Origin of the sequence: Brevibacillus choshinensis (assembly GCF_001420695.1) — a bacterium.
Classification (GTDB): Bacteria; Bacillota; Bacilli; order Brevibacillales; family Brevibacillaceae; genus Brevibacillus; species Brevibacillus choshinensis.
Genome location: NZ_LJJB01000007.1, coordinates 1505855 through 1563347, shown reverse-complemented (window position 1 = coordinate 1563347; position 57493 = coordinate 1505855). Strand labels below are relative to the sequence as shown.

Sequence of the window (57493 nt, the reverse complement as noted above, 5' to 3'; positions counted from 1 at the left end):
CATTTTATTATTTTTTGAAATGTGTGAATATTACCCGTTTTAGGGCATGTTGAATCCCCCTCAATCAGGGATAAAAAAAGATAGCCGCACTCGCACGGCTATCTGTATTCTTAATCTTTCCTTATTCTATTTAGGCTATTTCCACAAACCAGCTCGCAAGTTATTGATGCCATTTTCCAAATATCCCTTTAAGCAGGTTAACATATACACCCAGCCTTCTTTGTTGCCAATCAAGTCATGGATGAAATTCTCATCACCCTCATGAAACCCATCTTCGTTTACTTCCACGATGGTATTCGAAGAGTCTAGCTCATGCAGCGTGATCGTGACAGTATGAGGATCCTCGGCTGATCCCCACGTAAACTCGATTTTCTTGTCTACTTCGACAGCCACGATATTGATCGTGCCTTCCGCATTGTATTCCTCATATCGCAGCGTAATGGTCTTGCCAGGCTCCCATCTCTCTGAGCTCGATGAGAACCAAAAGTTGCCGATTCTTTCAGGGTCTACAAATGCTTCATAGACATAGTGGGCTGGCTTGGCTATCTTCATTTTAGTCACGTTAATCATCCCAAAATCGCTCCTTTACCATTTGATTATCTTCTGCTTGATTTATTCCAATACTAACAGCCACTCTTATAGGGCCACAGGTGCCAAGGTTTTCCCCGTTTCCAACAGACTTTTTAGGTTGCTCAAAATCGCTGGCCATCCATTATTGAGACCTTCAAAGGTATCATCCTTGTCTACGAAGTCCGCCGGTACCAGTTTCTCATGCTTTAGTGTTAGTTTGACCGTTGACTCCATTTGCTTTAACTCAAAGGTAACCTGTGATGGTTCCTCGCGAATCGCTTTATCGGCCACATACGTCCAAGTAAAAGAAAGGATACGATACGGCTCACACTTTAGAATCGTTCCGTAATCAGAGACTTGTCCATTTCGCGAGTACGTAATACGTGAGCCTTCCTGCCAATCAGACTCGATCGTGCTTCCAAAGAAATATTGTTTGGTGAATTCGCTGTTGGTTAAAGCCTCCCAGAGCTTTTCCGGAGTCGTTGCGATGTACGTCACATACACAAATGTCGTGTCAGCCATTGTTCTCCTCCTCCAGTTTCCTTTTCAGATCACGTAGAGCGTCCATTCGTTGCCGCTCGAACTTGCCAATCCAACGATCGTAAATATCCGCGATCGGAGCGGCATTTAGGTAATGCAGCTTGTTTCGTCCTTGCCATTCCACAACAATGAGATCGGCCTCCTCCAATATCACGAGGTGTTTGGTTACCGATTGTCGAGTCATATCGAGATGTTCGCACAGCTCGCCTAAGCTCTGACCGTTTATCTGAAATAACAAGTCCAGAAGTTGCCTTCGGGTTGAATCTGCAAGTGCTTTAAATACCTTGTCCATGACACTCATTATATGCAACCAAATGACTGCATGTCAAATCACACAGCGACAACAAAAAAGAGCCCCATCTTCTGGAGCTCATCTTCGCTACTGCGCTACTGCGCTATTCTTTTCCCATTAATGTGCAGCACCCACTTGGTCTACGTGCATCACATGGCGACGGTTGAGCGTAACAAACACGACGGACAAAAGCACGAAGCCCGCCCCTACAATAAACGGAACGTGCGGATTAAACCACTCTGCCAATTTTCCAGCAAGAACTGGTGCAATGGCACCACCAATAAAGCGCAGGAAGCTGTAAGCAGCAGAGGCGGTGGAGCGCTCGATTGGAGCGGCATTCATCACGCCAGTCGTAATCAATGTGTTGTTGTTTCCCAAAAGAGCTCCGGAGAAAATAACTGCCGCGATCACGACAGCCTGTGTATTCGTCCAAATGCCCATAGCTAACAACGTAAGTCCAAACAGGGCTAGCATGACAGACATGGACTTGACTGTTCCAAATTTTTGCTGAAGTTTGGGAGCCATGAACACGGAAGTAATCGCGAGCAAGATACCCCAACCAAGGAACACAAACCCCAGTCCGTGCTCATCTAGCCCCATGACAAAAGGTGCATACGCCATGAGGGTGAAAAAACCGAAGTTGTACAAGCATGCCGTCAAGCCAAATACAACCAGGGAACGGTGCTTCATGGCACGAAACGGATCCATTAAGGAAGTCTTGGCTTTTGCAGACGAATTGGTTTTGGCTTCTGCTGGCATCAGAAAAATAAGAGAGATAAAGGCAACAACCATCAACGATGCTACGCCAAAGAAAGGACCTCTCCAAGAAATCGCCCCAAGCTCGCCCCCCAGCAGCGGACCGACTGAGATTCCCAATCCGATTGCCGCCTCATACAAAATGATGGCTTTGGTGACGCCACTTCTAGACAAGGACACAATCGCGGTCAACGCGGTGGCAACGAAGAGAGCATTGCCGAGTCCCCAGCCTCCACGTAGTGCGCCAAGGACCCAAATATGATTCGATAAACCACCCAGAAACGAAAACAAAGCAATAATAATGATACCGGTGAGCAGTGTCTTTTTGACCCCGATTCGGGATGCAATCATTCCAGTGAACAGCATGGCGACAGCCATAACCGCGTTGTAGCTAGTAAACAGCATGCTCACTTCACTAGGTGTTGCCTTCATTTTATCCGCAATGGCAGGCAAAATTGGATCGACCAGTCCGATACCCATGAACGCAATAATTCCTGCAAAGAAAACAGCCCAGACTGAGCGAGGCTGCTGCAACAGACCCGCTTCATACGAGTCAGCGTTTGTTGCTTTCGCTACTGCATTACCTGAACGTGACATCTCCGCATTCACTCCTGAATGGCAATGTATTTGGTCTTGGCTATCTGGACTCGCTCCTGTAGATCTGTAAGTTCAGTTCTGAACAAGTTGAGCTTTTCTAGCTTTTGGTCAATCATCTGGAGTTGCTTTTCTAGTGTTTGCTCAAGCTCCGCGATTTTCTCCAATTTTAAAGGGATATCATCAGTCTGCTTGGCTTCCACGCGCTGGTTGTGGATGACATCACTCATCTGAATAAATTCTAAAAGTTCAGGCAAGGAAAAACCGAGGACATCTCGCGCGCTGTTGATTTTCTTGAGCTGCTCGATGTGTCGATCGGTATATAAGCGGTATCCCCCTTCACTTCTTTCCGGCGGGAACAGCAAGCCAATTTCCTCATAATACCGAATGGTGCGCTTGGTTAAACCGCATTCTTTTGCGACTTCTTCAAGGACCTACTTTTAACGAAGAGCTATTCGCCTATTGGTTGTGATACAACTAATAATAGTAAAAAGTGGTATATTTCCATTTAAGGTGGTGTTAGTCTTGTCCTTCCCCAAAAAACATGCCGTAGTAAAGCTACTATTGGACTCTTGCAGCCGAGGTGATTTCATAGTTTTGGATTTGCGCTTTCATAAAAAAGAACCCTCGCTCATTAGGGTTCTGAATGAATCTAAAGCAAGCAGTCTCATCTTGTTTTTTCGTCTATATCTTCACGCAATTCATCAGGAACGCGAATTTTTTCACCTGTCTCGACACTGATCGCGACAAAGGTCGCGTGCGCCTGCAGTACGTACTCCTCATTTTGATTTTTCATCGTATGTCTAAGAACAAGGCTCGTATTTCCCACCCGCTCAATCATCGTGTGGATCAGCAGGTGATCCCCGAGAAAGGCTTCTTTTTTATACTCCACATTCAGATGCGCCATAAACGAACGAAAGCCCAAAGTGGAAAAATATTGATACCACGGCTTGCGAGCCATCTCTAAAAACTCCAAATACTTCACGTTGTTCACATGGCCTCCATGCACGGCTTCTGCAGAGACCACTAGCTCCATATTGGCAAGTGGCGGCATGCGATTCCCTCTCTTTCTCTTTCCATCTAGCCGTATCAGGCTAGGATCAAAATATAACAGGTGTGGTAATCCCTAGTATTTTCGCTTCATGGTCGAGCGGATTCAGCCAGAAATGCGGCAGATTGGACGGATAGTGAATCGATTCGCCTGCTTTCACGATGTATTCCGTGCCATCCACGTTAAAAATGACGACGCCTTCCAGGACGTAAAAGAACTCTTCGCCAGGATGATTAAATACATTGTCCTGTTTTAAACCAGGCGGCATGACAACAAGGATCGGCTCGAGGGAACGTCCCGAAAATTCTCCAGCCAATCGCGTATAGAGCAAGCTCGAGCTTTCGATTTGAAACGGCTTTTGATCCGCTTTTTTCACATAGTAGTTTTGGTTTTTGTAGCTCTCAAAAAAATGTGTAATCGGAACATTGAAAGCGTCTGCGATTTTTTTCAAAGAAGTAATCGCCAAGGAAGAACCTCCTCTTTCCACTTGGGAAAGAAAACTAATCGACAATCCCGTTTTTTCGCTCAGTTCTTTCAAGGTCAGATTTTGCTGCAACCGAAAACTACGAATTTTGTTGCTGACTTCAACCATATAAGTTTCCACCATCTCCCTGTCAAACTTCTGATTCATATTTTATCACCTTTTTCACAGAAACTAATCCCTATCCTGTAGAGATAGAGATGATTGATGAAACGATACTGCAATATTCTGTTCGTATAACTCAAAATATCAAAAATCCCATCTATCGCTTCTCAACGAGAATAGAGAGGGTGTTAATGTTGCTAGAATTGGTGATTTTCATATACTCTTTTTCACTCAGATAGACCGCTTCTGCGTACGGCCGCAGTGATCCTTCCACTAATTATAAAGAGAGTGACCTCTGCTGGCATGACGTGCCCAGCTAATACGATCTTTTCGATTTCTTGGATGGAGTAAGTCGGATATCGCAGGCGGACCATACCTTCTTCCGGTAGAGTCATCATACCTTGAGGGACGCGTTGGACTGGATATTTGCTCTTGTACGAGCCGACGATTCGATGCCAAAGGCGTAGAGGGGAAGCTGACACCGGGACTAGAGCTTTCCGCTCGACTGGAATTTATAGTAAGATAAACCATACGGAAGGAGAGGAATTTATGGTCAAACAACTGATCGTTGGCGACGCAACGCATGAACTGGCCACTACGCGCCGCATTCTAGAACGCTTGCCCGAGGAGCATATGTCGTGGAAGCCGCACGAGAAATCCATGACGCTCGGCGGGCTGGCCACGCACCTGATCAACCTGCTGAACTGGCAAATCGCGATTTTTCAGTACCCGGAGTTCGATCTTTCGACCGTGCCGCTGCGGCGGGAGCCTTTGGAAAAACGCTCTGACGTTCTGGAGGAGTTCGACGCGAACGTCGGCAAGTTTGAAAACCTGCTCGCTGAATGTGACGAGAAAACGCTCGGCGAGGAATGGACGCTGCGCCACGGCAACCATATCATCCTCCGCGAGCCGCGGGCGATCGCGCTTCGCACCTTCGGATTAAGCCACATGATCCACCACCGGGCGCAGCTCGGGGTATATTTGCGGCTTCTCGATATTCCGGTGCCGGGCATCTATGGTCCCTCGGCCGACGAGGAAGCCCAATGAACTAAGTTTCTCGATCCGATACGCACCAAACAGTCGCAGGGCACCGGCATGACCGCCGGTACTCTGCTAAGCTGATTTCATTTCAGTAGATGGACATAAGCTCTATTTGCTGCATCCCCATTTCTCCTCGCCATTGATTGCTAGCTGCCACTCAATCTAATCGCATTCCTCTTTCTTCCCTACCCTTGAACAACTATTAAAAAGCCTCACCTTTTACACATTCTAAAAAAGAATGACTTGATTTTACTCTCAGGAAACTTAATAATATGGAACAGGTTTTCTTGACCGGCACTATGATTACGATTCAAGCGATATTTAATCCTACAGAAAGGTTGATTTTAACGTAATGGAGTTATCTCAACGCACTACCAAGGAACAAGTAATAAAAAAAGAACCGTTTTCAATTTCTATCCTTTCTCTTACAGTTGGCTCCTTTGCAATTGGAATGACTGAATTTGTCATCATGGGTCTTCTACCTAATGTTGCTGAAGATTTGCATGTCACCATCTCCGCGGCAGGACAACTCATTACCATGTATGCTCTTGGGGTAGCCGTCGGTGCGCCTATATTGACAGTCCTCACCCACCGAATCCCGCAAAAGAATTTACTATGTCTGCTCATGGTACTATTTATTCTCGGAAACGGGATCTCTGCTTTCGCTCCAAGCTACGCAATTTTGATGGGAGCACGCTTGATCACCGCTTTGACGCATGGGACTTTCTTTGGAGTTGGAGCTGTGATCGCCTCCAATCTTGTCCGTCCTGACAAGCGCGCCGGAGCCGTATCCATCATGATGGCTGGCCTTACCATAGCGAATATTATCGGTGTTCCTCTAGGGACATTTATTGGTCAGCACATGGGGTGGCGTTCTTCGTTTGGCGCCATTTCAATTATGGGAATGATCGCAATGATCGGCATAATTATCTTTGTACCGCACATCCGACAAGACAAACCAGGGAGTATCGCTACGCAAATTTCCGCTCTTGTCAAGCCCAAGCTCCTTCTATACCTCCTTATTGGAGCACTTGGCAACGCCGGCTTGTTCACCGTATTTACTTATATTACGCCACTGCTTACGCAAGTTACTGGTTTTGCCGAGCATAGTGTAACTTGGATTCTCGTCCTATTCGGATGTGGGGTGACGATCGGCAATATCATCGGCGGGAAGCTTGCGGACTGGAAGCTGATGCCCTCCATACTGGGACTTTACTTTACCATATGTGTCATCCTAACCCTCTTTACCTTTACGATGTATAGCCCTACAGCTGCCGTATTGACCATTTTCCTCTGGGGAGCTGCTTCCTTTGCTGTGTTTCCGGGGTTGCAAGTACGAGTGATGAACCTAGCACAAGCAGCACCAGCTCTTGCCTCTACCTCCAGTCATTCAGCTGGTAATCTAGGAAATGCAACAGGTGCTTTCATCGGGGGATGGGTCATTACTCATCTGTCTATCTCATCTCTTCCTTGGGTCGGAGCCGTGCTCGTTGGACTTGCTCTGATTTTAGGAATGGCTTGCTATATCGTAGAACGCAAGTCAGCTGTGGCGTAAACCCAATATTTTTACACACAAAAAAGACAGCCACAAGCTGTCTTTTTTGGTCTTTTCATTTGTCGATAGATTCGCAACCATCGCCTGCAAGTGGCTAGATCGGCTTCTTTTCTTACTTCCCTACGGAAGCGGCTACTTGTTCTTCTGTTTTTGCTTTCGGGGCTTTCTCTACATTTTTCTTTTGACTGATTTCAAATGCTGCCAAAATCGCGTCGCTGCGTTTCATGCCTGATTGCTGCAATTCTTCCATTGTCAAAATGATCTGCTTGTAGTCTTTTGGAATGACTTTCACGAACTTCGCTTTGGTCTGCTCCCATTGGTTGAGCAACGCATGGGCGTGCTGACTTCCAGTATTCGCTACGTGATTTTCCAACAGCTTTTTCACTTCTGCAGCTTCGCGCTCATCCTGCAGCGCTTCCAGTAGCACCATTTCCTGATTGCACAATGCTGTGAATACAGCTTTATCTTCGGCCAGCACATAGGCGGTACCGCCAGACATCCCCGCCGCGAAGTTTTTCCCAACCTGGCCGAGTACGACGACACGTCCTCCTGTCATATACTCGCACCCATGGTCGCCAACTCCTTCGACGACGGCGGTCATTCCGCTGTTTCTGACGCAGAAGCGCTCGCCTGCCATCCCGGAGATGTACGCTTCACCAGACGTCGCACCGTAGAAAGCAACGTTTCCGATGATCATGTTCTTCTCTGGCGCGTAGGTCACCTTTTTGGAAGGATATACAGCCAATCGTCCGCCAGAAAGCCCTTTTCCTACATAGTCGTTTGCATCACCCTCGAGCTTTAAGGTAATGCCGCGTGGTACGAATGCACCAAAGCTTTGTCCTGCAGACCCTTTGAAATTCAAGCGAATGGTGTCTTCCGGCAAGCCGTGTTCACCAAAACGTCTCGTGACCTCGCTACCCAGAATCGTACCAACGACACGATTGGTGTTGTTAATCGGCAGATTGATTTCAACTTGGCGCTGTTTTTCCAGTGCCGGTTTGGACAGGGCCAGTAGTTGTTGACGATCCAGTGTCGCATCCAGCTTGTGATCCTGCGAGCGTTGATGGAATCTGCCTACTTCTTCTGGCACTTCTGGTTGGAACAGGAGCAGCGACAGATCGATATGTTTTGCCTTCCAGTGTGATTTCGCTTTTTCATTCATCGTCAAAAGCTGACTGCGTCCGATCATATCCTCAAAGGAACGGAAGCCAAGCTCTGCCATGATCTCACGCACTTCACGCGCCACGAAGCGCACAAAGTTGACAGCGTGCTGTGGATCACCCTTGAACTTCTTGCGCAGATCCGGATTTTGAGTAGCGACTCCCACTGGACACGTATCCAGATGGCATACGCGCGCCATCACACAACCGATGGAGACGAGTGGAGCTGTCGCAAAGCCGAATTCTTCTGCACCGAGAAGAGCAGCGATGACAACATCACGTCCGGTCATCATCTTCCCGTCTGTCTCCACGACTACACGGTCGCGAAGCTGATTTAACAAGAGCGTCTGATGTGTCTCAGCTAGCCCCAATTCCCATGGCAAGCCCGCGTGTTTGATACTGCTTTTTGGAGAGGCACCTGTACCGCCATCATGTCCGCTGATTACGATCACATCCGCTAATCCTTTTGCTACCCCAGCGGCAATTGTACCGACTCCCGCTTTTGATACGAGCTTCACGCTGATTCGCGCCCGTGGATTGGCATTTTTCAAGTCGAAGATCAGCTGTGCCAAATCTTCAATGGAATAAATATCGTGATGCGGTGGCGGAGAAATCAGCCCTACACCTGGTGTCGATTTGCGTACTTCCGCAATCCATGGATACACCTTGTTACCTGGGAGTTGCCCCCCCTCGCCCGGTTTTGCTCCTTGCGCCATTTTAATTTGAATCTCGCTGGCATTTACCAGATAGTGGCTGGAGACACCAAATCGGCCAGAAGCCACTTGCTTGATTGCGCTGCGTCGCAGATCACCATTCTCGTCTATCATATAGCGCTGTGGATCTTCCCCACCTTCCCCACTATTGCTTTTCGCACCCAGTCGGTTCATAGCGATGGCGAGAGTCTCGTGCGCTTCTTTGCTCAGCGAACCGTAGGACATCGCCCCTGTTTTAAAGCGGTGAACGATAGAATCAACGGATTCGACCTCGTTCAGTGGCACAGGCATGCGGTCAGATTTGAAGTCCAGCAGGTGACGCAAGAACGCAAATTGCTGGTCATTGGCCATCTCCGAGTACAGCTTATATTGCTCGTAGCTGCCTTCGCGTACTGCTTTTTGCAGGGCGTGCACAGTTTTCGGATTGAACAGGTGGAACTCTCCATCTCGGCGGAATTGGAAATCACTTCCTGGATCCAGATTTTCTTCGGAATGTTCAGGCAAAAATGCTTTCGCATGACGAGCGAGTGTTTCTTTGGCAATCACTTCGAGAGTAATCCCGCCTATTTTGGAAGCCGTACGGGTGAAGTATCGATCAATAACAGAGGAATCGATCCCGATCGCTTCGAAAATCTGCGCGCCGCGGTAGCTTTGGACCGTGGAGATCCCCATCTTGGACATGACCTTCACGACGCCTTCTACGGCTGTGCGCATATAGATTTCCACTGCATCTTTGGCATTCACGCCGTTACCTTTTTCGGATGCTGCCAGCTCCAGCAATGAGTCGATCGCAACGTAAGGGTTGACAGCATCGACACCGTAGCCAATCAACATCGCAAACTGGTGAACATCGCGTGGTTCACCGGATTCAACGATCACGCTCACTTGCGTCCGCGTTCCTTTGCTCACCAAATAGTGATGAAGTCCACTACCTGCGAGCAATGCAGGAATGGCCGCCTGTTTTTCGTTCATACCACGGTCAGACAGGATCAGCAGGGTATGACCCGACTCCATCGCCTGATCAGCAGCTGCAAACAAATCGTCCAGCGCTATTTCCAGCCCAGTGGCACCACCGTCTGCTGGGAACAAGATCGGCAACGCTTTTGCCTGAAATTCCAGATGTGGGTTACTTGCCAGCTTAGCCAGCTCTTCATTGGACAAAAGTGGCGAGCTCAGACGAATCCGACGGCAATTGCTCTCGTCCGGCGCAAGCAGGTTTCCTTCTGCTCCCAAATAAGAGAGAGTGGAGGTCACGCATGCTTCACGCAGCGCATCGATTGGTGGATTGGTCACTTGTGCAAACGATTGTTTAAAGTAGTTGTACAGCAGCTGTGGACGATCAGACAGCACCGCGAGCGGCGTATCGATTCCCATGGACCCGATCGGATCTTTTTTCTCAGCGACCATCGGGGTCAGTACTTTCGTCAGTTCTTCTTGGGTATAGCCAAATGCTTTTTGACGCGCCAGAAGTGTATCTCCCGCAATCCTCGCAGGTGTATTCGCTTTCGGTAAAGCCGTGAGAGTGACGAGATTCTTTTGTACCCACTCCCCATACAGCTGCTCATTAGCGATCTGCTGTTTGATCTCTTCGTCGGACACAATTCTGCCTTCTTCGAGATCGACGAGAAGCATTTTCCCAGGGCTCAGTCTTCCTTTTTGCACGATCTTTTCATCCGGAACTTCGAGAACCCCTACCTCGGATGAGAAAATAATAGTATCATCAGAGGTAACGTAATAACGGGCTGGGCGCAAGCCGTTTCGGTCGAGGATCGCGCCGATCTGTTTTCCATCCGTAAAAGAAATCGCGGTTGGGCCATCCCATGGCTCCATCAAGCAGCTATGATACTCGTAAAAAGCTTTCTTGGAAGCTTCGATGTTCGCATCTTGATCCCATGGCTCAGGAATCATCATCATCGCCACGTGCGGCAACGAACGCCCGGCCAGCGAGAAGAATTCTACACAGTTGTCGAGAATCGCGGAGTCACTGCCTTCCAGATCAATGACAGGCACCACTTTTTGTAGATCAGAACCAAATGCCTCAGACTGGAACATTTGCTCTCGAGCTCGCATCCAGTTGATATTTCCTTGCAACGTGTTGATCTCACCATTGTGGATCAAATAGCGGTTTGGATGGGCACGCTCCCACGTTGGGAATGTATTCGTACTGAACCTGGAGTGAACCACGGAAAATGGGGAAGCGTAGGATTCATCCTGCAGATCCGTATAAAATTGATCCAGCTGTTCTGGAGTAACTAAGCCTTTATAAACAATCGTGCGGCTGGACATCGAGGCTGCGTAAAAGCCTTCTCTTGCTACCTGTTCCATTTGTTTTCGGATGATATATAATTTTCGTTCGAAACTGAGCTGATCTTTCACAGTAGAGCTCGCCCCGATAAACACTTGACGGACAAATGGCTGACTAGCCTTTGCTGTCTTCCCAATTTTATCCGTATTCGTCGGAACGGTTCTCCATCCGAGAAGCTTTTGCCCTTCCGCTTGAATGATCTCTTCTAATTGCTTTTCGTACGTATTTCGTAGAGTCTCGTCCATTGGGAGAAACAGCATGCCCACTCCGTATTTGCCTTGGGCGGGAAGCTTGAAGCCCAGTTCATCACAGGACTTTTTAAAGAAGGTGTGCGGAATGCCAGTCAAAATTCCTGCTCCGTCCCCTGTCTCCGGGTCGCTACCTTGACCGCCACGGTGTTCCAGATGACAGAGTATTTGCAAACCTTTGCTCACCATCTCGTGATTGGCCTTGTTTTTCAAATTGGCGATAAAACCAATCCCACAAGCATCATGTTCGAACATTGGATCATACAGACCCTGTTTTGTAGGCAATCCTCGCATGCTCATTTTTCTCCCACTCCTTACTCTCTCTGTTAGAACTTATTTTAGATTGAGTAAATTATTTGAACAATATATAATTAGTGCTAAATTGATCTCAAAATGAGATAAGTCATGTTTTGAGGAGAATAAAATGGATTTCAGACAGATCCAATACTTCATCGAAGTTGCCAAAAGGGAGCATTACACAGAGGCTGCCCATTCCCTTCACGTCGCTCAATCTGCGCTCAGTCGGCACATCGCCATTTTAGAAAAAGAACTGGGTGTTTCTCTTTTTATCCGGGAAGGACGGAACGTGAAGCTGACCAACATCGGGAAGATTTTTTTGCAGCATGCAGAGCTGTCGTTAGCCGAGATCGAAAAGGCAAAGAAAAAAATCAATGAGATTCTCGATCCTGAGCGCGGCACCATCCGAGTAGGGTTTACGAGCAGTCTCGCAGCCAATCCGTTGCCTGCGGTCATTTCTGCTTTTCGTTCGAGCTATCCGGACATCGGTTTTCAGCTGCGTCAGGGTGCTTACCTGCCACTCATCGATTCGGTTATCAAGGGGGAGCTCGATATTGCTTTTCTCGGTCCTGTTCCCACCCAGGAAAAGAATGTGCAAAGTCACATTTTCTTTGCCGAAGAAATTGTCGCCCTGCTACCAGCGAAGCATCCGCTCTCCAAGAATAAAACCTTGCGATTAAACGAACTCATGCAGGATACCTTTGTCTTGTTCCCCCCTGGTTTTGTTCTCCGTAACATCGTCGTCAACGCCTGTGCCCAGATGGGATTTGAGCCAAAGGTCGCTTTCGAAGGCGAGGACATCGATGCGATTAAAGGACTGGTAGCGGCGGGCTTGGGGGTTACCCTGCTACCTGAGCTAACGCTGGCCGATAACATCCCACGAGAGACTGTGAAAATGCGAATCACTGAACCGAATGTCACGAGGACTGTCGGCATTATCATCCCGAAAAACCGGGAGCTGCCTCCCTCGGAAAAGCTGTTTTATGATTTCCTCAAGGACTTCTTTCATCGATTGGGGAGATACAGCGGGTAAGAATTGGCAAAGCAAAAAGCACAGGCTACGCATTACGCGCGCTGTGCTTTTTCATTTTGCTCAAGATCCGGAACTTACTACACCTGTTTTGATAAAAAAGTGGAGTATAATGGTTAGACGAAAGTGGGAAACACCCCAAAAGCACTCGCGAGATATGAAATGACTAGCAAAGAGTAACGGAGGCATAAAATGAAGTACGAGATGATTCTATTCGATGTAGATGACACCTTATTCGATTTCGGTATGACGGAAAAAGAAGCCCTGCAAAAGACGTTCGAAGCTTACGGGATGTCCGATGCTTTGACCTATTATTTACCCAGCTATAAAGAGATCAGCTCCGTACTATGGAGAGATTTGGAACAAGGACGTACCAATTTAGCGGAATTGGGAGCGGAAAGGTTCAAGCGATTGTTTCTCGCCCATCATCTCGAGATAGATGCCACTGCGTTTAATCGAGATTACCTTCTGAACTTAGGCAGGGAAATCCATCTTACAGAAGGTGCAGTTGATCTGTGCGACCAACTCTCCGCTTATCGATTGGTCATCATAACAAACGGCTTTACCGAGGTACAAAAATCAAGAATTGGGGGTTCTCCCCTTTGTCACTCTTTTGAGTATCTCGTTACTTCTGAAGAAGCTGGGTTCCAGAAACCAGATACACGTATTTTTGATTATGTGTTTTCCAAATTGCAGATTACAGATAAAAAGAAAGTACTGATTGTGGGCGATTCTTTAACTTCAGATATTCAAGGTGGCATCAATTATGGGATTGATACTTGCTGGTTCAATCCCAATCGAAAAGAAAACAAGCTGGGAATCCATCCGACTTACGAAATTAGCAAGCTCATTGATCTTGTAAAGTATTTGTAGGAAGATCGAGTCGGTCACGATACCCGTCCCCTTCCTATATTACTTTCAAGTACCTATATGACTTCAAAGTGCGTACTTTTCACTCTCCTCTCCCTGACGCAAAATGACGATAAGACCAACAGCCAAGGGAGAGAATATCCATGCAAAAAGCCGTGCGTAAAACAGCACTTGTCGTCGGAGCAAATGGTGTCATTGGAAGTAATCTGATCAGCTATCTCGCCGAGCTACCTGATTGGGATATTATCGGCTTATCTCGGCGAGGTGGAGAATCATATGACCGTGTCCGATACGTCGCTGTCGATCTACTCGATGAAGCAGACACGTATGAGAAACTGAGCAGTCTGACAGAGGTCACCCATATTTTTTACGCTGCTTATCAAGACCGGCCTACTTGGGCGGAATTGGTTGCCCCTAACATGGCGATGCTCGTTCATGTTGTCAACACGATTGAGCCAGTCGCTCACGATCTGCAGCATATTAGCCTAATGCAAGGGTACAAAGTGTATGGAGCACACCTCGGACCGTTTAAGACTCCGGCGAAGGAGACGGACGCCTACCATATGCCACCGGAGTTCAATGTCGACCAGCAGACCTTCCTCGAACAACGTCAGCGTGGCAGCAGTTGGACGTGGTCGGCACTCCGCCCTTCTGTCGTTAGTGGCTTCGCATTAGGCAATCCGATGAATCTGGCGATGGTCATCGCGATCTACGCATCCCTATCAAAAGAACTCGGGATTCCCCTTCGCTTTCCAGGGAAACCTGGCGCCTACAACAGCCTGCTCGAAATGACAGACGCTGGATTATTAGCCAGGGCAACGGTTTGGGCAGCGACCGATGAACGCTGTGCAAATCAGGCGTTTAACATTACAAACGGAGACCTTTTCCGTTGGAACGAAATGTGGCCTACCATCGCCAAGTATTTCGATATGGAGACAGCACCACCACTGCAAATGTCCCTGGATGTGGTGATGGCTGATAAGGAACCGCTGTGGAACGCCATGGTAGAAAAACACGGCTTGGTTAAAACCCCCTACAAGGATGTTTCCTCCTGGCGATTCGGTGATTTCGTGTTTTCCTGGGATTACGATTTTTTTGCAGACGGATCAAAGGCACGTCGTTTTGGATTTCACGACTTTATTGATACGAAAGAAATGTTCCTGGGTATTTTTGGCGACTTCCGCAAACGTAAGATCATTCCTTGATTGATACGCTTAAAAACGCCATTTGGCACCGTTTGGCAGTAATATGTATGGTGATGGCAGTCTCTTCTTGCTTATGTTGGTTGTGTAAAATCAATCCTGAGAAGAGAGGTGCTTTTCATGAAACAGCAAGAAAAAAGTGGGGCAAATCTAATGGCGGAAGAAGCAGTGATCCGAAAGGTACTTCTGATGAACGCCGTTTCATCAGGGGCTTGCGGACTACTCCTCCTTTTATTCCCTGGGTTTATTGCCGATTGGACGGGGCTGGAAAATCGATTGTCTTTGATGGGGACGGGAGTTTTTCTGCTCGTGGTCGTCGCTTTTCTATCATGGGCTGCGACCAGAAGCGTTGTTTCTCCCCGTGTCGTTCTGGTTTTTTCAATATTGGACTTTCTATGGGTGATCGACAGCATGCTTTTGCTCGTGGGGAACGGTTCCGCCTATACAATAACGCTCTTCGGCATGTGGGCAATCATTTTGGTTGCTGCAGTCGTCGGTGTTTTTGCCATCTGTGAGGCGACCTACTGGTGGTACAACCGCCCTCTCGAATCACAAAAACAGCACAGATAGGATATTTCCTCGGGTCTTGCGTGGTTGGTTCTGACCCGATCATCCATAACATGAACCAAAAAGAGCACTCTTCCATAAGGAGTGCTCTTTCACATGAATCCGCCAACCCCATCTCGTTCTCTTACCCCTAAGTAGGATAGTAAATAACCATACTTAGCCGCGTTAGTGATTCACCTGAATTATGATAGGCATGCTCGCGGTCTGCTTTAAATTTAATGGACTCTCCCTCTTTTATGGTAAATTCCTCGTTATTGACTCGGATCGTCACTTCACCGTCAAACACGGAAATATATTCCTCTGTCCCCTCACCATGCGCGTCAGCACTTAGGTATGCCCCTTTATCCATCTCCACCGTGTACACTTCAAATCGCCTGTTCTCGTCAAAGGGAAAAAAGGGAAAGATCCGGTATTTCCCATGATCTTCTTGCATCGCTTGAATGTCATTTTGGGTAACGACAACCGTATCTGGCTGAGGCTGATGAATCAGTGCGGTAAAGGAAGTTTTCAATCCGTTCGCGATTTTCCATACCGTATTCAGCGTTGGATTCGATTCTCCCCGTTCAATTTGCCCGAGCATCGTCTTACTTACGCCAGTCATTTCAGCCACCTTATCCAGGCTTAGTCTTTTCGTTGCCCGCAACGTCTTTAAGTTTTCCGCGAGCACAGCACTAATATTTTCCATAAAATCCCCCTATTGTGCTATATAGCGACCAAATTGTATAATCATATTGCACATACGTTAAAACGCACATTTTAATCATCATAACACACAAAGGGGTTGATCATCTATGCAATGGATTCCGTTTTTGCTATATGTACTCGTCACCTCGTTTACACCCGGACCGAATAACATTATGTCTATGGCGTATGCAAGCAAGTCTGGCTACAGGAATACTCTCAGGTTTATTCTTGGTGTAGCGGTTGGCACTACTGTTATTGCTCTGTTAAGTAGCTTCTTCAATCTTCTTCTTTTTAGTTTCATCCCCAAAGTAAAGATGTGGATGAGCATTTTTGGTGGACTTTATATGGTGTATCTCGCGATGAAGATGTTGATGCACAAGCCTAGAGCGAACGAGGACCAGCACGAAAAGTTGAACTCCTTCATTTCCGGATTGATCTTGCAATTTATCAATCCAAAAGTGATCCTATACGCGATTACAGCGAACTCTACCTTCATCATCCCGTATTACCATTCAACTGTGAGCTTGATTCTCTTTTCTTGTTTCCTTGGTTTTATCGGTTATGCAAGTACCTCCAGTTGGGCCGTCTTTGGGGCGATCTTTCAATCGTTTTTGAGGAAATACGAAAGAGCCTTTCATCTTGTGATGGGACTTTTATTGCTTTACAGCGCGATCATCATCTTCCTTGGATAATGGGATTGATGGTTCCTGCGGAGGCACACGCAGTACTACTGCTTTGTCCCCGTAAGCCCTTTCGATATGCGTATCACCCCATCTACACATGAGATGGAGAATTTCCTTTAGGCTCCAACCGTACTCCGTCAGTTCGTATTCGACTTTTGGCGGGACCTGGTTATATGTGATTCGCATGACGATCCCTGCTTCTTCCAGCTCTCGAAGCTGTTGGGTCAGTACCTTTTGCGTAACGGCCGGCATCAAGCTCATCAGCTCGCCGTTGCGCTTCTTGCCAAATGTGAGATGGAACAAAATAACTGGCTTCCACTTGCCCCCGATTACTTCGAGTGTCGCTTCCACCGCGGTGTTGTAAATTTTCTCTGGCTCTTGCATAGGCTGTCCATCCGCCTCCTTGTTACGACGATCTCGCCTATTTTACAGCGGTCAAGGAAAAAGTCAAGATCAAAAGAATGTTTACATAATAAATATTACGTTAACTATCCATTACGTGAACGTTAAGTATTACTTCCTTTGCAGTTCCTCTACAAAAGCAACAAGTAACTGGACAGCTTGCTCCAAATCATCCATATGTACGATACCCGTCGCTGAGTGAATATAGCGTGATGGTAGAGAAATGCATCCTGACAACGCTCCTTTGCCTGCAAGGCTCATGGCCCAAGCGTCAGTACCACCATTGAGTACGACCTCGCGTTGATACGGAATAGCGTTCTTTTCCGCTGTCTGTATGAGTTTGCGAGTCAGTTTCTTCGGAACGTTGTTTCCATGCCCATTACTCGGTGTCCAGTCATACATCATAATAGCTGGCCCAGCACCCAAAATGACAGGCGATATTCTCTCGTCCATCCCAGGCGTGCCTCCTGCGAAAATGACATCGATAGCCAAGCAGATATCAGGTTGAACCGCGTACGCCGCCGGTCCTGCTCCGCGCAGTCCGACCTCTTCCTGCACAGAGGCAACTCCATATACAGTAGGAGTGATCTGCTTGTCCGCGAGCCGCTTCATGACCTCGATCAATACCGCACACCCTGAGCGATTATCCACGGATTTCCCGCTGAACACCTTGGTACCGTTCAACAGCTGACCGACGCGATCAAAGGTTATGTAATCCCCTACCTGTACACCTAACGCGAGTGTTTCTCTCCGTGAGGTCGTACCGAGATCAAGATGCAATTGATCCAACGGAATGGCTCTTTGCGCTTCCTCATTCGTAACGACATGCGCCGGTTTACTGCCAGTAATTCCTCTAACGAATCCTGTTTCCGTCTGGATCGTGAGCACTTGGTTGATAACCATTCGACTGTCGTGGTAGCCAACCGGGAGAAAATAGACGAAGCCTTTTTCATCAATATGACTAACGATGAAGCCAATCTCGTCCATATGGGCGGCAAGCATCAGCTTGAAATCCGGGTCCTTCCCCTTCTTCACAAAGTAGTGATTACCGAGTGGATCTTCAAAATGTTCTTGGGCAAATGGAATGATTTGCTCCTTCATGTAAGCTGCTACTCGCTCTTCGTCTCCAGAAACGCCGTGAATGGCGTCTAAATCAATTAGATATTGGGTCAATGAGTCCATGAACCAACACGCTCCTTTGTTTTTTTGTGGTACTAACATCTTAGTAAAATTTGAATTATCTGTATACACAATAACAAAAAGACACGCCATCAACAGCGTGTCTCTACCTACTTCCTTCCATACACCCCTCCTATCATCCTTTTACCGCACCCATCGACAACCCTTTTACCAAATAGCGTTGTACAAAGAAAGTGAATAGTAAAGGCGGCAATACAGACAGGGCAATGGCTGCCGCGATATCTCCCCAGCGAATTCCGTAGGCTTGAATAAATAAGGTGGAGCCCACCGTAGTCGTCATGGCGTTGATGTCACTGAGAATACGGACGAACAAAAATTCATTCCATGTAAATATAAAAGTGAGAATGGCAGCAGCAGCAACACCGGGCGCAATCAATGGGAACACAATGCGCGCCAGAATATTACCAGGGGAGCAACCGTCAATCAAGGCAGCTTCCTCAATTTCCACCGGTAATTCTTGTATAAAGCCAACCATGAGCATGAGTGTGAGCGGAACATTCATGATGACGGCGACCCAGATGAGCCCTGTCTTGGTATCCAGCAATCCCATAAACTGATACATAGCGAAATAGGGAATAGCAAAGACGATCGGCGGCAACAGCTTGAGACTAATGATAAAGGAAAAAAACTTTTTCAAGCCATAGCCGTAGCGTACCATGGCATAGGCAGCTGGGATGCAAATCGCCACTGTTATCACGCTCGTGCCAGCCGCAATCACAAAGCTGTTTAGGAAAAATTGCGCAAAGGGATAGCCGGACCCCGAGAATACGTTTTGATAGTGTTCAAGCGTGGGGGCAAACACCCACTTTGGCGGGAAAGAAGCAATATCCCCTTCTGTTTTAAAGGACGTTAGTACATCTAGGAGCAAGGGAAACAAAAATAGCAGTAAAATCAACGAGAGCAACAGCCAAAGTACGATTCGTTTTGCGATTCTCATCTGGCTATGCTCCCTTCCGCACAATAAACTTCATGGCTAATCCAAGCACAGGCGCTAACAAAAAGGTCAGCAACACACTCGCAGCAGTCGCTTCACCGATATTTCCTTCCAGAAACGCTTTTTTGTAAATGAACAGACTAATGCTTGTCGTCAGCTCCCCTGGACCACCATTGGTCAGGACATAAATCATGTCGTAGATTTTGAATGCGTCAATTCCTCGTAGAAATGCCACAATCGCCAGCGTAGGGACTAGAAGCGGCAGCGTGATCTGGAAAAAGCTTTGAACGGGATTCGCCCCGTCGACTCGTGCTGCTTCATAGAGTTCTTCTGGTATCGTTGTCAACCCTGCGTAGACGATGATGAAGACAAAGGGAATCCATTGCATCGCGTCGATCCCTATCAACGTCACGTTCACCCATAAAGGGTCAAAGGGATTGACCGCGATTCCCCACTGATTCAAATAATAGGGAACCACACCCACGAACTCGTTTAGCATGAGGCGAAAAATGAGAGCAAATAACGAAGGCGCAACCATCAAAGGCAAAAGGAGCAGGCTGGTGAACATCCCTTTTGCACGAAACGTTCGGTTGAACAAGACAGCTAAGCCGATACCCGCTGCGAGCTCTACCACTGTCGCGAGCAATGCGAATTTGGCACTGTAATAGATCGAACCATAAAAGGAGGAATTGGTCAGCAGGGACGTATAGTTTTGTAGCCCAATAAAGGATGCGGGCTCACCTGACAGCCGGGCGTCGTGCACGCTCACAAAGTAAGCATACAGGGTGGGGAACGCGACGAGCGCGATCACCACCACTGCCAAAGGAGTCATCATCCAAAAGGATTGGCTTTTGGAATACTGCAACGATCTCTACTTCCCTAACAGTGTCGTGACTTCAGCCTGGGCCTTTTTCGCTGCTTCATCCACATCGGCTTGCCCGGCCCACACCGCAGAGAAATGCTTGGCTAATACTTCGAGAATCGGGAACACCTTGTCACTGGTATCGACCACATAGCCATATTTGTCTACATGCTCTGCGATGAAAGGAAACTCCGGACGTTTGTCTTTCATTCCATTCAGCACGTCAGCTACGGGTGGAATCCCTCCGTTATCCGCGTACGTTTTCATTGCTTCTGTGGTAGCCAAATACTTCATCCATTTCAAGGAGGCATCTTGTTTTTCTGAATGCTTGTTGATACCGACGCCAAGTGAGTGCACGTGTGTAGCGTGCTTGTCACCTGGAATGGGAGCGATTCCGACCTTGTCAAAAATTTGTCCACTCTTGCTCTGATCCGACAGTTCGTGGTAGGCCGCGCTCCACTGCAAGATCATTGCGGTCTTGCCCGTCTGAAAAGATTGATTGGTCTCTGGATATTCAAACGTCGAAGCTGTGGCTGGCGATATCCCGTTCTTTGTGAGATTGGCATACACGTTTAGCGCTTTTTTCGTCTCTGCGGTATCGAAGTTCGCTTTTCCATCACTTGTATACCAAGCCCCACCGATGGAGTACAACACGTCATCCCAGATCATGACGTTGTAGATCAGGTTTTTCGCTTGCAAGGCTGTACCATATTGGGTTGGCGAACCTGGATTCAGACTTTGTGTGAAAAATGCTGCAGTGGCGGTAAAATCATCCCAGTTCCACTCGTCCGGTTTTTTGGGGGCGAGTTCTTTTCCCACGATTTTTTTACTTACTTCCTTATATGTTGCCTGCCAAGCCGCATCCGTGAGTAATTGTTCGATCAAGTCCTTCCGATAGTACATAAAATGGTTGGAGACATCCGTCGGTATGGCGTACGTCTGACCTCCATTTTTCAATGAATCGATCGTCGTTCCGATATAAAGCTTTAGGCTGTCCCCCAGCTTATCATCCAAAGGCAGCAAATCGCTCTTGTGCTCCCCGATTTTATAGCTCGCGGTGAAGTAGATGTCGATGTCTTTATTGTCTGAGCCCATCATCGCAGATTCCTTTTCCCAAAAACCTTCGCGGGGAGCTGGTGCCATTTTGACCTCTACTCCATCCTGCGCCCCTTGCCCCTGGTTGTAATGATCGACTACCTTTTGCATGGCATCGCTTTCTGGTCCAGGCCAGTACAGCATGGTTACGGTTTGTTTTTCCACCTTTGGCGTAGGTGTGGTCTGATTGGGCGTCTGGTTACTCGAAGTCGTACATCCACTGAGCATCGCAATCAGTCCCGCTGTCACGACCATGGAAAGCCACTTTCGTTGTATGTTCATCACTTGGTTCCTCCTTTACACTTCATTGTGAAAACATCACACTGCCCGCCCCAAGCAACATGGCACCATCACCCAATGCGGATAAGACGAGAGCAAAATCTAGTGCCGCTGCACGACTGAGCCTGCCAACCACTTTCTCTTCCACGCTAGGCAAATAAGATGGGAGACTTTGCGCGACGCCTCCGCCGAGAATTACTTTACGAGGATTCAAGACCGTAATGAGGGAAGCAATCCCCTTTGCCAAATCGTCCATGTATTCTTCCAGTAAGGCATGCGCTGCCCCATCACCCTCTTGGGCTCCACGGATGATGTCCATACCCGCTTTCTTCACGCCGCTCTTTTCCTGGAAACGCGCCTCTAATGCATGACCGGAGACGTAAGCTTCCAAGCAACCGCTTTTTCCACAGGGACACCGTCGACCATTTGGGTGGAACAACATATGACCCACTTCCCCAGCTGCCCCGTTCGTTCCGCGAACAAGCTTTCCATGTGAAACGATTGCCCCGCCGACACCGGTTCCCAATGCAAGGCAAAGAAAATCCTGCACATCCTTCCCCGCCCCGAATGAAAGCTCACCGAGCGCCATCGCTTGCACATCATTGATGACACGGACAGGAAGCTGGAACCTCTCATGCAATTCTTTTTGGAGATGAATTCCGGCCCAATCTGGAAAAGTCTCCGTAGCTGACAAGATTTCCCCCTGCAATCCTACCTGCCCCGTCGCTCCAACGCCGATGCCGATTATCTCTTCTGTAGAGAGCTGTTGGATAAGCTGAGCTACCCGCTCCATCACTTCCTTTCCTCCGCGCTTCGCTTCCGTCGGCGTTTCCCGAACAGACAGGAGCTTGCCGTCTTCACGGATGACTCCTCCGCGGATTTTTGTCCCTCCAATATCAATGCCAATGGCTTTCTTCATTCCTTCATCCCTTCCAGAAAGCGCCTTGTGATCTCTTGAGGACGGGTAATGGCGCCTCCCACTACCACACAGAACGCTCCCAGTTGCAGAGCTTTTCTCGCTTGCTCCGGCGTATGAATTCTTCCTTCGGCAATAACTGGAATGTGCAGCTGATCTACTAGCCCTCGCAACAAGTCAAAATCCGGATCTTTGCTCTTTTTCTGCATGGTCGCCTGGGTATAACCCGCTAACGTGGTCCCGACCAGATCACACCCCAACTGCTGGGCACGTATCCCGTCAGCCACTGTGGATACGTCAGCCATCACCACTTTTCCGAGCTCCCCTTTGATATAGTGAATCAACTCTTCCAACGATTCTGGTCGGCTCTGTGTCGTCGCATCAATCGCGATGATGTCTGCACCGGCTTCCTGGACAAGTCGGGCATCTTCTTTAGCGGGTGTGATGAAAGCATCAAAGCCTGTTATTTTTCGTTTGTTAATTCCTATGATGGGCAGATCAATGCTAGCTCGAATGGCTTGGATGTCGTGAAAGCCATTGGCCCGAATCCCGACAGCACCACCTTCTTGTGCAGCCCTCGCCATTCGTTCCATAAAATGCGGTCCATGTAGAGGCTCATCTTCCAGCGCTTGGCAGGATACCACCAGCCCTGCCTTCCATTTTTCCAGCATCGTCGTATCCTTTCTTTTTTCAATTTGGTTGGCGTGAGATTAATACGCTTTATCCACGACTGCCTTTGCTGCTTTTTCCCGATAATACAATGCTTTTTCTTTGATTCGCAGGGCTACTCCTGTGTACAGCAAGTCAATCGCATGTAGCTGTGCGATTTTCGCTGCCAATGAACCTCCCTGCAATGGCGTCTCTCTCCCTCCATTCAGTAAGACAACATCGGCCATCTTGGTAATGGGAGAACGAGCAAAGTGTGTACTGGCGATGATTTTTGCCCCATTTGCTTTTGCAATGGTCAGCGCATCCACGGTATCCTTTGTGCTACCCGATACGGAAAATCCAATAGCTAGGTCGTTTTCGGATAAAGTCGCTGCTGCCATCGCCTGATGGTGAGCGTCTAGCAGGGCATCCGCAGAAAGTCCTATCCGCATAAAGCGGCTCTTGGCATCGAGAGCTGTCACACCCGATACCCCTGCACCATAAAAATGGATTTTTTGACTGGATAAGATCAGTTCTATGGCCCGATTCAATTCTTTGCTGTCGATCATCCCGGTTGTTTCCTGGATCGCCTGCACGTTCGAGGCATTGACCTTTTGGATCATGACCTGAAACGGATCGCTTTCGGTAAGGTTACTATGCAAATTGGAGAGGGGGTTGATCGTGTTTTTGGCAAGAGCCAGCTTGAATTCTTGGTATCCTTTGAAATCCAGCTTGCGACAAAAACGCAATACGGTCGTCTCTCCTACATTCGCTTGTTCGGCGAGGTCAGTCACGGACATGTTGAGAATCTCGTCAAATCTCTCCAATACAAAGCGCGCCACTTTCTGCTCGGATTTGGTGAGTGATTTGACATAGCTGTTTATTTTGGCATGAAGTTCATTAATGGCTACTGGAGTTTCCACACTTACCAAACACCTTTCTACAGATCGAATTCTGAATTTTCTATACAATATATGCGGATTGTTTTTGGATATATCCTTTTTTTATTGAAAAAGTGGAGGGAATCTCCAAAATCAATAACCAACCAACGCCAAAAAAGAACCTCTCGATAGGAAAGGTTCCGTTGAAAGTGCGTGATGGCTCACTGTGAGAAGCTTTACCCACGGGTTGCATCTGTCAAATCGGCGTCTTTTTTCGTGCTAGTCAAATAGATGACCAGACCCAAGATCGTTACGAGGAAGAATCCACTCGTCACAACCGTCCCCATCCCAAGCCCCCCCTCATCTCGTGGCTGTGACAAGAAATCGCCCAGAGAGGCTCCAAAAGGTCGTGTCAAAATGTAAGCGACCCAGAAGATCAGCACCGAATTCGCCATACGTCCGTAATGTGCAGCCGCTACGATCGCAATCAGAAGTGCAAACAAGAACGCAGAGATCAAGTAACCAAATCCTAATCCTTCCGCGATCAGATCCCCGGCAGATGTCCCCAACGCGAATGTGAAAAGAATAGCGAGCCAGTAGAACATTTCTCTCCTTATCGTGTTAATGGAGTGAATCGATAAGGACCTTTCAACCAAATACCACAACAGAAAGATTGCCAGCAGTGCTATCGAAAATACAATCGTGGTCGTTTCCAGCTCTACTCCGTAGTTGTCTACGAGATTGTCGGTAATCAAGGTGCCCACTACGCTAATTAGCAAGACAACGCACCAATACATCCAAGGAACATACTGCCTCGCTCTAAACTGGAACACGAGGAAGATGATCAATAATGCACTCATTACTAGCGTCGTCTTAGTCAATCCCCAGCCGAGGTTAAATGTCAAAAAGTCAGCCGCCGTCTCACCTACAGTAGTAGCCATGATCTTAATGATCCAGAAGAATATCGTAACTTCAGGAACCTTGTTTAGTAATTGTCGCTTGTAATCCACGAGTGCTTCCTCCTTTCTTCCTTATGTGAGAGGAAGATAGATGGTGAACGTGCTACCAACCCCTGGTGTACTTTCTACTTCGATGTCTCCCTGATGCGCTTCGACAATCCATTTTGCGATCGCTAGACCTATGCCAGTTCCCCCAGATTCACGTGAGCGATTTTTATCGACGCGGTAAAAACGCCGAAAGATCGACTCCAGATGTTCTGGCTCCATCCCGATTCCCGTATCCGTCACGGTGATACATAGTTTTGTTGCCTGCGACTCCTCTTCCAGAAAGTAGTCTAGTGTGACCTTGCCTCCTGGCTGCGTGTATTGGACCGCATTATTTAACAAAATGTATAGCAATTGTTTCATCCTTTCCAGATCGCCATAAAAGTGAAGTGAGCGATCGGATAGGAGATTCAGCTGGATTTGACTTGGTGGGGTTACATTTTGTATCGATCTCACCACTTGCTCGGCCAACGAGTAAAAATCAAATGTCTCGTAAAACAACGGTTGGGCACCCGAGTCCGTACGAGCGAGGAGCATAAGGTCATCCACTAATTTCGCTGCACTTTTCGCTTCCTTTTGCAAATCCACGAGCAAATCAGAAGAAAAAGAAGACAATTGGTTATTCTCTCCCATATCCATTACTTCGAGGCCTGATTTCAAGATGCTGATGGGCGTGCGCAGCTCATGAGAAGCATCTGCTAAAAATTCACGCTGCAATTGATAGGAGTGAACGATCGGTTTCATTGCCCGCCTTGTCATAATTTGGCCGATGCCAATGGCAATTCCGACAAATAACAAGAGCATTCCAAGCAAAACAGCCAATAGCCACTGAAACATACTCCACAAATAGGAAACATCTTTTCCAATATATAGAGTCCCTGTGCCCCCTCCACTATTGAGCACATGCTTCGCAGCAATGAGGAAGTGTACCTCCTGCTGGTTCCCAACTGAAAATGTGACGTATTTCACTTGGATTCCTTCAGGGCTCCACCCTTTCACCTTGTCCAAGATCAATGATCTCATCTCTGGATTGAACTCATCCCCTACCACCACATCGCCATTCTTTTTCAGAAAATAATTGATGTAGATGCCTTGATTGTTGATAGGGGTGTTCTCTCCCGATTTCCCTTGGGGTTCAACCACGTATGATTCTTCCAGCTCTTGCTCTGTTAATGCTTTCAGCTCCAGTTTTTGTTCATTGTAAACGATGTAGGACAAGACACTGATGGTACCCACAATGAAGAACAACAAAAAAACAATCAGCATGAAGCTGTTCATAAACGTCAGATGGACTCTTGTTTTCCGAAAAATATCTTGGTTATTTTTCAAGGGAATAGCCGACCCCCCGAATGCTGCGAATCATGGTCGATTCCCCATGAGTATCCATTTTTCTGCGCAGCATATTTACGTACACATCTACAGCATTACTGGCGATGTCGGCATCCATTCCCCACACTCTGTCCAAGATCACTTCTCGGGTCAATACCGTCCCTTGATTCCTCACGAGAAGATCTAACAAATGAAACTCTCTGCCCGTTAGTTGAATCTGCTCCCCATTTCGTTCAATAGAATGAGTCGTCCGATTGAGAGAAATTCCTTTTACGGTAACAATCTCTTCCTGAATGGGTGCAAAATTCCGTCGAGAAAGAGCGCGCAATCTCGCAAGAAGTTCATCATGTTCAAATGGCTTGACTAAGTAGTCATCTGCGCCTGCATCAAGTCCCTCAATTCGTTCCTGAAGGGCATCTTTGGCCGTTAGGATGAGGATAGCTCCTGTGTATCCTTCTTGTCGTAATTGCCGACATACCGTGACTCCATCTTTTTGAGGCATCATCCAATCCAAAATGAGGACATCAAAAAACAAATCAGCTGCATGATCATAAGCATCAGAACCATTTGTTACCCATACGACTTCGTGTCCTCCCTTTTGCGTCAACAGATGCACCAGGATCTTTCCGAGGACAAGCTGATCTTCGGCAAGTAAAATTTTCATTTCTTTACTCCTTTATCCGACTTGTCCCACACTATCAAACCCTTTTGTTTCTGCACCCATCATAGTTGAGCAAAATGAAAGGAAAGAAAGAATTGCATTAAAATAAAATGAGAACCTCCCTTACCGATTTACAACTTTAAGTTGCCTAGTGTTCTCCCAGGTTGTATAGGCGATACAACTAAGGAGAATCATAGTCAAAACGAGGGAAGACCCCATTGTCCCCAAATCAAAGCCGCCTTTTTCGCTGGGTTTCGTGAGAAGGTCGCCAAATGTTGCACCAAATGGACGGGTCAGGACAAAGGCGATCCAAAATAGAAATTCACGAGGCATGCGGGTATAAAAGGTAGCCAAAACGACGAGCGCGAGCAATCCTCCGATCAATAAAGCTCCGCCGGCAAATCCCAGACCTGAGCTGTCTGCCAAAAAATCACCTAGAGCCGTTCCAAGTGTATTCGAGAATAGAATCGCTAACCAATAAAGAATTTCCACTTTGGGCGTGCGAATCTCATTGACATTGAGCGTACGCTCCGTAACGTACCAATAGATGAAGATCGCCAAGAGAATACTGACCAAAATCAACGACCCGTTTGCATAACCCAATCCAAGGCTACGATCCATAAAATCTGACATCGTTGTGCCAGCTGTACTGGTCGCCAAAATCACGGTCCAATAAAGGAAGGGATAATAGCTCTTGGCACGTAATTGAGTAAATAGAGCGACTAAGAACAGTCCAAATAAAATCATCGAGCTCACTGCATACCCGACTTGCATCGTCATGGAAACCAAGTCACCTGCTGTTTCTCCCAATGTCGTGGCACAAATCTTCATGATCCAAAAGAAAATCGTAATTTGCGGTAGTTTGTTATTCATTGAAAAAAATCCTCCTCTACGATTCGTACAAGACAATTCGAACTGTACACAATCTCAATTAAGATTACATGAAATGGACCGTTAAAGGTTTTGTTGCCACTCTTTCAGGGAAATGAACAATGGTTACTATCTTCACCGCAGGAGGATTTGCCTTGAGCGCCAAAAATGAACTAGGAAAATTCGTTATCGTAATAGGGATCGTGGTAGGCGTAGCAGTTGGTTCGATCTTTTTCATGAACTCATGGTTTTTCAAAACGAAAAATCTTGCATCATCCGCGAGTGGTACGAATGTGACGACCCCGAAGCCTGCTGAACAAAAGCAGGTTCCAGTAGCAGATCAGCCGATTCCCCCTCCACCGCAACAGGTGGTGAAAAAAGCTTCAACTGAAGTGACTGAGCCTTTCTATACCAAGCTCAAGGATGGAGAATATGTGGGTGTATGGAACCAAGAAGGAACAGAAAAACAGATCAGTCTTAATATGAGCAGTGAGGAAGTCAAGATGCTCCTTGGGAATCCAAATTCTGAATCTTACGAGGATGGCGAATCGAGGTATCTGTGCTATCAATACGGTTCATTGTCAATCTATTTTGAGGACGGAAACCAATCCATTTCCTTTCTGACATATGAAGACAATGATGTACTCTTGACGAAGAATTGGCTCACTGCCCTGGATAAAACGCAAGATACAGGGGATGTCGATTTCTATCAGTCTCCTTCGGGTTACACCAGTGTAAAGGTCGATCATATACCTGATGCGAAACGAGTAATCGTCTATTTACAAAATCAATACACGACGACAGAACAGGCTCAACCGTTGAATGATCCACCACAGACAGTGGCTGTCGTACCACCACAACAAACCGCTGAATCCCAAAAAGAAACCTCCAAATCAAATGCGAATGGAAATTACTCCATGCATCCGGGCGAAGAGATCATCATCGAGGATTTTCAGGTAACAAACAGTAGTCCTTATCACACGGCAAAATACGATATCGACATCAACTACCACTTTGCCTTTAATAATCCAAACTGGGTAAAGGTCATTACGAATCCGGAGAAAAAGCTGGAGCTGATGCCGGGTGAAACAGGCACCATCCAGATCAAAGTGAAAGCTAGCAAACACGCTCCGAAAGCCAGTTATCGATACATCATTCTGCTGAAACAGGGATGGCAAGCAGAAGCGAACAAAGAATTTACCGTTGACGTTCAATAGCTCTCCCTTTCCTTCATGCACAAAAAAAGTATACCCCTCTGTATTTGCGAGTGGTGTACTTTTTTGCTTCTATTCAACATTACTCGATGGTTTGTAACCGATATACTTCCCTCGATGCAAGTAGATCAGCAATGCTCTCTCGATACTCTTGATAGAATGAGCATGGCGAGTGAGTGCCTCATTGTCCTTCCATACTTCGTAGAGAACATAGGTGGAATCGTCTATTCCTTTGTGTAGATCATACTGGATGCAGCTTGCCTCTTTTCCTCTACATAGGTATCCCGAATAATAACCAAGCACAGAACCATATTCATTGATATTGAAGAGCAACAAACCATTGCTGATGAGCATATTGTCAAAGGAGGATGTTGGATGGGAAAGGTCCCACCAGAAAAAGATCGACCTGTGCCTGAACCGATGCGAAGCGATGGTACCGGATGGATCGACCAAGGACCAAGAAATATTGCTCGGGATCGACAAAATCCCAACATGCTTGTTCCCCCTGTCACCGACTACGGCCTACTCCCGAATTTAAAATTTTCTTTCTCCGACGCTGTAATGACGTTAAATCACGGCGGATGGTCCCGTGAAGTCACGGTACGAGACTTACCCATCGCAACGACCATGGCAGGGGTCAACATGGCCTTGACACCTGGGGGTGTTCGCGAGCTCCACTGGCATCAACAAGCTGAATGGGCCTACATGCTGCTGGGAAGGGCGCGAATCACGTCTGTTGATCCTGCTGGTCGTAATTTTATCGACGACATCGGTCCAGGAGACTTGTGGTATTTTCCACCTGGCATCCCTCATTCCATTCAAGGACTGGAGGAAGGTTGCGAATTTTTGCTTGTTTTCGACGACGGTCACTTTTCCGATTTGAATACGTTATCCATTTCTGATTGGTCTGCCCATACTCCTAGAGATGTCCTCTCTGACAACTTTGGAGTACCCGAGTCTGCTTTTGCCGATATTCCCCCCAATCAAGTCTACATTTTTCAAGGAGAAGTTCCAGGACCGATAGAGAGCGATGAAGTCGATTCTCCCTATGGCACGGTTCCCTTGAGCTTTTCCCATCGTTTATTAGCCCAAAAACCGATTATTACCCCTGGTGGGAGCGTCCGTATCGTCGATTCTTCCAATTTCCCGATTTCCAAAACCATTGCTGCAGCATTAGTCGAGATCAAGCCAGGAGCCATGAGGGAGCTGCATTGGCACCCAAATAACGACGAGTGGCAGTATTATCTTACTGGTCAAGGACGGATGACGGTCTTTGCGGGGAATGGCATCGCGCGCACTTTTGATTACAGGGCTGGAGACGTTGGGTATGTTCCTTTTGCCAATGGCCACTACATACAAAACACAGGGAATGAGACATTATGGTTTTTGGAGATGTTCAAAAGTGATCGGTTTGTCGATGTATCCTTGAATCAATGGATGGCGCTCACCCCTCATGATCTCGTCTCCGCGAATTTGAATGTGGGGCATGAATTAATCGATGCGCTACGAAAAGAAAAATGGCCGGTCGTGACCTATCCCGGGTTTCACTATGGTACGGAGAGGTAACCGCCAGCGAATGCAGTGAGGCTGCCGATTCCTTTCGATTCGGCAGCCTGTTCCACGTGTCATATCGTTAATCATGTATCTATATTCCAATCATTTGCATGCCTTCGAATGAACGCTATATCCTCCTGATAATGTAGAAGATGACCTTCCTCGATCATTTTTTGAAAAGCACGGTGACCTTCCTTGGCTTTTCGAGTCATCGTCTTGCATAGCCCATCTAATCGCAACAATATCATCTCGAAATAATCTTCTGGAACCTTTTCTCCGTACGCTTCCAAAAACAGCTTTACCCTTGCTCTTCTTCTCTCTGCGTGCAAGGAAGTATCGTAAAAGATTTTCTCGCCATCTTCCCCCAGATGGAATCTGCTTAACGGCACACATGTATAGAGGGTATAGGCGATGTCCCACAATCTGGGTCCCGGTCCAGCAACGTCAAAATCTATGATTCCGACAGGCTTTTTGTCTTTGAAAATAATGTTATAGATCGCAAAATCGTTGTGGCACATGACCTCTGCATGTTGAGGGGCATTGTCTAAACGCTGCCAGCTGGAATCGAAGGGAAAGTCTTGTACGGCATCATGATACCATTGTTGCATCTTGGCTATACCGATCAAGGCTTCATCAGACCACATGTACTCTTTTAGCGGATAATTACCTACCTCACCTTCGATGAATGACAGAATTTCACGCCCTTGCTCGTCAATGCCTAAAAATCGAGGAGAAAAAACGAAGCCTTTCTTTTCCAAGTGCTGAAGCAGTCTGTGAATGTTCGGGCTTTCCGCCTTTATATCACGTCTCACTGTATTTCCTACTCGAAAAACCTTGGATACGTTTCCTCCGGTTAGTAGCTCATCCTGCATCAACACAAGCCTCCTCCCTTGACTTCCTCACGGTCTTTTGTCGATACGGATGTGGATTCGTCCAGCACAACGGAAGAATTGGGTTACACAGTGTATATATGATAAATATTTTCTATATCGTCAACAAAAACATTCAAATATTATTTATCGAAATGTGGTGATACAATACCATTAATAGGGATAAGGAGGAACTGCATTGGAGACAACTCTAATATCCGATCGTTTTAAAGTGTTCGCAACTAGAGAATGCAAAGGATCAAGCATCTTGTATGAACACCTTTCAGAAAAAATTGCCGCTGACGATGAATTGCTTCAATTGGCTTCCTATGTTAGACAAGGGCAACCCGTTCCAAATCTTTTCTTCGGTGCGGTTCATTATCTATTACTGAAAGGGAAGAGCCATGAATTAAGAGAGTATTATGGTAGCATTGTAAACAATCCGAGGGATGCTGTAACAGCGTTTCCTTATTTCAGAGACTTTTGCCTAAAATATCAGCATGAAATCATTCAGATAATAGAGAACAAACTTGTTCAAACAAACGAAGTTAGACGATGCTCTTATCTGTATCCAGCTTTTTGTTATATTTATGAGAAAACCAAGAGACCATTAGCGTTAATAGAAATTGGAACAAGTGCGGGGTTGCAACTTCTTTGGGATAAGTATTGTTACTCCTACAACTCCGATGAAGAAGTATACGGTGAAGCACTTTCAGAACTGAGAATTGAATCGGAAATGCAAGGGGCTAGACCACCTTTTATCCTTAAACAAAGCCCGCCCGTTTCCACAAGGATAGGAATAGATTTGCATATTAATGATCTCAACAATCCTGATGATTATCTTTGGCTAAAATCATTAATATGGTCTGATCATACAGAACGCATTGCAAATTTTGATAGAGCTTCTCGATGTTTTAAAAAGCAATCTTTAGAGTTAATTGAGGGCGATGGTGTGAAGCTACTCACTGAAATTGCTTTAAAAATTCCCCAGGATTCTGTGGTATGTGTGTTTCACACGCACGTAGCTAATCAAATACCAAACCAAGACAAATATGAGTTAATAGAACGCATTAAAAAACTTGGTGAAGAAAGAGATGTGCTTCACCTATACAATAATATGTGGGATTTAGGACAATTCCACCTTGATTACTATTTAGGCGGTAAGGAATACAATGAAACGCTGGCGGAAACAGATGGACATGGACGTTGGTTTAAATGGAACCATTGAGTACTCTAACAAGAAATAGTGATATTTAGTATAACCGCCTTTTCATTTGGGCGGTTTTCTTTTGTTCGAGATTCAAGATTCGACAATATTATAACAACTTTCAGATAACTTCCGTTCAATAACACGCCACCCCGTGCGTGCTCCCCACCATTGACCCATTCAAAATTATCGCTACTCGTTTTTTTTGATCCCATGCCATCTCTCTAAATGCTCCGCATGTGTGCGCAAATAACTGTGCGGGCCGAAAAAGCGGTCGTAATAATCCAGATCCAAGTGGTGCGACTGCAAGTACATCAGACTGTAGATTGATGGAATCGTCGCAGGAAATTTACCATAGGTGTCAAAGATGTATTGCGCTTGTAGCGCGACCAGTGAGCGAAAGCGCTCATCGTAGACTTGTGCACTACTACGTACATGTTGACTCTCTTTCCACGGACCTGGCGTATCTGGATGAAATGGCCCACCTGGACCAAACTTCCGGTCAGCATAGGCGTCGATCGCCGCACGCATAGTTGGGTAATGCGGTGGGCAATAGGCTGTGAATACCCCCTCCAGACCCGTTGCATTCGGGAGTGACCACCGTTTATCCTGATCGTATCGAAATCCCAGACCGGGTACTTGAGGATCACCGCTTGCACCCAGCACTGTCAAACGATCAATGCCATCGAACATCCAGCCTCCCAACCCAATCGCTTGCTGCATCAGCATACCCGCATACGTAGAAGTCGCAAGCTCCGCACTCAGTTCTGCGATGGAGTATTGATCCAGAAACGTCAGTGGGATTGGATTCTTCAAGTCGACCCTATCTGCATATTCCTCGATACCAGGAATGGAGCTACCGTTGATGTCATCATAGATACTCAAGCCGTTCTGCGCGTAAAAACAAAGATTTGCTATCGTGTGCTGAGCCAAATCTCCTACAGGGAACACGAGAAACGTCCCCGGCTTATTCGCAACCCAAGAATTATGTCCTTCCATATAAGGTTCGTAATTGGGGATGTGCAGACGGGTATCCGACAGTTTACGAATGCGACCACGCAGGGCTTTGAGCAGCTCGAGCAGACTGATTTTGCCTTCGCTATCCTTTCCTACCAATGGTGCCGTATCGCGTGTGGAATAATAGTAGGTTCCCGTGTCATCGGTAAAAAAGAGATCGGATGTATGAAACCCAGCAGCGGAAGGAAAGGTACGGCCACTCGCTGAGCCCGGATAATTGGAAAGATGCGGCTTGTAGCGCTCGTGACGGGTAATCGAATGATGCCATCCGGTTACGCCACCCATTGCAGCGAGAATCAGCAGTTTTTCCAGATCATGAAGTGGCAGCGGTTCGTGTGCAGACTTGTACGCCAGCGGTCCATCCGGAATTTCCGCCCCCCGAAAGAAGCGACGGGAACGACGGCCGAACAATGCTTCCACAAGCGGAAACTGCACCAGATCTTCTAACAAACCCACATCGATTTCCAAATCATCCAGGGATGCAAACGGTAGGTCTTTTTGAATACTCATGTTTACTCCTCCTGCGGTTTCAATTATTCGACAATAAAAAAGACACCTTTCTTCCCCTCTATCATTGAGCAGGAAAGGAAAGGCGTCTCCAGTCTTCTGGTCGACAGGGCTCTTTCAATCCATATAAGATTAGTATGAATTAATAATTTGCACTATTCCTTGCTTTTCCTACCAGGTCAACCTCCTTTTTTCATGGAGTCTTTTTGAATCTGTAAGCCTCGGTCTCACTACCCAAGGCTCTTCCTATATTTGACCGCAAATGTAAGAAAGCGTTACGGCTATCTGGATACCTCAGGCTTATTACCGATCACCTTTTTCTCTCTCCACTCCACGATCTGTGCGGAATCGATCCCCAGTTCACTCAGTACCTCGTCCGTGTGCTCACCCAAAAGTGGTGGATGTCTGCGGACCTGTGCCGGTGTATCCGATAGCTTGACCGGAAAACCTGGCATTTTCAAGCTTTTTACAACCGGATGCTCGACCTCAAGCACCATTTCTCTCGCCAGCACTTGCGGGTGATTCAAGACTTGATCAATCGTATGAATTGGTCCGCAGGGAACACCGACGCCGTCTAGCTTCTCCACGATTTCCTGCCGTTCCATTGTCGATACTCGTTCTTGAATGATCCGGATTAATAACTCGCGGTGGGCGACCCGTTCATCGTTGGTACAAAAGCGCGGATCTTCTCGCAAATCATCCCAGCGCAATGCCTGACATGCCTTTTCCCATAATCGGTTGTTCGCAATCGCTAGAATGATTTCTCCATCTTTCGCGGCAAAAGCCTGATAGGGCACGATCGAAGGATGAGCCGTTCCTAGGCGACCTGCTGGATTTCCCGTTGCAAAATAACTAGTGGCCAAATAGTTCAGGAGAACAACCTGACCGTCCAATAGACTCACATCAATAAACTGACCTTTCCCTGTTTTTTCACGGGCGATCATGGCGGATAAAATACCGTATATCGCGAACATCCCTGCATTCATATCTACGATCGACGTGCCGACCTTTACTGGAGATCCGCCATTCTCCCCTGTAATGCTCATTAATCCGCCATACCCTTGAAGAAGCAGGTCATAGCCTGCTCTGTTCTTCTCTGGACCTGTGCGTCCAAAACCTGATACCGAGCAATAAATCAACCGTGGGTTCATTTCTTTGAGTTGTTCGTAGCCCAGCCCTAGCTGATCCAATGTGCCCGTGCGGAAATTCTCCACCAGCACATCAACGGTTTTGGCCAACGAAAAAATGATTTCTTTGCCTTCCTTCGACTTGAGATCGACAGTAATACTTCGTTTGTTCCGGTTGGATGCCAAATAGTAGCTGCTAATTCCATCCCAGGTAGGGGGCGTAAAACTTCTCGTCTCGTCTCCTTGCTCAGGCTGCTCCACCTTGATGATATCTGCCCCCATATCTCCGAGCAGCATCGTACAAAATGGTCCAGCCAGCGTCCTCGACAGATCCAGAACACGAATACCATCTAATGCCTGCAAAGAGCTTCCTCCTCCAAACATTTTTATATGCACCTGCGTCTTTTTGAAGATTCAATGAGAACGTTGTAGCAATAAATGTGACAACCACCAAGCGTCCCTTTATGTAAACTTCGGTTGTCTCTTTTCAGCGATGGCACGAATGCCTTCCTGATAATCGTCTAGCTCCGTCACAAGCCCCATCGCAGATGAAATCATGTCCAGAGAAGTACGCAAATCCGTGGTGAGGCCCTGGTATACTGCTCTTTTCATAAAACGCATCGTTTCCTGTGGTCCGTTGGCTAAGCGCCTTACATAAGCCTCAACATACTCCTGCAACTCCTCATCCGACACGACATGTGTGATAAGCCCCATTTGCTTCGCTTCTTTTGCCGTGTAACTGTCCCCCGTCCAAAGCATTTCCAATGCACGATCCACACCCACCAGACGTGGCAAAAAGTAAGCGCCTCCATCCCCGGGTACGATACCTGCCTTGATGTACCCTTCTGCTACTTTCACACTCTGGGCTGCGATCCGGATGTCACACATGAGCGCCATGTCTAAGCCTGCCCCTGTGGCAATGCCATTCATCTTTGCAATGACCGGCTTATCAATTTCCTGCAGCAATAACGGAATACGCTGGACTCGCTTCCACAGGCTCTGCTTGCGCGCCAGCCCAGTCGATGACAGATCTTTTGCCTCTGTGTTGTTGTGCAGGAAGCCATCTCCGCGAACCATGGACTTGATATCTCCGCCACTGCAAAAGCCTCTCCCATTTCCCGTCAATACGACCACTCGTACTGAATCATCATCGCGAATGGACTCTAATGCGCGTATCCATAAATCAATCATCTCGGTACTAAACGCATTCAGTGCCTCCGGTCGATTCAACGTGATGCGGGCTATCCCATCTTCTACCGTAAATAACAAATCGGTCATTTTTCTTTCCCCTTTCTGTTCGCTTTTGTTTTCCAACTACACCGTAAGAAAAGGCCATAAGCCGTTATCTTCTAGTTTCATGAGCTGCTCTGCCAATTTTTCGCTCCACTCCGTCTCTGTTCCCCAATCATCTCGCCACGCCAGGACTCGACGTGTACTCTGATGCAACACGTGTTCATGGGTAAACCCGATGGCGCCATGTAATTGATGGGCTATTGGAGCGACGATACCAGCTGCTTCGTTAATACGGATTTTTGCCATAGCTATAGCCGTGGTTGCAGAGCCTTTTTCACTGGTATCTACCGCGTATTGGGCTGCCGTTTCTGCTGCGGCAATTTCTCCTGCCAATGAGGCTAGGTGATGCTGAACGGCTTGAAACCGATGAATTGGTTGGCCAAATTGCGTGCGCTCTTTCGAATAGGTGACCGCAAGCTCTAAAATTCGTTCCAAAGCACCCGCCATCATAACGGACCGGCAAAGTGCTCCTGTGTGCAAGAGACGCTCCTGCACCTGGCGAGCATCCACTGAAAAAACGTGACGATTCTCCACCCGAATCGCGTCAAGAATGACAGTATCTCTCGGCTCGCCAGCGATGTTGCGTCCATGTGATAGCTCTGCTCCTACAGAATGGACGATCGCCAGCACTGCTCCGGATTCCGTTTCGCCTAGTACAAGCAGTTGTTTCGCATCCCTCGCCCAGGGCACCGATTGCGCTTTTCCACTTACGATCCAGCCTTCCTGGTCTCTTCTAAGCTGGAATGGCTTGTTTTTGTTAACTAAAATGGCTAGTGGTTCATTGGACGCTCTCACTCCCAAACCCACTAGAAGCCAGTTGCCCATATACGTTTCCGCCAGAGGAATGGGGGCGGAATACTTCCCTGCCAACCGGAGTATTTGGTAAGCATCTGCGTAGCTACCACCCGTACCTTCCAGTTCTTCCGGGCAAGCAACAGTCAGCATGCCGGACTCGGCCAGAATTTCCCACAAAGCAGCTGCCCACTGCCCATTTTCCGCCTCATTCACGAGTTCCTTTGTGCACACGTCCTTCATGATTTTGGTCGTCGACTGAATCAGCATTTTTGTGATGTCGTTCACTTTCCAATCACCCCTTTAGCCACAATGCCTCGCAAGATTTCCGTCGTTCCGCCGCGGAGGGTAAAGCCTGGAGCATGCAAGACTGCCTGCGCCATCAATTGATCCAAACGATTTGGAGTGTCCAACGATGGAGACGATGGAATGAGGAGTCGCGCGATTTCCGCCACTTGTTGCTCAAACTTGGTGCCCATATCTTTTACGAGCGCAGCGACGACATCTGGCGTTTCTCCTTTTTCCAGCAAGTGGGCGATCCCGATCGACATGTGCCGCAGCGTCCACAATCGCGCTACGTGCTTGCTTACCTGTGCCATCAGGTGCTTGTCACCTCGGCTGCGCAACTGATTCGTCAATTCTTCGAGGAGCGGAAAGGTACTCAAGAAGCGCTCAGGGCCGCTACGTTCATAAGCAAGCTCCGTCATTCCTTGCTTCCAACCGTTTCCTTCTTCCCCAATCAACATGTTGTCAGGAATAAAGACATCCTCAAAAAACACTTCGTTAAAATGGTGCTCGCCTGTCGTCAAAAGGATCGGACGGATCGTGATCCCTGGAGCAGTTAAATCTACGAGGAGCTGACTCATACCCTCGTGGCGCTTTTCCGGATTGAAGGGCGAGGTGCGGCAGAGGGTGATCATGTAGTGCGCATGATGGGCTCCACTTGTCCACGTCTTGCTCCCATTCAAAATCCAGCCCCCATTAACTTTAAGGGCTCTCGTGTGTACGGCTGCCAAATCTGACCCCGCGTTTGGCTCACTGAGCCCGATAGCAAAATAGCATTCGCCACGGGCAATTCGTGGCAGAATCTCCGTACGTTGCTCTTCCGTTCCAAAGCGGAGCAATAGCGGCCCCGTCTGCCGATCAGCGATCCAGTGACCAGCAACGGGTGCTCCAGCTGCGAGTAGTTCCTCAATGACGACATATCGCTCGATGGCTGTCCGTTCATGTCCCCCATATTGTTTCGGCCACGTCATTCCAATCCAGCCTCGCTCGCCAAGTTTTCGGCTGAACTCGGGGGAGAACCCGCTTAACCACGTATCGCATTTGGGCACAAATGTCCCGCGGTCTTTTTCCTGTTGTAAAAATTCACGTATTTCCGTGCGCGTGATTTCTGTTTTTTCTGAAATCTTTCCAATGGGCAATTGCAGACTGTTCATCAATACCCTCCTCACCTCGGAATAACGACTGTTTTTTGTTAGTGCGTACCGATTATCGGTACGATATACCTTTAATTGAAATGATACAGGAAGCCTAAATTGAAATCAATAACAGAATCTACTGAATTAACCGAAAATTTATGATGGAACTTTGACTCATCCAAAACAAAAAAGCCATGTTACCTGCTCATCCGATCAGATGGCGAAGGTGCACAGCTTTTGACATCCTGGTAGGTTTTGATTGGTTGAATTTAGGTGACCAAGAACTTGAATTCTTCTGAGATTTGTCTTGCGGTATCGATAATCGCTTGGATGAATTGTTGATAGATTTCCTCCGTGACTCGAATGATCGGAGCAGAAATGGAGACCCCAGCGATGGTTTCTCCCCACCGATTCAAGATCGGAGCACTGACCGAGCATACGCCAATGACTCGTTCACCGTAACTGCTGGCATAACCTTGGGAGCGAATGTCTTTTAATTCGGCTAGGAGCTTGTCCTTATCGATGACCGTGGAGCCGGTAATCGCTTGCAGCGGAGTTTGTTGCAAATATTGCGTCATCTTTTCTGATGGTAAAAAAGCGAGCAATAGTTTGGCTGATGCGCCTGCATACAAGGGTGACGTTTGACCAATAAAGGAAATGGTCATCAGATCATGCTTTCCTTCTTCAAAGGCAATGCATTTGCGTTCGTTATTTTCAATGATATTCAAATACACGCTTTCTCCTAAACGATCCCGAATCGCTTTGAGATAAGGCTTGGTCACTGTGAGAAGATGAGAGTGCTCCTCGACGAGCTTGCCCAGGTAGTACAGCTCGTTTCCTAGCCGGTATGTCTTTCGTTTCTCATCCTTTTCTAGGAAACCGTAATTGACTAATGTATTCAAAATCCGTTGAAGACTGGATTTGGATAGCCCCAGCTTATGATGAAACTCTGCCAAGGAAAGCTCTTTTTCGTCCTTGGAAAAGGATCGCAGGATTTGGATGGTACGACTAATCGTCTGCATGGAATTATCTGCGCTCACCTTTTATCACTTCCCATACACAATAGTGAGTACATGGTATCATCTTTGCCGGAAATGATAAAGCTCGTGTTTTTACTACGTTTTTTTACTTCCCCGTCAATGATTGTCATATCAACGCTGTTTTCCAGTAATGGATCAGGATACTCCCATTGGTACAAATTATACTATTTTCTAAAAGAGGGAATTTTTATTCGGAAAGCTCACAAAAAAAGCCGCCTTGCGTAAAAGGGCAGCTCTCGCATTTCTCTCATTTTCATTTTTATTATCCGATTTGTTTATCAAACACTTGTTGTGACTTCACTTCATGGTACCCAATTCGAGAGTAGAAAGCACGTGCGTCCATTCGGCTCGCATTCGTTCGCACTCTGATTTTGGTATAGCCTTCCCCCACTGCCCACTCTTCACAGAGCCTGACGAGGTTCCTTCCGACACCGTTTCCCCTACATTCGGCATCGACGATTAATCCGCCAATCTCAATGAATGACGCTGATTCGATAAGCAACCGTTCGTGAGCATGAATCCACCCTACCAGCTGGTCGCTTTGTTCTGCAATAAATACGACATGCTGATGAGCTTCCAAAACGGCTTTCAATCTCTTTTCTAGCTCACCTCGGTCGACCGGATAACCCAACTGGCTTGAGAGTCGCGCCAATTCGAAAGCGTCTTCCCTTCTTGCTTTGCGATACGTAATGTTCATGCTGAACCTCTCTTCCCGTTATTACGGAGATACCCTCAGATCCAAGAACCAATCGTTGCAGCGCATCATACTCCCAGGCGGATACTCAAAATTGCACTCGCCCTTTAAGGTAAACGATAGCTTTCGGCAAATTCCATTAGAACCTGGGTTGTCGACGGAAGGAAAAGCGTGAAGGAACTGATGTTTATTTTCTGCGCGTGCACAAGCTATCGCTGCTTTGGTAGCTGCACTTGCAATCCCGAGACCCTGGTACTCAGGCAATACTCCCCACCCGATCTCGTACACCGTCTCACCTTCCCAGACCCGCTCCCAGTAGCCGATGTTTCCAACCGGTTCGAACTCAGGCAGCATGACGATTGTGAACATTTGGCCAGTCTCCGTACCCGTGATATTCACGTACCTCTGATGACGACGGTGGACTTGCTCCTCTGTTTCCGGGCCGCCTAAGTGCTCTAGCATTTCCGGTGCGTTCAACCTAAACAGGAGAGCAAGATCCGTATCTTTCCATGGCTCGATTCGAACGTCGACTTGCTTCCTTTCTTTCGGCAATACGTTCACTCTCCCTACTGTTTAATCGATTAGTAGAATCTCCCTAGAATTCTATTATGGCATCTAGGCTACTTCTGGTCTATCCAGTTCCTTTTGCAAAACTACCAAAAAAGACGCCTCGCAATGCTCAGCGCCGTTCCCTTATTCTTATTTTTTTTCTTGTTCTGTGTTTTTACCTCCCGTGCCTCTCTTGGTCGACTTCGGCGCCAGATCACCATAGCCGACAGTCGTTAAAGTCGTCACGCTAAAATAAATGGCATCAATCCACCTGAATCCTTTGACCCTTGGAACTCCTTATCTCGCATGGAGCGGAAGAAAGACGATTGCACGCACCCCTACGATTTCACACTTCTTTTGCGGAAAAAAACGAAGAGAAACACAACGACAACGATCCCAATCACCACATACGACACCGTCGAATACATGTCCATATAAGACAGGATATCCTCCCACGATTGCCCCAAAAACGAACCAATCATCACCAACGCTACATTCCAGATCAGTGTTCCGAGCGTGGTAAACAAGAGAAAAAGCCAGACATTCATTTTGGTCATACCCGCTGGGACCGAAATCAAGCTTCTGACCAGCGGTACCATTCTACAGAGGAAGATGGTCCAGTATCCATATTTATCAAACCATGCATTCGCTCGAGTGATATCCTCTTTTTTCAATCGAAGGATGTGCCCCCAGCGTTCGACGATGGTTTCTATTTTTTCAATATCCAAGTAATATCCAATCCAATAGAGTAGAATGGCCCCCAAAACGGAACCCAGCGTGGCTGAAATGATCACTCCTGGGACGGATAATGTCGTATAGGTGGTCATGAATCCCCCAAACGTCAGAATCACTTCGGACGGAATCGGAGGAAACACATTTTCCAAGGCCATCAACAAAAAGATGCCGATGTAGCTGAACTGTTCCATAAAGGTAGTAATCCACGTTTGCATGGTATCCCTCTCATCAACTTCTTGTTCAGGCGCTGTACATACAGCTCACCTTATCCTTTATTACGTATCTACTACCAGTATAGATACCCATCGCTCATTTGTACAATTAGAAACGGATTAAAATTCGTGGATGCGATTCTCTATTTGGTAAAGTGATGGTCGAAGGAAGTACGTGATGAGGTGGAAATACTACGGCTACATACTGAATCCTCGTCTGATAGGTGTGTACGCCTGTGCGATCCATTCCTATATATTCTGGCCCCAAAATAGATAGTCCCTTTTCCGTTTCCCAGGCAGAAGGTGCTGGGAGAATGTAACGACATCTACAATCATTCCTGCCTTGCAAGATGGATTTAGAATCGGCTGTCCTGTCTCGTGATCTAACATCGTCAAAAGCTCAGGAATAATCGAAAGAATTTCTCCCTTTAGATTGTTACTCTTAAATTGACTAACAATTGTGATAATATAAGAATTGTAAGATTACATGCGTAACGCAAAAGGAGACGTGGAGAATGACGAAAACGGCTGAGCTCTATCCCATCGCGGCAGTTCGTGAGCAATTTCCCGCATTACGTCGGACACACCATGGAAAGTCTGTTGTGTATTTTGACGGTCCAGGTGGTTCACAAGTAGTCAAAAGCTCCATGGATGCTATTTACGCCTACATGACAAATGGTGGAGCGAACCTCCATGGCTCGTTTCCTAGCAGTCGGGAAACCGAGCAGATCATTGCGGACGCGAAAGATGCGGTAGCTGCCCTTTTTGGCGCCAAGCCCGAGGAAGTCTCATTTGGAGCAAACATGACAACCCTGACTTTCGCCATCGCACGTGCTTTGGGGCGTAACTGGAAAGAAGGCGACGAGATTGTAGTTTCTGAGCTCGATCATCGTGCCAACGTCGATCCTTGGTTGACGATTGCCGCAGATCGTGGAATGACCGTGCGCTGGCTTCCTGTCGATTCCGATACGCTAACATTGCGTCTCGAAGAACTGGATTCTGTCCTCACTTCCAAAACACGCCTCATCGCAGTGGGACTAGCTTCGAATGCCGTCGGGACCATCAATGATATCGCCACCATCTCTAAAAAAGCGCATGCGCTGGACATTCCAGTAGCCGTAGACGCGGTCCACGCTGCCCCTCATTTTGCGATCGATCGTGATACCCTTGGTGTAGACATCCTTCTCTGCTCTGCCTACAAATTTTTCGGACCTCACGTGGGGATTGCCGTGATTCGCCAAGAACTCTTTGAACAAATCCAGCCATACAAGCTTCAACCCGCGCCAACCTACATACCGGATAAGCTGGAGACAGGAACACAAAATCATGAAGGAATCGCAGGCATTCGCCCTGCCATCGAATTTATTGCTGGTTTGGGAAAAGGACAGGAATTACGTGAACGGATTTGCACGGGGTATGAAGTAATCGAGGCTTATGAAAACGGTCTGGCAGACAAACTCCGTAGTGCCCTATCCGAGATTGATGCCGTGACTCTTTATCAAGCAGCACCGGACGTACCCAAGACACCTACGATCGCTTTTCGTGTAGCAGGCTGGAGTACGCAAGAGTTTTGCGCTAGAATGTGCGAAGACTACAGCATTTTCATTGCAGACGGTGACTTTTATGCCATGACCCTCGCAGATAAGCTGGGTATCAACGAAAGCGGCGGCTGGATCCGTGCAGGTTTGGCTCCTTACAATACCGAGGAAGAAGTGGAACGTTTTATTCGTGGGATCAAAGAATTAACCAATGAATAATTAGTAGAAAATAGAACGACCCGAGATCTAATGCATCTCGGGTTTTCTCTGCTCCGTTCCAAAAGGGCTTTCTAGCAGAAGCGTTTCTTTGATAGACGCTATCTGAGTATAAAATAAGGCAATAGCAACTCGTCATCTACCTTTTCATAGATGACCTCTACCGGTACTCCGATCTTTATCGCCTCGCGATCACCAACGATCCGGGTCATCATTCGGACACCTTCGTCCAGCTCCACGATCGCTACCACATAAGGCACCTGATCAGAAAAGGGACCAAACGCTCGGTGCACCACAGTATAACTGTATATATGTCCTCGCCCCGTCGCTTGTGTCCACGCGACCTTATCTGAAAAGCAATGGGGGCAAAGTACTCTCGGATAAAAGATATGCTGATGACATTCGTCGCAACGCTGAATCATCAGCTCCTGTCGTTTAAGGCCTTCCCAAAATGGCTGGGAGTCTGAATCCATCAATGGTCTTGGAATTTGGCTCGACATGTTAATCCCTCCCCAGTATCAGTGTGGATGTAGATGAGAGCACCCCACCGGTTCCATTGACGATAGCCAGCTTGGCATTCTCCACCTGCCGCTGCCCACATTCACCACGCAGTTGACGCGCTGCCTCGATCAAGAGGAAAATGCCATACATACCGGGATGGCAATACGAGAGACCTCCACCATTTGTGTTCATAGGGAATGCTCCCCCAGGAGCCGTGCGTTGACCGCTTACAAAAGCTCCCCCTTCACCCGGTTTACAAAAACCCAATGCTTCCAGAGTGAGTAAAGCCGTAATGGTAAAAGAATCATAGATTTCGGCGACATCGATTTCCTCTCGTGTCACTCCTGCCATCTCAAAGGCTCTATTCCCCGATTCACGAGCTCCCGTCATTGTCAAATCTGGCATATTCACGATGGATTGATGCGTATGTGTCTCTCCGTGTCCCAAAATCCAAACCGGTTTCTTTTTTGCTCGCGCTGCGGCTCGGGCGGAGGCAACAATCACAGCGCCCCCACCATCTGTCACGAGACAGCAGTCTAGCAAGTGCAAAGGTTCTGCAATCATCCTCGACTCCAAAACGTCTGCGGTTTCGATGGGCTCTCGTTTAAAAGCCTTTTCATTCATCGTCGCCCATTTTCGGGTAGCCACGGCGATCTCCGCAAGCTGTTCTGAGGTGGTGCCGTACAAATGCATATGGCGCATGGCCGCCAGCGCATAAGCTCCGACCGTCAGCGGTAAACCAAAAGGGCGCTCATATTGGTCCGTCAATGTTGCGATTGGAGCCGGTTTGTTTCTGGATTGATCGGAACGCTGGGTGCTACCATAGGTAATGAGCGCGACATCGAACAATCCTGCCTGAATCCCCGCAACCGCATGACCGACATGGGATTCAAACGATGATCCCCCGATGTTGGTACCATCCGTAAATTTGGGCCGAATCCCTAGGTATTCCCCGAGCATCAAATTAGGTGACCAAGCCCAGTTTCCAGCTGTAAACAAAGCATCGACATCATCTTTCGTAAAGCCAGCGTCGTCCAAAGCCGCTTTTGCTGCTTGTGCCTGTAGCTGCAGCACCGTTTTACCAGGCGTCACCCCCAGATCTGACTCTGCTACCCCGACAATGGCCGCTACACGTTCTGTTCGCATTTTATCCACCTCTCTTTTCCCTTTATCTGTAAGGCTACTCCATCCTATTTGAGCTACTGGTTCTTCTTTATCTAGGCAATTGCCATTCCAAGTGCATTGTTCAATGAGTAATAGCTATATCACTGTCATTTTCCTATCTACCATTTCCTATCGTGATTTATTTTTGACTTAAGCAAAGGCTTTCGGGAGTGCCCTTACACCGAATCATTTTTGAATGAGTCATTCATTTTTGACTCACGGGTAACGCACTTCCCGTAAATGCTGGCTCACGAAAGCAATCGATAAACTCCTCACGCAGCTGATGCACGGTCACGAATTGATCAAAGTAATCCTCAAATGATTCTCCGTGCTTGATCATTCGCTTTAGATGCTTGGACAACCCCATCAATTCCATCCACAGAAAAGCAGGCTGCTGATCCAGATGCTTGCGGTAAAAAAAGACGTCTTGCCAGATCAGCTCAGCGGGTGGACAACCGTTGCGTACAAGCTGTCTTATCTTTTCTTCACGACGCTCAATCACATCCAGATAAGGTTCGATTCGTTCCCGATACTCTGCCTTGCTCACCATTCCTTTCTGATGAGAAGTAATGTAGACCTCTGCATCTACCTCAAGCATGCTACGGGCGGATTGGATGAACAAATCGATGCTGCTGTCTGGCGAAAAGTACCAGGGACCAAAGCTGGTCAAGTCAAAATCACCAACGAGTACGATGCCCAGATCCGGAAAGTAGGGACAGCAAAAGCCTTCACAGTGCCCCGGGGCATGAATCATGATGACGTTGGTCCCGGACATATCGATCTCTTGATTGTAAGGATAGATAAGCTGAGGCTTGCCCTTCCTACCAGCGTTTATTTGACGGCTTACAGATTTTCGAAGATCAAAGGGACTATTCTCTGCCATCTCAGCTGGATTTGACAAACGCCAGTAATCGTAAGGGTTCGTGATCAGTTGCGATTGCGTAAAAAGAGGCAAACCCCCGATGTGATCGGGATGGTAATGCGTCACATAAATTTGCCTAATGGATTGTTGCAGCAAGTACGTATAAACAGAAGGACCTCCACCGCAGTCGATCAAGGTGCTATCCTCTTTTCCTCTAATCAATAGAGAGGTAGAGAAAGGTGTTCGGCTGTCCTTTTCGCCCATAACGATTTCTACAGGTCCGATTATTCGGTTGTTCATCGCGATCCTCCTCACGCTTTCTTCTCTCCTGGTCGATACATGTGTTTCCCCTTTTTAATTGCAATTCTCGTTCCAAAGAAAAAAGCCCGATCACCTATTCGATCGGACTTTATAACAAAGTCGTATCTCTTCCCATACGAAGTTTTTCATCGCAAGTGAAGCTCTCGTTTTCATACCTTGTCTGTTGTGATGCTGCCACATCCATTTGTGTTCTTCCCATTCCGCTGTCAGCTCAGGACGAAAAGCCGGCGCCGCGATCGCGATGAGCACTTCGGCACGCTCCCGCAATGACTTGTTTCGCAAATCGGCGATCCGTACTCAGCAACAATGAACTGCACATCCGTGCGAGTCGTGGAAACGATCGTTTCGCTCCTGTCCCGCCGCATTGAACCCCTGAAGTACGTAATGCTTCTAGGATCGCGACTGGATCGGACGTACTACCTTGCATATATACTCGCATGCCCGGCTATGGAAACGAAGGAAACGATTTGTGTCGGATCCCCGCCTAAGTTGTGCGTCAAGCCAAGTTTCGGATTATCAAGCTGCCTCTTTCCCCGCTTTACCTTTGAACTGCAAGTAATGGTCACTCTTGATCAAATAACTGTTTACTTCGCGCATGCCAAAAGGGAACGTAATGACTTGTTTGTATATACCTTCTTTCAATTTGACTAACACGATGGTCGAGCTCCTTTTCAAGACAAAGATGTGTTCATTTGTGACCGGGAGTGGTTCAACTGTTTTAAGGCCAGGAGTGTTTGATCGTATTCCGATTGGAGTTCAACGACGATCTCAGATACGGTCTGGATTGATTTGGTCCGACCAACCCCGTGTCCAGCCGACCACACGTTCTTCCATGCTTTTCGGCCCGTTTTCGCAAAATCGGAGTGGGAACCGAGATTGTTTGGATCGAGCCCCTCGTTGATAATGCTCGGCTTGAGGTAGTTGGCTGGTATCCCGCTAAACACAGGCGTATAAATGATATCCTCAATGTTTGAATCAACAAGCATTTGCTTGTACTCATCCCCCGCGTTACTCTCTGTCGAAGCGATAAACCTCGTTCCCATAAAGACCAAATCGGCATCGAGTGCTTGGGCTGCCAAAATCTCTTGCCCATTGGCAATACTGCCTGCCAAAATCGTAATTCCGTCCCAAAACTCGCGAATCGCGCTGACAAAGGCAAAGCTATTGAGCGTACCTGCATGACCTCCAGCGCCCCCGCAAACGAGAATCAAGCCGTCTACTCCGGACTTCACTGCCTTCTTGGCATGGTAGATCGTGGTCACATCTGAGAAAACGATCCCCCCATACGCATGAACGATTTCTACGATAGGCGCAGGATCCCCCAATGCGGTAAAGACGAGCGGCGGCTGATACTTCTTGATCAGCTCTAGCTCCTCCTCCAGTCGGTTGTTGAGATGACGGATGACAATGTTGATTGCCCAAGGAGCAATCTTGCGTGTCGGCTCCGCCGCTTTGCAACGGGAAAGCTCTTCCGAAATGGTCGACATCCATTCCGTCAGCGTATCGACGGTTCGAGCATTCAGCGAGGGAAAGGAGCCGATCACCCCAGATTTGCATGCCGAGATGACCAAATCAGGGTTCGAGACCAAAAACATGGGTGCTGTTATGACAGGTAAAACGAGATGATCCGATATCCAATTCGGCAAACGATTCTTCATACGAAGATCACTCCTCTCAAAATATCACCTATCTACTCGCTACTTCCTTCGGGTAACCCGATCACACCTTGTTCCTTGAGCTTGGTAATCTATTCAGGCGAATAGTTGATTTGGGTTAACATCATGTTGGTGTGCTCCCCCAATGAAGGAGCGTGGTTCCGCCATTCACCCGGGGGGCGGGAAAGTTTGATGGGAAATCCAATCTGCTTGATCTTTCCTGGCACCGGGTACTCGACCTCCAACAGCATTTCTCTCTGAAGTACGTGCGGATCGGCAAATACCTCATACAAATCATACACAGGTCCGACGCATGTGACCTTCTTCTGTGCGTTCTCTGTGGAACAGCCCCATGCAAATGCAAGAAATAGCCATGAGCGCCCCTCCGCCGAGATCGCCTACAAGAACGCCTGGCAGGACAGGCCTTCCGTTTCCCCATCTCGCATAATCTCCTAATCTCGGCTCTTCGATTTTGATGACATCTGCCCATAGTCAGCTAGCATCAAGGAACAATAAGGACCAGGCAGCAATCTGGACAAATCCAACTCCTTGATTTCTGTTAATGCGCTCAAGTCATTCGCCTCCTCGGGTAACCTTTTCCGTTGCGTCAATACGATCTAGGGAGACCTAAAACATGCTCTGCTACGTAGGACAAGATGAGATTGGTTGAAATGGGTGCGACCTGGTACAATCGTGTTTCCCTAAATTTGCGCTCGATATCGTATTCTTCTGCGAATCCAAAACCTCCGTGGGTCTGGATCGCAGCGTTTGCCGCCTCCCATGAAGCATCTGCCGCAAGCAGCTTGGCCATATTGGCTTCTTTTCCGCAGGGAAGGCCTGCATCAAACAGCTCTGCCGCTCGAAATCTCATCAAGTTGGCTGCTTCGAGGTGAATGTAGGATTGCGCGATAGGAAATTGGATCCCCTGATTTTGTCCGATCGGACGTTTGAATACCACACGTTGATTCGCATAGTGGGTCGCCCGATCAACAAACCAGAACCCATCTCCGATACATTCAGAAGCAATTAGGATTCGCTCGACGTTCATCCCGTCCAGGATGTAGGAAAAGCCTTTCCCTTCTTCGCCAATCAGATTTTCGACAGGCACCTCCAGATTTTCGAAAAAAAGCTCTGTTGTAGCATGGTTCATCATGGTGCGAATGGGGCGGATCGTCATTCCGTTACCGAGTGCTTCTCGCAAATCAACAAGCAGGACAGACAGCCCTTCCGTACGCTTTTTTACCTGGTCAAGTGGTGTAGTACGCGTCAGCAGGATCATCAGGTCTGAATATTCCGTCCGTGAAATAAATACCTTTTGCCCGTTGACGACGTACTTGTCACCTTTTCGCACCGCCATCGTCTTCAACTGCGTCGTATCGGATCCTGTGTTTGGTTCCGTAACCCCAAATGCTTGCAGGCGCAAGGAGCCATCCGCGATTTTCGGTAGGTATTTACGCTTCTGGTCTTCAGAGCCATGTCGCAGCAGTGTGCCCATTGTGTACATCTGGGCATGGCAAGCTCCCGCATTGCCCCCTGAACGATTGATTTCCTCCATGATGATAGAGGCTTCCGTGACGGACAGACCGGAGCCGCCATACTCTTCCGGGATCAATGCACCGAGAAAACCCGTTCGCGACAAATCGTTCACGAAGTCTTCCGGATACGCTCTTCTTTCGTCAAGCTCTCGCCAGTATGCGTCAGGGTAATTTTTGCAGATCGCGCGAACACTCTGACGTAGTTCATTGTGAAATGCCGTGTCTTTCATCGCTCTTTTCCTCCACCAGTCCTTATTTCCCGACAAAACGGGGCGCACGTTTTTCTACGAAAGCCAGAACGCCCTCCACACGGTCTTGGGTATCGACGCATCGATTGTAATACTTTAGCTCTTTTTCTCTTGCCAGCTCATCATCCATGCCGAATAACGCATCCACTGCTTGTTTGCAGAATTGGATTGACAAGGGGGCATTCCGTGCCAGACTCTCCGCTAATTCCAGTGCATGCTCTCCCAGCGAATCCGCTGTCGTCAAACGATTGAACAATCCAGCGCGATCCGCCTCGGCCACTTCGATCATGCGACCTGTGCACACCCATTCTTTTGCCTTATGTAAGCCAATGCGTTTGGCCAAGAGACGTGTCGCTCCGCCACCCGGCATGATGCCACGCGTCACCTCTGGCAGACCGAAAACAGCACTGTTGGCGGCGACGATGAAATCACAGTTTAGTACTAATTCAAATCCACCGGCCAAAGCGTACCCATCCACGACTGCAATGACAGGCTGAGGGGTATCGGCGATGGCGTAAAACATTTGCTCGAACAATTTGTGCTGATCTCTCCACTCTGTTTCTGTCATTCCATTTCGCTCTTTCAGATCAGCACCTGAGCAAAATGCTTTTCCGTTGGTCGATTGAAGCATCACTACTCTCGCGTCGGATTTGGCGATTTCCTGGAAAGCCTGCAGCAATTCCTTTGCCATACTGGTGTTAAAGGCATTCCGAGCTTCGGGTCGATGCAATTCTACGACGGTGATCAAATTCTCTGACCCGGTGCGTCTGATTTGTACAAAAGTCATATTCATTTCCCCTTCCTTGCTTTACTCACCCTTATCTCGCGCCGACTTGGTATTCTTGTAGTTCGTATTTTCTTCGACGAAGTCATAGAGCTTTTGTGCCATGCAATCTTTTCGACTTGTCTCGATTTCTTCTACGATGTGAGCAATCAGACCAACAGCCCTCGCCGCCACCGCGAAAGATTTGACGACGCTGAAGTGAAGATTCATATCGGAAAGCACCGCTCCGATCGCTCCCGCAACGTTCAAGGTGAGCGCCTTCCCTTTTTGCTCACAAAACTGTCGATGGATTTCGTTCATCAAGGCAATGTGCTTGCCGGAAAATCCGAGTTCTTCTGCAAGTGCAAACAATTTTGGTGTTCGAGGATCGATGGGCCTGTGAATGGGATGTCCGAATCCTGGGAGTTGGAGCCCTTTTTTTGCCCGTTCCTCCATGATCTGTGCAGCTATGATCTGTACGTCGTTTTCGTCTTCAACCTTTTTCAATCCATCCTGCAGCATTTGTGCGACGTATTCCATCGCTCCCAAATAGACGGAGCCTGCCCCGAGCAATCCTGCTGCCACTGCACCCTGTACAGCTTCTGGTGCTCCGAGATACGTCAAGCGTGCGGAGATCGAGCTTGGCGTGAAACCATGCTCGCAGATCGCCACCATGCAGGCATTGAGCATTTTCGATTCCTGCTGACTGGGCTTGCGGTGTGCAGCACCTAGAAATGCCATGTCTGCCAATGTGATTTCCCCGATCAGATCCTCTGTCAAATCATATCCATGAACGTAAATTTTATCGGGCTCAGAAACCCCAATCCTCGTATCAAATTCCACGTTTCCACTCTCCCTTTTGCTTTATGAGCTTCGTTTTAGTCAGGATACCTGGCGACGGAGCCTTCCTGATTCCAGGTAATTGTTTTTGGCATCTGAGCAAGATCACTCCTCACGAGTGTGAACTTGCTTATTTTCAAAGCAAATATCGTGCCAGAAGGATTCACTCCTCCCCTCCTTCCTCGCTCTATAGATACGAAAGGCAACTGCTTCGCAGACGTGAAGCTGCAAAGTGTCTTGCTTGGGAAACGAATTGTCCGCATTTTAATACAATACTGATTATTCCATACACTTCCCTGCATATACCGTGTATGATATAGCCATCAAAATCTTGAGGTTAGCAAAGGAGAAGCTTCTACCTTTTTTCAACGTGGAAAAACAGGAATAATACAGGTAATAAACGGGCCGCGCACAGCTCTATAAAAAAATGAGCAAATTTCAGATGAATCAGGATTTCTAAACAAAAAGCAGCGAGGTCGCATTCCTCTTTAGGAACGGCCTACGCTGCTTGCTTGTTTCAATCTAGGCTTCCTCGCTCAGGAAAATTTGGTTACAACAAACGTCCCTGTGTTGGAATACGAGCTCATGGCTGTAAAGATATCATTTACCTCCGACAAGGCAATTTCACGCGTAACCATTTTACCTGGCGTCAAGCGACCGGTCGTCACGAGTGGAAGCAACGAATCAAAGCGGTGAGCAGGCATCCCCAGAGTGGTAATAAAATTGATTTCTTTCAAAATCATTTCATTGACTGGGATGGCAATATGTCCTTGCTCATGATTGGTAGTGAGCCCGACTTGCAGATGGCGGCCACGCTTACGCAGACTCCGAATCCCGCTGACGCATGTCTGCGTGTAGCCGAGCGCATCGATCGAGACGTGTGCGCCTCCATTGGTTACTTCCCGAATGGCCGCTACGGGATCCGTTTGTTTGCTATTGACGGTGTACGCTGCTCCCATCTGTTTGGCCAACTCTAGATTGGCATCGTTAATATCGACCCCAATCACGTTTGCTCCGATCGCTGTAGCGATATTGATGGCAGAAAGTCCCACCCCTCCGCAACCGAAAACCGCGACCCACTCCCCTGGCAAAACCTTTACCTGATCGACTACTCCGTGAAACGCGGTCATAAAGCGGCAGCCAAGTGCCGCCCCGTCGACGAAGCTGATTTCTTCCGGCAAAAGGACGAGGTTTCTCTCTCCAAACGGAATGGATACATACTCTGCAAATCCGCCCGGATACATAAAACCAGGCAACAAAAAGGAGTCACATATATTGGTATGCCCCTGTTGACATTGCGGGCAAGTCCCTTCACTTCCTGAAAATGGTGCGATGACGCGGTCACCTTTTTTAAAGCGTGTGACGTTTTTGCCCACTTCCTCCACAATACCTGTGAATTCGTGCCCCAAAATCTTGGATGGATAATTATTTACTTCTGCTTCCCAGACATGCCAGTCGCTGCGGCACACGCCATTTGCCATGATTTTGACCAAGATGTCGTTGTCCCCGGGTGTCGGTGTAGCGACCTCCTGCACCACACAATTCATCTGACTCTCCAATACAAGCGCTTTCATAATGGAATGCCCCCATTCATTCGGATATTGAAAAAAGACGGTGTCTTCTTGGATGACCGCGCCGACCGTACCCGGAATCTTGGACAATGGCACTTACTGATAAAATACGCGCCACTTGACTAATCATGTCTATTCGACTGAACAGAAAGGAAATCTCATTGACCTTCTATTTCTTCTGACTTACTCCCCAGCACAGGACTGGCTACCCTGAGATCAGGCTTTGTAAAGATAGCGAGGAGTCAGCCCGCAACTATGATTAATTCGTTCACTAGCAGATTCACCACCCAACATAGCCAGGCCACGATCTGATACAATCCCTTCATTCTTACATAAATAATCCAAGTACCATTCATGAAAAAAGGAATACAAATAGCGCCTTGGCTTCCCAAGACGCTTTCCTTTCATTGGGGATGCTTTCCTCACTCTATCAAGCGAAAAACAACCTTCCCCTCTCGCTCCTCCCCACGCAATTTCCCTTCGGATTCGAGGTATAAAATACGTGATAGTGTCATGAGAAACTCCGCCAGATGGCGAATCGACATCCTATCGAAGCCGTACACCACTTGTGCGATCTCGCCAGCCGTACTGCCATTCTCGGAGACTCCTTCTAGAATCTGCTGCATTCGTTGCTCATGTCCTGCACGCAGCTCTACGATTCTCTTCGGCAGATCGTGAATCATACTACCATGACCAGGCAACGCAATATCTACCGGCAGCTGAGCGATTTTATCCAGTGAATGAAAGTAATCGCAAAGCGGATTGCCTTCCTCTTCGGACCAGATCGGGATCAGCGGTGAGATGTCATTTAGGACATGATCCCCTGCCAGCAACACGCGGGTGGAACGATCGTAAAAGCAAAAGTGATCTGGGGAATGGCCTGGTGTCCATATCGATTCAAACGAAAAGTCCCCCAGCGCGATCTCTTGATTGTCTTCCAGAAGTTCATCCGGCTCAAAGTAGTCAGCATCTACTTGCTCTAGAAGTGACTTTTCGCTGATAGAAGGACCGCCATGTCGTAGAAAAAAAGGATAGAGCGAAGAAGTGTCTCCTCTGTAGTCTTGCAGTCTCCTGCGAAATTTCTGCATTTCCTCGTAGCCGAGCCGAGATATGAGAATAGGTGCGCGATATGTATCACGCAGCCATTTTGCCAAGCCAATATGGTCGGTATGCGAGTGCGTCAGCAATACTTTTTCTACTTTTGTACCGACTGGGAGTGCACGTTTCCAGATGTCGATAGATTGCTCCGCGTAGCTACCCGTATCGACAAGCGTCACGCCATCTTTTCCTTCGATGACATACCCGTTCATTTGCCGCATTCCAAACGGAAATTGAATCGATAGTTGGTGGATCCCTTTTGCTACTTGAACCAGCATTGTTTTTCTCCTTGTTCTCTTTTTCTCACTCTATCTTATCATATTTTCCCATCTGAATCGGCACCACTCGCCTCCTCGACAGCATCGCCTATTTTCAAATAATTAGAGAAAATGCCAATCCAAAGTCAGACAACTTTCTTTGACGACTTCATATGTTATTGCAGGAGGTGGTCCAATTGGCTCTCAGATGTCTTTGTCGAGGCAGTAGATGCACGGTTTTTTGCAGGTGTGGGTGCAGACGAAAAAGGAAATAACACATATGTTCGTACGCTGGAAAAAAGTAGCGAACCAAGGAGGGCGAGATGCTTTTTCTGAACCTGATTTTTCTCAGTTTAGTGACGGTTAGCAGCATCCTGTATACTTATAAAAATAGGTCCGAGCTAGCCTGTATGGACGGAATGACCATCGCTATGGTGCTAGGCGCTATGTCTAGTATCTCTTTAGGTTTGAATATTCAAGTGTATCTGGTGAGTGATTTGGGACTTGCGACCATCATTGCTGTCGTTATTGGGATGGCAGTTGGGTTTATCACAGGAAAACTAGTCTCCCTAACCGCTTCCATCGAAGGAGTAATGGCCGGAATCATGGGCGGGTTGATGTCACCCATGCTAGGTGCCATGCTTTCTCATCCGTTGGGGCTTATCTGGTTTTTTGACTTTGCCTACATCGTTGTTTTGATCTTGATCGTCTTCCTAGTAAAACAAGCTAGGCAAGCCTTTTTGGAAGAAGCGAGGGAAGCTGAGAAAAATCAAAGTGGGTAGTCTTGAGACTCCTCCCAAACACGGTCGCTCTCGCTTCTTAGCGCATAAGGTAGGTGGCAATGCTCTCAATAAAAAGGGAGAGCAATCGCTCTCCCAGCTCGTCAACCTGTTTCGTTGTTTTTAAAAGGATTTTTTTCTTTTGTTTCCAGGAACGTACTTAATAACTCACTAGCAATTCGTACATTATTGATTACGGTACCCAAATCGATGTTAAGATTCGGAATCATGTTAAATATCGATAGCTTTCGAGGCTTATTTTTCTTCCTCGTTTTAATCCATTCCCGATGATACAGGTCCAATGCTGTTGGATCTTTTTTCAGCCTCTTCTTCGTGATGTTCTTCTCTTTGAGCCACTCCAAAAATTCAGGTGAAAAACGATCACCGGTCTCGTCTGGCTGTCTTCTCATTTTCATGACCGTTCCTCCTTTCCCATGTTTCATGCAATTGAAAAGAAGGAACGATACTCCTCCTCTTCTCATGCCAAGGCTAGAAATACTGTATGTTTGCCTCTCTAGGTTCGCTTGTACGAACGCCTATCCAAGCAGTAGGCAGAATCATCACAGGCTTCATGATTCGAGTGTTACCAACGAATAATTGCCTCGTTAAAAGAGAAATGGAAAAAGCCCCTTTTCAAAAGAAAGGGGCCTTGCCATTTTCATTTAGTGGTTCTGCACTTTTTTACTTGGTTCGATATGGAAGTGAACATGGCGAATTCTATATTCATTCATCATTTTCTTTTCGATCTCTTCTGTAATTTTATGACTTTGGATCACGTTAAGTTTATGATCCACCGTAATGACTGCATCAACGAGAACACTACTTCCATGTCTTCGGGCTTTAATATCTTTAATCCATTCTACCCCAGGCGTTTTTTCAATCGTTTGCTTAAACGTCTCTAGCATTTCCTCGTCAAAACCATCTGTAAGGGTATGCGTAGCCTCCCGGAAAATGTCCCACGCTGTCTTGCAAATAATGAGTCCCACCACTACAGCCGTCAGCGAATCTAACCACGGTAGTCCAAATTGTGAACCGATAATCCCAATAAACGCTCCTATACTCACCAGGGCATCTGAACGATTGTCTTGTGCAGCCGCCATCATGGCTTGACTGTTAATTTTCCTAGCGAGTTGAGCATTGTAACGATACACGATATACATAATTGCTGCACAAATGAGGGCAGTCCAAGCAGCAATCATATCGGGTGCTTGTATTTCTGGCGAAAATAATCCCGTAGCGGCTTGATAGAGAACCTGAATTCCCACAGAAACCATAATAAAAGAAGCTACCATTGCACTAATCGTTTCTGCACGAAAATGACCATATGGATGATCTTCATCAGGCGGCTTTCGAGAAATTTTTAGCCCTATTAAAACAGCAATAGATGCGATAATATCCGTTGTATTATTAAATCCATCGGCAAGCAATGCCTCTGAGTTTGACACATAGCCAACCCCAAGTTTGAAAATAGAAAGGCAAATATAGGTGATAATGCTAATCCATGCACCTTTTTCACCTTTCTTAATATCATCGTAAATCTCCAACTGACTGACCCTCCATGGATGTTTTCTCGAACGTTTCCATGTTATCAAACGAAAATCGTGTGGGTCTAGAGAAACAGTTTTTGTCTCATTCAGGCTTTTAGTTCGCATGAAAATAAGTTGCGTCGAAGCAAAGATTTTACTTGCATCAAACTTTCCTCATCTGCACTGTATCCATACGAGCAACATCTGTATCAGCCTTATGCCACCCAGCGGCAATCGGACACAAATACCCGCTGGTTCCCCATTGGGCCCATGTATGAGGCGGGAAACATTGCAGCCCTGCAATCGATCCTTGGGTATGAAATAGACGAAAGTAATCATTTGTGGCTACTGGATCAAGGCAAAATCGCTTATGCTCCCTCACCAGACGGTTCGCATCTGTACGCATAGGAAAAATTGATAAACAAAGCCCAGTACCGAGGTCAGTACTGGGCTTTGTTTTATAGAAACTGAATCGTTTTCGCTACTCAGCGAGTTTACAGCTCCAGCTTGTTTTTCTCCAGGAAATTCGTCGCGAAATGTCCCGATACAAAATCAGGATGTTC

Annotated in this window: 62 protein-coding genes and 2 pseudogenes (1 of these 64 only partly in view); 13 read left to right on the top strand and 51 right to left on the bottom strand. The window is 47.4% G+C overall.

The window, feature by feature from the left end; genetic code table 11:
- Nucleotides 1-135 precede the first annotated feature (135 nt).
- The 7 genes from AN963_RS07515 to AN963_RS07485 form a co-directional block, all read right to left on the bottom strand.
- On the bottom strand, nt 136-570 hold the full coding sequence (locus AN963_RS07515) for an SRPBCC family protein (RefSeq protein WP_055743882.1): 435 nt from the start codon (nt 568-570) through the stop codon (nt 136-138).
- Between the two features lie 66 nt (nt 571-636).
- Nucleotides 637-1092: an SRPBCC family protein gene (locus AN963_RS07510; protein ID WP_055743881.1), complete on the bottom strand. Its 456-nt coding sequence runs from the start codon at nt 1090-1092 to the stop codon at nt 637-639.
- The gene (locus AN963_RS07505) at nt 1085-1411 is read right to left on the bottom strand and encodes an ArsR/SmtB family transcription factor (RefSeq protein WP_201783710.1); all 327 of its coding nucleotides are present in this window, start codon (nt 1409-1411) and stop codon (nt 1085-1087) included. Before AN963_RS07505 ends, AN963_RS07510 begins: the two co-directional genes overlap by 8 nt.
- A gap of 108 nt (nt 1412-1519) precedes the next feature.
- Nucleotides 1520-2755 carry an MFS transporter gene (locus tag AN963_RS07500; RefSeq protein WP_055743880.1) on the bottom strand — a complete coding sequence of 412 codons (1236 nt, stop codon included), beginning with the start codon at nt 2753-2755 and terminating at the stop codon, nt 1520-1522.
- Nucleotides 2756-2763: 8 nt separating this feature from the next.
- Complete coding sequence (locus tag AN963_RS07495) at nt 2764-3141, bottom strand: MerR family transcriptional regulator (RefSeq protein WP_055743879.1); 378 nt, start codon at nt 3139-3141, stop codon at nt 2764-2766.
- Nucleotides 3142-3419: 278 nt separating this feature from the next.
- Nucleotides 3420-3806 carry an acyl-CoA thioesterase gene (locus AN963_RS07490; protein ID WP_055743878.1) on the bottom strand — a complete coding sequence of 129 codons (387 nt, stop codon included), beginning with the start codon at nt 3804-3806 and terminating at the stop codon, nt 3420-3422.
- 46 nt (nt 3807-3852) lie between these two features.
- A complete protein-coding gene (locus AN963_RS07485) occupies nt 3853-4395 on the bottom strand; it encodes a helix-turn-helix domain-containing protein (protein ID WP_055744490.1) in 543 nt (180 codons plus the stop codon).
- A 543-nt stretch (nt 4396-4938) separates the two neighbouring features.
- Between AN963_RS07485 and AN963_RS07480 the strand changes: the two genes are divergently transcribed.
- Complete coding sequence (locus AN963_RS07480; protein WP_055743877.1) at nt 4939-5436, top strand: DinB family protein; 498 nt, start codon at nt 4939-4941, stop codon at nt 5434-5436.
- A gap of 346 nt (nt 5437-5782) precedes the next feature.
- On the top strand, nt 5783-6985 hold the full coding sequence (locus AN963_RS07475) for an MFS transporter (RefSeq protein ID WP_055743876.1): 1203 nt from the start codon (nt 5783-5785) through the stop codon (nt 6983-6985).
- A 112-nt stretch (nt 6986-7097) separates the two neighbouring features.
- Here AN963_RS07475 and gltB read toward each other — a convergent pair whose 3' ends face one another.
- On the bottom strand, nt 7098-11711 hold the full coding sequence (gene gltB / locus AN963_RS07470) for a glutamate synthase large subunit (RefSeq protein WP_055743875.1): 4614 nt from the start codon (nt 11709-11711) through the stop codon (nt 7098-7100).
- Between the two features lie 124 nt (nt 11712-11835).
- On the opposite strand from gltB, the gene AN963_RS07465 reads away from it, so the two are divergent.
- The 4 genes from AN963_RS07465 to AN963_RS07450 all read left to right on the top strand — a co-directional run bounded on the left by AN963_RS07465 (nt 11836) and on the right by AN963_RS07450 (nt 15380).
- A complete protein-coding gene (locus tag AN963_RS07465; RefSeq protein WP_055743874.1) occupies nt 11836-12741 on the top strand; it encodes a LysR family transcriptional regulator in 906 nt (301 codons plus the stop codon).
- A 189-nt stretch (nt 12742-12930) separates the two neighbouring features.
- Entirely contained in the window at nt 12931-13611 is a 681-nt protein-coding gene (locus AN963_RS07460; protein ID WP_055743873.1) for a YjjG family noncanonical pyrimidine nucleotidase, read from the top strand.
- 140 nt (nt 13612-13751) lie between these two features.
- Nucleotides 13752-14813 (top strand): SDR family oxidoreductase, encoded by a 1062-nt coding sequence (locus tag AN963_RS07455; protein ID WP_055743872.1) that lies wholly within the window; start codon nt 13752-13754, stop codon nt 14811-14813.
- Nucleotides 14814-14930: 117 nt separating this feature from the next.
- A complete protein-coding gene (locus AN963_RS07450) occupies nt 14931-15380 on the top strand; it encodes a hypothetical protein (protein ID WP_055743871.1) in 450 nt (149 codons plus the stop codon).
- 127 nt (nt 15381-15507) lie between these two features.
- Here AN963_RS07450 and AN963_RS07445 read toward each other — a convergent pair whose 3' ends face one another.
- Nucleotides 15508-16062 (bottom strand): helix-turn-helix domain-containing protein, encoded by a 555-nt coding sequence (locus AN963_RS07445; RefSeq protein ID WP_055743870.1) that lies wholly within the window; start codon nt 16060-16062, stop codon nt 15508-15510.
- Nucleotides 16063-16168: 106 nt separating this feature from the next.
- Between AN963_RS07445 and AN963_RS07440 the strand changes: the two genes are divergently transcribed.
- Entirely contained in the window at nt 16169-16753 is a 585-nt protein-coding gene (locus AN963_RS07440) for a LysE family translocator (protein WP_055743869.1), read from the top strand.
- On the opposite strand, the gene AN963_RS07435 is transcribed toward AN963_RS07440, so the two are convergent.
- The 12 genes from AN963_RS07435 to AN963_RS07380 form a co-directional block, all read right to left on the bottom strand.
- Entirely contained in the window at nt 16715-17128 is a 414-nt protein-coding gene (locus tag AN963_RS07435; RefSeq protein WP_055743868.1) for a winged helix-turn-helix transcriptional regulator, read from the bottom strand. The genes AN963_RS07440 and AN963_RS07435 overlap by 39 nt on opposite strands.
- A 129-nt stretch (nt 17129-17257) precedes the next feature.
- Entirely contained in the window at nt 17258-18328 is a 1071-nt protein-coding gene (locus AN963_RS07430; RefSeq protein ID WP_055743867.1) for a M42 family metallopeptidase, read from the bottom strand.
- Between the two features lie 133 nt (nt 18329-18461).
- Nucleotides 18462-19283, bottom strand: coding sequence for a carbohydrate ABC transporter permease (locus tag AN963_RS07425; protein ID WP_055743866.1), 822 nt, complete (start codon nt 19281-19283; stop codon nt 18462-18464).
- 4 nt (nt 19284-19287) lie between these two features.
- Nucleotides 19288-20145 carry a carbohydrate ABC transporter permease gene (locus AN963_RS07420; RefSeq protein WP_055743865.1) on the bottom strand — a complete coding sequence of 286 codons (858 nt, stop codon included), beginning with the start codon at nt 20143-20145 and terminating at the stop codon, nt 19288-19290.
- A 6-nt stretch (nt 20146-20151) separates the two neighbouring features.
- A complete protein-coding gene (locus AN963_RS07415; protein WP_055743864.1) occupies nt 20152-21519 on the bottom strand; it encodes an ABC transporter substrate-binding protein in 1368 nt (455 codons plus the stop codon).
- Between the two features lie 22 nt (nt 21520-21541).
- Complete coding sequence (locus tag AN963_RS07410; RefSeq protein WP_055743863.1) at nt 21542-22435, bottom strand: ROK family protein; 894 nt, start codon at nt 22433-22435, stop codon at nt 21542-21544.
- Nucleotides 22432-23103: an N-acetylmannosamine-6-phosphate 2-epimerase gene (locus tag AN963_RS07405; protein ID WP_055743862.1), complete on the bottom strand. Its 672-nt coding sequence runs from the start codon at nt 23101-23103 to the stop codon at nt 22432-22434. Before AN963_RS07405 ends, AN963_RS07410 begins: the two co-directional genes overlap by 4 nt.
- A 39-nt stretch (nt 23104-23142) precedes the next feature.
- Nucleotides 23143-24003 carry a MurR/RpiR family transcriptional regulator gene (locus AN963_RS07400; RefSeq protein ID WP_055743861.1) on the bottom strand — a complete coding sequence of 287 codons (861 nt, stop codon included), beginning with the start codon at nt 24001-24003 and terminating at the stop codon, nt 23143-23145.
- A 194-nt stretch (nt 24004-24197) separates the two neighbouring features.
- On the bottom strand, nt 24198-24971 hold the full coding sequence (locus AN963_RS07395) for a COG4705 family protein (protein ID WP_055743860.1): 774 nt from the start codon (nt 24969-24971) through the stop codon (nt 24198-24200).
- Between the two features lie 21 nt (nt 24972-24992).
- The gene (locus AN963_RS07390; RefSeq protein ID WP_055743859.1) at nt 24993-26294 is read right to left on the bottom strand and encodes a sensor histidine kinase; all 1302 of its coding nucleotides are present in this window, start codon (nt 26292-26294) and stop codon (nt 24993-24995) included.
- Nucleotides 26284-26958 (bottom strand): response regulator transcription factor, encoded by a 675-nt coding sequence (locus tag AN963_RS07385; RefSeq protein WP_055743858.1) that lies wholly within the window; start codon nt 26956-26958, stop codon nt 26284-26286. Before AN963_RS07385 ends, AN963_RS07390 begins: the two co-directional genes overlap by 11 nt.
- Nucleotides 26959-27078: 120 nt before the next feature.
- Complete coding sequence (locus tag AN963_RS07380) at nt 27079-27828, bottom strand: COG4705 family protein (RefSeq protein ID WP_055743857.1); 750 nt, start codon at nt 27826-27828, stop codon at nt 27079-27081.
- A gap of 152 nt (nt 27829-27980) precedes the next feature.
- Here AN963_RS07380 and AN963_RS07375 point away from each other — a divergent pair, with 152 nt between their 5' ends.
- Nucleotides 27981-29042, top strand: a complete 1062-nt coding sequence (locus tag AN963_RS07375; protein ID WP_236707888.1) for a COG1470 family protein — start codon at nt 27981-27983, stop codon at nt 29040-29042.
- 69 nt (nt 29043-29111) lie between these two features.
- On the opposite strand, the gene AN963_RS32475 is transcribed toward AN963_RS07375, so the two are convergent.
- Nucleotides 29112-29393, bottom strand: coding sequence for a putative quinol monooxygenase (locus AN963_RS32475; RefSeq protein ID WP_055743855.1), 282 nt, complete (start codon nt 29391-29393; stop codon nt 29112-29114).
- A gap of 21 nt (nt 29394-29414) precedes the next feature.
- Here AN963_RS32475 and AN963_RS07365 point away from each other — a divergent pair, with 21 nt between their 5' ends.
- Nucleotides 29415-30605, top strand: coding sequence for an oxalate decarboxylase family bicupin (locus AN963_RS07365; protein WP_055743854.1), 1191 nt, complete (start codon nt 29415-29417; stop codon nt 30603-30605).
- A 71-nt stretch (nt 30606-30676) separates the two neighbouring features.
- On the opposite strand, the gene AN963_RS07360 is transcribed toward AN963_RS07365, so the two are convergent.
- Nucleotides 30677-31465 carry a phosphotransferase gene (locus tag AN963_RS07360; protein WP_055743853.1) on the bottom strand — a complete coding sequence of 263 codons (789 nt, stop codon included), beginning with the start codon at nt 31463-31465 and terminating at the stop codon, nt 30677-30679.
- Nucleotides 31466-31661: 196 nt separating this feature from the next.
- On the opposite strand from AN963_RS07360, the gene AN963_RS07355 reads away from it, so the two are divergent.
- Nucleotides 31662-32690, top strand: coding sequence for a DUF2332 domain-containing protein (locus AN963_RS07355; protein ID WP_055743852.1), 1029 nt, complete (start codon nt 31662-31664; stop codon nt 32688-32690).
- Nucleotides 32691-32861: 171 nt separating this feature from the next.
- Here AN963_RS07355 and AN963_RS07350 read toward each other — a convergent pair whose 3' ends face one another.
- The 11 genes and pseudogenes from AN963_RS07350 to AN963_RS32465 all read right to left on the bottom strand — a co-directional run bounded on the left by AN963_RS07350 (nt 32862) and on the right by AN963_RS32465 (nt 42476).
- A complete protein-coding gene (locus AN963_RS07350) occupies nt 32862-34196 on the bottom strand; it encodes a hypothetical protein (protein WP_201783709.1) in 1335 nt (444 codons plus the stop codon).
- A gap of 278 nt (nt 34197-34474) precedes the next feature.
- Complete coding sequence (locus tag AN963_RS07345; RefSeq protein WP_236707887.1) at nt 34475-35683, bottom strand: CaiB/BaiF CoA transferase family protein; 1209 nt, start codon at nt 35681-35683, stop codon at nt 34475-34477.
- 99 nt (nt 35684-35782) lie between these two features.
- Nucleotides 35783-36598 (bottom strand): enoyl-CoA hydratase/isomerase family protein, encoded by an 816-nt coding sequence (locus AN963_RS07340; protein ID WP_055743850.1) that lies wholly within the window; start codon nt 36596-36598, stop codon nt 35783-35785.
- A gap of 36 nt (nt 36599-36634) precedes the next feature.
- Nucleotides 36635-37693: an acyl-CoA dehydrogenase family protein gene (locus AN963_RS07335; RefSeq protein ID WP_055743849.1), complete on the bottom strand. Its 1059-nt coding sequence runs from the start codon at nt 37691-37693 to the stop codon at nt 36635-36637.
- On the bottom strand, nt 37690-38844 hold the full coding sequence (locus AN963_RS07330) for an acyl-CoA dehydrogenase family protein (RefSeq protein WP_201783708.1): 1155 nt from the start codon (nt 38842-38844) through the stop codon (nt 37690-37692). Before AN963_RS07330 ends, AN963_RS07335 begins: the two co-directional genes overlap by 4 nt.
- Before the next feature lie 251 nt (nt 38845-39095).
- Complete coding sequence (locus AN963_RS07325; RefSeq protein ID WP_055743848.1) at nt 39096-39866, bottom strand: IclR family transcriptional regulator; 771 nt, start codon at nt 39864-39866, stop codon at nt 39096-39098.
- A 262-nt stretch (nt 39867-40128) separates the two neighbouring features.
- Nucleotides 40129-40563 (bottom strand): GNAT family N-acetyltransferase, encoded by a 435-nt coding sequence (locus tag AN963_RS07320; protein WP_055743847.1) that lies wholly within the window; start codon nt 40561-40563, stop codon nt 40129-40131.
- Between the two features lie 21 nt (nt 40564-40584).
- Nucleotides 40585-41112 carry a GNAT family N-acetyltransferase gene (locus tag AN963_RS07315; RefSeq protein ID WP_055743846.1) on the bottom strand — a complete coding sequence of 176 codons (528 nt, stop codon included), beginning with the start codon at nt 41110-41112 and terminating at the stop codon, nt 40585-40587.
- Nucleotides 41113-41259: 147 nt separating this feature from the next.
- Nucleotides 41260-41379: pseudogene (locus tag AN963_RS32470) on the bottom strand (potassium channel family protein); the annotation flags it as partial.
- 68 nt (nt 41380-41447) lie between these two features.
- Nucleotides 41448-42059 carry a DedA family protein gene (locus tag AN963_RS07310; RefSeq protein ID WP_055743845.1) on the bottom strand — a complete coding sequence of 204 codons (612 nt, stop codon included), beginning with the start codon at nt 42057-42059 and terminating at the stop codon, nt 41448-41450.
- A gap of 246 nt (nt 42060-42305) precedes the next feature.
- Entirely contained in the window at nt 42306-42476 is a 171-nt protein-coding gene (locus AN963_RS32465) for a hypothetical protein (RefSeq protein WP_407922540.1), read from the bottom strand.
- A gap of 95 nt (nt 42477-42571) precedes the next feature.
- Between AN963_RS32465 and AN963_RS07305 the strand changes: the two genes are divergently transcribed.
- A complete protein-coding gene (locus tag AN963_RS07305) occupies nt 42572-43813 on the top strand; it encodes a cysteine desulfurase-like protein (protein ID WP_055743844.1) in 1242 nt (413 codons plus the stop codon).
- 98 nt (nt 43814-43911) lie between these two features.
- On the opposite strand, the gene AN963_RS07300 is transcribed toward AN963_RS07305, so the two are convergent.
- From AN963_RS07300 to AN963_RS07250, 14 genes are all read right to left on the bottom strand, one after another.
- Nucleotides 43912-44310: a Zn-ribbon domain-containing OB-fold protein gene (locus tag AN963_RS07300; RefSeq protein ID WP_055743843.1), complete on the bottom strand. Its 399-nt coding sequence runs from the start codon at nt 44308-44310 to the stop codon at nt 43912-43914.
- Between the two features lies 1 nt (nt 44311).
- Entirely contained in the window at nt 44312-45457 is a 1146-nt protein-coding gene (locus tag AN963_RS07295; RefSeq protein ID WP_055743842.1) for an acetyl-CoA acetyltransferase, read from the bottom strand.
- A gap of 223 nt (nt 45458-45680) precedes the next feature.
- Nucleotides 45681-46637 carry an MBL fold metallo-hydrolase gene (locus AN963_RS07290; RefSeq protein ID WP_055743841.1) on the bottom strand — a complete coding sequence of 319 codons (957 nt, stop codon included), beginning with the start codon at nt 46635-46637 and terminating at the stop codon, nt 45681-45683.
- A gap of 90 nt (nt 46638-46727) precedes the next feature.
- Complete coding sequence (locus AN963_RS32460; RefSeq protein ID WP_055743840.1) at nt 46728-46907, bottom strand: hypothetical protein; 180 nt, start codon at nt 46905-46907, stop codon at nt 46728-46730.
- Complete coding sequence (locus AN963_RS31675; protein WP_201783749.1) at nt 46870-47085, bottom strand: hypothetical protein; 216 nt, start codon at nt 47083-47085, stop codon at nt 46870-46872. The genes AN963_RS32460 and AN963_RS31675 overlap by 38 nt, the downstream gene beginning before the upstream one ends.
- An 89-nt stretch (nt 47086-47174) precedes the next feature.
- Complete coding sequence (locus AN963_RS31335) at nt 47175-47312, bottom strand: hypothetical protein (RefSeq protein WP_162531860.1); 138 nt, start codon at nt 47310-47312, stop codon at nt 47175-47177.
- 17 nt (nt 47313-47329) lie between these two features.
- Nucleotides 47330-48316, bottom strand: coding sequence for an NAD(P)H-dependent flavin oxidoreductase (locus AN963_RS07280; RefSeq protein ID WP_055743839.1), 987 nt, complete (start codon nt 48314-48316; stop codon nt 47330-47332).
- A gap of 89 nt (nt 48317-48405) precedes the next feature.
- Nucleotides 48406-48708 (bottom strand): CoA transferase, encoded by a 303-nt coding sequence (locus AN963_RS32455; protein WP_083496806.1) that lies wholly within the window; start codon nt 48706-48708, stop codon nt 48406-48408.
- 57 nt (nt 48709-48765) lie between these two features.
- Nucleotides 48766-48885, bottom strand: coding sequence for a CoA transferase (locus tag AN963_RS31790; RefSeq protein WP_236707886.1), 120 nt, complete (start codon nt 48883-48885; stop codon nt 48766-48768).
- A gap of 35 nt (nt 48886-48920) precedes the next feature.
- Nucleotides 48921-50078 (bottom strand): acyl-CoA dehydrogenase family protein, encoded by a 1158-nt coding sequence (locus AN963_RS07270; RefSeq protein ID WP_055743837.1) that lies wholly within the window; start codon nt 50076-50078, stop codon nt 48921-48923.
- A gap of 22 nt (nt 50079-50100) precedes the next feature.
- Nucleotides 50101-50883 (bottom strand): enoyl-CoA hydratase/isomerase family protein, encoded by a 783-nt coding sequence (locus AN963_RS07265; RefSeq protein WP_055743836.1) that lies wholly within the window; start codon nt 50881-50883, stop codon nt 50101-50103.
- A 21-nt stretch (nt 50884-50904) separates the two neighbouring features.
- Nucleotides 50905-51702 (bottom strand): citryl-CoA lyase, encoded by a 798-nt coding sequence (locus AN963_RS07260; RefSeq protein WP_055743835.1) that lies wholly within the window; start codon nt 51700-51702, stop codon nt 50905-50907.
- 533 nt (nt 51703-52235) lie between these two features.
- On the bottom strand, nt 52236-53360 hold the full coding sequence (locus AN963_RS07255; protein ID WP_330218819.1) for a zinc-dependent alcohol dehydrogenase family protein: 1125 nt from the start codon (nt 53358-53360) through the stop codon (nt 52236-52238).
- 332 nt (nt 53361-53692) lie between these two features.
- The gene (locus tag AN963_RS07250) at nt 53693-54646 is read right to left on the bottom strand and encodes an MBL fold metallo-hydrolase (protein ID WP_055743834.1); all 954 of its coding nucleotides are present in this window, start codon (nt 54644-54646) and stop codon (nt 53693-53695) included.
- A gap of 302 nt (nt 54647-54948) precedes the next feature.
- On the opposite strand from AN963_RS07250, the gene AN963_RS07245 reads away from it, so the two are divergent.
- Nucleotides 54949-55407: a hypothetical protein gene (locus AN963_RS07245; protein ID WP_055743833.1), complete on the top strand. Its 459-nt coding sequence runs from the start codon at nt 54949-54951 to the stop codon at nt 55405-55407.
- A gap of 101 nt (nt 55408-55508) precedes the next feature.
- On the opposite strand, the gene AN963_RS07240 is transcribed toward AN963_RS07245, so the two are convergent.
- A complete protein-coding gene (locus tag AN963_RS07240; protein WP_152985612.1) occupies nt 55509-55820 on the bottom strand; it encodes a hypothetical protein in 312 nt (103 codons plus the stop codon).
- A gap of 246 nt (nt 55821-56066) precedes the next feature.
- On the bottom strand, nt 56067-56948 hold the full coding sequence (locus tag AN963_RS07235) for a cation diffusion facilitator family transporter (protein WP_055743831.1): 882 nt from the start codon (nt 56946-56948) through the stop codon (nt 56067-56069).
- A gap of 258 nt (nt 56949-57206) precedes the next feature.
- On the opposite strand from AN963_RS07235, the pseudogene AN963_RS32645 reads away from it, so the two are divergent.
- Nucleotides 57207-57323: pseudogene (locus AN963_RS32645) on the top strand (L-dopachrome tautomerase-related protein); the annotation flags it as partial.
- A 101-nt stretch (nt 57324-57424) separates the two neighbouring features.
- Here the strand turns inward: AN963_RS32645 and accC are convergent.
- Nucleotides 57425-57493: the 3' portion of an acetyl-CoA carboxylase biotin carboxylase subunit gene (gene accC, locus AN963_RS07230; RefSeq protein WP_055743830.1), read on the bottom strand. Its footprint extends 1278 nt past the window's final position; the window shows 69 of its 1347 coding nt (coding positions 1279-1347); its start codon lies beyond the right edge, outside the window; the stop codon is at nt 57425-57427.

Coding starts and splice junctions, on each gene's coding strand:
- AN963_RS07515 (WP_055743882.1), bottom strand. CDS start 570: ATGATTAACGTGACTAAAATGAAGATAGCCAAGCCAGCCCACTATGTC.
- AN963_RS07510 (WP_055743881.1), bottom strand. CDS start 1,092: ATGGCTGACACGACATTTGTGTATGTGACGTACATCGCAACGACTCCG.
- AN963_RS07505 (WP_201783710.1), bottom strand. CDS start 1,411: ATGAGTGTCATGGACAAGGTATTTAAAGCACTTGCAGATTCAACCCGA.
- AN963_RS07500 (WP_055743880.1), bottom strand. CDS start 2,755: ATGTCACGTTCAGGTAATGCAGTAGCGAAAGCAACAAACGCTGACTCG.
- AN963_RS07490 (WP_055743878.1), bottom strand. CDS start 3,806: ATGCCGCCACTTGCCAATATGGAGCTAGTGGTCTCTGCAGAAGCCGTG.
- AN963_RS07485 (WP_055744490.1), bottom strand. CDS start 4,395: ATGGTTGAAGTCAGCAACAAAATTCGTAGTTTTCGGTTGCAGCAAAAT.
- AN963_RS07480 (WP_055743877.1), top strand. CDS start 4,939: ATGGTCAAACAACTGATCGTTGGCGACGCAACGCATGAACTGGCCACT.
- AN963_RS07475 (WP_055743876.1), top strand. CDS start 5,783: ATGGAGTTATCTCAACGCACTACCAAGGAACAAGTAATAAAAAAAGAA.
- gltB (WP_055743875.1), bottom strand. CDS start 11,711: ATGAGCATGCGAGGATTGCCTACAAAACAGGGTCTGTATGATCCAATG.
- AN963_RS07465 (WP_055743874.1), top strand. CDS start 11,836: ATGGATTTCAGACAGATCCAATACTTCATCGAAGTTGCCAAAAGGGAG.
- AN963_RS07460 (WP_055743873.1), top strand. CDS start 12,931: ATGAAGTACGAGATGATTCTATTCGATGTAGATGACACCTTATTCGAT.
- AN963_RS07455 (WP_055743872.1), top strand. CDS start 13,752: ATGCAAAAAGCCGTGCGTAAAACAGCACTTGTCGTCGGAGCAAATGGT.
- AN963_RS07450 (WP_055743871.1), top strand. CDS start 14,931: ATGAAACAGCAAGAAAAAAGTGGGGCAAATCTAATGGCGGAAGAAGCA.
- AN963_RS07445 (WP_055743870.1), bottom strand. CDS start 16,062: ATGGAAAATATTAGTGCTGTGCTCGCGGAAAACTTAAAGACGTTGCGG.
- AN963_RS07440 (WP_055743869.1), top strand. CDS start 16,169: ATGCAATGGATTCCGTTTTTGCTATATGTACTCGTCACCTCGTTTACA.
- AN963_RS07435 (WP_055743868.1), bottom strand. CDS start 17,128: ATGCAAGAGCCAGAGAAAATTTACAACACCGCGGTGGAAGCGACACTC.
- AN963_RS07430 (WP_055743867.1), bottom strand. CDS start 18,328: ATGGACTCATTGACCCAATATCTAATTGATTTAGACGCCATTCACGGC.
- AN963_RS07425 (WP_055743866.1), bottom strand. CDS start 19,283: ATGAGAATCGCAAAACGAATCGTACTTTGGCTGTTGCTCTCGTTGATT.
- AN963_RS07415 (WP_055743864.1), bottom strand. CDS start 21,519: ATGAACATACAACGAAAGTGGCTTTCCATGGTCGTGACAGCGGGACTG.
- AN963_RS07410 (WP_055743863.1), bottom strand. CDS start 22,435: ATGAAGAAAGCCATTGGCATTGATATTGGAGGGACAAAAATCCGCGGA.
- AN963_RS07405 (WP_055743862.1), bottom strand. CDS start 23,103: ATGCTGGAAAAATGGAAGGCAGGGCTGGTGGTATCCTGCCAAGCGCTG.
- AN963_RS07385 (WP_055743858.1), bottom strand. CDS start 26,958: ATGAAAATTTTACTTGCCGAAGATCAGCTTGTCCTCGGAAAGATCCTG.
- AN963_RS07380 (WP_055743857.1), bottom strand. CDS start 27,828: ATGAATAACAAACTACCGCAAATTACGATTTTCTTTTGGATCATGAAG.
- AN963_RS32475 (WP_055743855.1), bottom strand. CDS start 29,393: ATGCTCATCAGCAATGGTTTGTTGCTCTTCAATATCAATGAATATGGT.
- AN963_RS07365 (WP_055743854.1), top strand. CDS start 29,415: ATGGGAAAGGTCCCACCAGAAAAAGATCGACCTGTGCCTGAACCGATG.
- AN963_RS07360 (WP_055743853.1), bottom strand. CDS start 31,465: ATGCAGGATGAGCTACTAACCGGAGGAAACGTATCCAAGGTTTTTCGA.
- AN963_RS07350 (WP_201783709.1), bottom strand. CDS start 34,196: ATGAGTATTCAAAAAGACCTACCGTTTGCATCCCTGGATGATTTGGAA.
- AN963_RS07340 (WP_055743850.1), bottom strand. CDS start 36,598: ATGACCGATTTGTTATTTACGGTAGAAGATGGGATAGCCCGCATCACG.
- AN963_RS07330 (WP_201783708.1), bottom strand. CDS start 38,844: ATGAACAGTCTGCAATTGCCCATTGGAAAGATTTCAGAAAAAACAGAA.
- AN963_RS07320 (WP_055743847.1), bottom strand. CDS start 40,563: ATGAACATTACGTATCGCAAAGCAAGAAGGGAAGACGCTTTCGAATTG.
- AN963_RS07310 (WP_055743845.1), bottom strand. CDS start 42,059: ATGCAAACGTGGATTACTACCTTTATGGAACAGTTCAGCTACATCGGC.
- AN963_RS07305 (WP_055743844.1), top strand. CDS start 42,572: ATGACGAAAACGGCTGAGCTCTATCCCATCGCGGCAGTTCGTGAGCAA.
- AN963_RS07300 (WP_055743843.1), bottom strand. CDS start 44,310: ATGTCGAGCCAAATTCCAAGACCATTGATGGATTCAGACTCCCAGCCA.
- AN963_RS07295 (WP_055743842.1), bottom strand. CDS start 45,457: ATGCGAACAGAACGTGTAGCGGCCATTGTCGGGGTAGCAGAGTCAGAT.
- AN963_RS07290 (WP_055743841.1), bottom strand. CDS start 46,637: ATGAACAACCGAATAATCGGACCTGTAGAAATCGTTATGGGCGAAAAG.
- AN963_RS31675 (WP_201783749.1), bottom strand. CDS start 47,085: ATGCAAGGTAGTACGTCCGATCCAGTCGCGATCCTAGAAGCATTACGT.
- AN963_RS07280 (WP_055743839.1), bottom strand. CDS start 48,316: ATGAAGAATCGTTTGCCGAATTGGATATCGGATCATCTCGTTTTACCT.
- AN963_RS07270 (WP_055743837.1), bottom strand. CDS start 50,078: ATGAAAGACACGGCATTTCACAATGAACTACGTCAGAGTGTTCGCGCG.
- AN963_RS07265 (WP_055743836.1), bottom strand. CDS start 50,883: ATGACTTTTGTACAAATCAGACGCACCGGGTCAGAGAATTTGATCACC.
- AN963_RS07250 (WP_055743834.1), bottom strand. CDS start 54,646: ATGCTGGTTCAAGTAGCAAAAGGGATCCACCAACTATCGATTCAATTT.
- AN963_RS07245 (WP_055743833.1), top strand. CDS start 54,949: ATGCTTTTTCTGAACCTGATTTTTCTCAGTTTAGTGACGGTTAGCAGC.
- AN963_RS07240 (WP_152985612.1), bottom strand. CDS start 55,820: ATGAAAATGAGAAGACAGCCAGACGAGACCGGTGATCGTTTTTCACCT.